The following is a 56,329-nucleotide window of genomic DNA, read 5'->3' on the forward strand; positions in this document are numbered from 1 at the left end:
CGATACCACGCAGCTGCCGAAGCATATCGCCCTTCCGCACTTTCGGTCCGGCCGATCTGCATCGCGATCTGCGCGCGCATTCGCGGTGTGTCGCCTGTCATCGATGCCGCTGCAAACAGATCCCGCGATTCGTCGAAGCGTCCCTGTGATCGGGACAGGATCGCGCGCCGGTAATATTGGAGCGATGCGTCATCGATAGCGTAGGAGGCGCGGTAGAACTCAGCAGCACCCGCCATGTCGCCGCGGTAGAGTGCGATATCTCCGCGCAATGCGGCGATCTCGGCCCGGTCCGCTCGCATCGGCTGCACCGCCAATGCCTCGGCTCCGTCCAGCGCACGTTCGGCCTTGGCAAGGTCGTGCTGCATCATCGCGACGCTTGCGATGCGCAGCCACGGCCCCGAACCCGACGGGGCAGATGCCTTCGCCTCGTCCAGCACGTCCGACGCGCGTTTCAGGTCGGCATAATCGTGCGTTAGGCCAAACCGCTGCATCAGGGCTGCTGCGCGACTTTCCTGTCGCAACCACTGCCGCGGTCCCTTTGCGACACGCTCTTTCGCCAGCGCGATCGCAGCCGCATTGGAAGCCAGCGCCGCCGCGTGATCTGCCGGGCCGTAGCCTAATGCCAGGCGCAAGTCCGAAGGGACGAGTGCCGGACGTTCGGAAACAGCGATCCGGCTTTCGGGAGAAACGGACCACTCGCCAACCGCGACCGCAGCAACTGCGGCGGCGGGCAGGAGGAGAATGCCCAGTGCGCCCTTCCAGCTCCCGCCCGCATTTCGCATAGGTGCAAAGGGCGCAGGTGCATCGCCCTCCAATGATAGCGATGCACCCCGGCCCATCAGGCTTCCGTCGCGCAGGGGGTCAGACCTGCACCAACCAGATCGTCGGCAAGCGCATTGGTGAGGCCCGTCAGCTGTTCGGTCAGCTCATCGACGAAGTCGCCGTTCGCATCGTCAGCCGGATCGGCATCGTTGTAGGCGTTCTTCTGATCCGATCCGATCAGCGCGGTCGCAACCGCAGGCATGCCCATCCTGTCCACCCGGGTATAGGATGCGGCACCGTCGCTTCTGAAGTCGAAGCCGCTACCTCCCGACGCGGTAGGCGGCGAGCCTTGCGCAGCGGCGAGGTAAGGAAACGCCGAACGGAACGCGACATCGTTCTCCGGCGGATTAAGCGGCAATCCGGCCAGCGTCCCTGCCCCGTGCGTTGCAAGGTCCAGAAAGATCACGGCAAGCGTCACATCGATGACCGGATCGGCAAGCTTGCGCCCGTTCGGAAAGCCCGAAGTGCCCGACAGGGTCAGGGTGAGCGTGTCCGGAACGACAAGATCGGCGACGGCAACACCTGGTGCCACTTCCTGCGTCAGGCAGGCCGTCACGTCGTAGCTCGCCGTCGGAGTGGGCGTAGCTGTCGGCGATGGCGTCGGACTGGGCGACGGCATCATGACCGGATCGTCCTTCATGTAGTCGTCATCGCCTCCACACCCGCTGACCAGGACGGCTGCGAGTGTGACGGGTGCAAGCCGGGCCAGCAGCGCGGCGGTCTTTCTAGCTCGAACGATCATCACAGCTGTCCTCCGAAACGTGCAGTCGTGGCCCATACGTCCACGGGATTATCGCCATTGGCGATGCGGTCCTTGGGGATGGAAATGACGACAGCCGTCAGGTTCTGGCCCGCAAAGAAATCGCGGGTGCTGTCGAACATGAGAGTGCCGGTCGCGCCCGTGTCCCTGAAGCCCTGGAGGTCGAAGAAGAACGGATCGTCGAAAAGCCCCGCGCGGGCCATCACACCGTCCTTCGTCAGGTCGGTCTCGACCGGTCCGGAAAGCGCGCCAGTAACCCCGGGCAGGCCGGAAATCTGGACGCCGAAGCTTCCGTCGACGTTACCCGGCCCGAACCGGACCTCGATCGGCATGTCCGCTGTCGTCCGCGGAGACGCATTCGACAGGTTGATCGTATAGAGCACATCGCGATCGTAGGTGCCCGGCTGGTCGGTCGCCTGCGGACCTGCAAACGTCAGCACGAGATTTACGTTGTTGTCGTCGTGCCAGGCGAAAAGGTCGGCGATATCGGCAGCCCTGTCAGGCGTTGAATCCACCGACGGGTCCGTCCGCGCCGGCGGATCGAGGTGATCGGCAGCAAATCCGCCAAGCCCGGGCATCAACAGTGCAGCGCCCACGGCCAGCGCCACCCCTCCTGCTGCCAGCGTGAGAGTACTTTTCCTGCGCATTGCCTTCTCCCGGTTCTTGTGAACCGCACGAGGCAACGGGACCGAGCGTTTCCGCACGCCCGCACACCCTGGTGCGGTGCCCACTTCTTGGCGGGCACACGCAGCTACGACGGCCAAGCCGCATCGGATGCAGCAAAGCTCAAAAAAATATGTTTCGAATGTCTGGGGCGACAGGTTGCGGGGTAGAACGCAGCCTTGGGCCAGTTCCGACCAATCGCAAACCTGAAGAAAAATGGTAGCGGAGGAGGGAAATATAGAGAGCATATAACGTGCTGATTTACCTAATAAACTTTTTGAGTCGTCTTGCAAATACCCCCATCAATACCCCCAAAATCGGACAGATGAGATAAAGCGCCTTTGGCAAACGACGACTTGTTATTGATAGTGACTGGTAAAACGAGCGTCGGCCGTTTTTGGGCCGATCAGAAGGCGAAACGCCAGGTCACGATCCATCCGCCTGATCGGACATCGAGGGCATGTCATGGTCGGGCATGGATGGCATATAGTGGCCCGCATGAGGATCGGGTGTGTTGCTAGGCTGGGCATTCACCGGCGGGGGAGTGGCCGCAGGGGACGACGCTACTACCGGAGTGCTCGCCGGTCGGTCTGGTTGCCTACCGGCAGTCGCAGCTTCACCCGACCGGTTCGTGTTGGCCTCTCCAGCGGGAGAGGCAGCGTTGTCTCTTTCGCCTTCGCCAGCACCTGTGCTCTCGGTCGGCGGGGCCGTATACAGTGGCAAGGCTTCAGCTTCTGATGAAGTGTCCTGCGTCTGATCACAGGCAGCGAGCCCTAGCCCCAATGCCGCGGCACCAAGGAGGGCAACAAACGCGTTCCGATTTGATCTGCGCATCATTCTATCCTTCAAAGCCAGGAGATACCAAGATGATTGGCACCGTGCGCAAGCTCGCCGCCCAGAAATCCCTGCACCAGCACTAGAGCGGCCATGGCAAAGATTGCGGCGCGGAACGCGGTCCGGCTCGCGGAAGCACGGCTCGCCAGATAGGCCATCGCCAGACCGAGGACCGCGATCAGCATTCCGTTCCAGCGATGAACCTGCATCGCAGTATCTCCGCCGAACCAGAGACCGGTATGGATCCAACCGAATATGGCCGCCACGACCGCCCCGGCGGTACCGCCATAAACAAGTACGCGCACTGCCGACTCTAGGCCTGTGCCCTTCCGTGCGATGACGAATAGCTCGGTGAGAGCGGCCATAAAGAACAAGGCGATCGGAAAGTGTACGGTGGCGGGATGCAGCGACTTGAGCACACCGACCACGCCCTTGTCGCCTTCGTCTGCATCTTGTCCCTTCGCCCCGTCATGATCAGCAGCCGTGTCGCCGTGCCCCTGCGCAGCCTGGATATCTTTTGACGCCGCATCGGAGACGACAGCACTGGCCGCTTCGCCGTGTTCCTTGTCGCCATGGGCCTGGGCCGGACTTATCCAGAGCAGACTGGCGACCACAATAGCCATGAATTGGATTGGTTTCATTCTCTGCGGACTCCGGTCTTGGCGACAGTCGTGCGACCTATTGTGTCGGTAATGCTCTGCGAACCCTCATCTCTTACGGTGATAGAGCGCGGCGAACGACGGCGCGTGAGGGTTCAAATTTGACTCACGCGATGGTTGGGTCTCTTGCCTTGCACAGCGCTTTGGTGAGTGTGGCCAGCCTCAGGCACAAGCGAGAGCCCGGCCACCATCTCCTAATCGTCTTGCGCCATGTTCTAGTGAGCCGCCATCTGCTCCATCATATCGTGCATCATCGTCATGCGCTGGTGACAGGCCGCCATCATATCGGAATTGCCGCCCTGCATCATGCCCGCCATGTGCTCCAGCATTTGTGCACGATGTTCGGCCATAAGCCTTTGGCGTTCGGCAGGATCGCTCGCGGCGTGGGCCTGCTGCATCAGCGCGCGCATTTCAGCCACCTTTTCGCGATGGGCCGCCATAGCGTCGGAATCCTGCATCATGTGGCCAGCGTGATCCTGCTGCTGTGCCGCAGCCTGAGCTCCGTGGTCATGCTGTTCCTGGGCCATCGCCGGAGTGGCTGTCAGGCCAGTGGCGAGAATGAGAGCTAGAGCTGTCCGTTTCATAATCGATTTCCTTACGTCGGTCATGCGATGGGTGCTGTGCGCATTCATTCTCTTTACGCAGCCAACATCTCTTCCCCTCAAACAATTTCCGCGCCCACCGGAGACGGCTGAGCCGATGACACAGCCGGTTGCAGGAATGGTGTTTTTCGGTCACCCTTTTAACCGAATCCGGTAGTGATGAATGGGACAGATCATGGTGACAACAGAGCCGTCGGAGAAGCAGTCTTGAGCACGGTCAATGAGGACGGCAGCTGGGATAGCCCGGAGCCAGACCATGCCGAGCTGGTGCAAATGCGCATTCGCCTCATAACTCTCGAGAACATAGTTCTCGGCCTTTTGTCCGGGGCGAACGGTGAACAGATCGAACAGATCAGGAAACGTGCGGACATGATCGAACCGCGCCCTGAGGCGAGCCGGCATCCGCTTACCGAACTGGCAGCAGGTGACATGCGGAAATTTCTCGAACGCGCTGCTCGCATGGCCAAGACCGAGAGGCGCGAAGACGGTGACTGATCCAGGCTTTGGGGCAGCAAAGGCGTTATGCAGGACGTGGAACTCCGACCAGCCGCTATTTCCTTGCGCACATCATTCCGGCGTATCCGCAGCATGACCAGAACCCATTGGCTCATCTTTATTTGTGGAAGCCTGATCGCGTTCGTCTGGGAGATTTTCCAGATGCCGTTTTTCAAGCCGGGCAATCTCGAGACTTATGAGCAGACCATTCGCTGCGGCATCGCAAGCCTGGGCGATGGCGTGATCCTGCTCACAGCTTATAGCCTTGCTGCACTGCGCGGCGGGCATGCGTGGCCCTGGCAGTCAGACAAACTACCCCATGCGATCTATTTCGGCTTCGGGCTTGTCGTCGCGATCGCCGTCGAAATGATCGCCACATCGCTTCCGGCAAACAGTTTCCTGAGCTGGCGCTACAGCGAATTGATGCCGCACGAGCCAGTGACGGGACTGGCGCTGATCCCGATCGCGATGTGGACGATCGTGCCGGCGCTAACGATCCTTCTGGTCCGCTTTGCCCGAGCCGAACCTGATTAAACTGGGAGCGGCTTCAGGGGGCATTCGGCACATGTTTCGCCCGCCGCCTGATCCAAGGGAACCGGTTGGCAAGCAAGACAAAGCCCGAAACCGCGATGATTGTCCCGCCGATCCCGAACAACAGCAGCCACCAGCTGTTGATCCGGTCTCGCTGCGTCCAGTCCATAATATGCAGCCCCCAGACAAAGTCGAACAAGCGCTAGGTGTCGCTGCGGGCAGCGAGCACCGAGCCGCTGGATGCATCGATGTAGACGCGGGTATTATCCTCATCGCCGTAAGTGATCTGCCACGCCGGGAACGGACCACGGAATTCGGTCCCGACCGCGTCTTCGATGAGGCGTGTGGTCGCTACGGTGGTCGGTGGCCCGGTCCAGGCACGTCGGGCGATGGCCCGTGCGCTCGCGGCGGGAAGGGGCGAGAGGAGCATGCCGCTATCCGGGTCGCGGAGCGTGACGCTTCCATCGTCCCGGCGGACCTCGGTTACGGCCCTGCCGCCGACCGCGCGCGTCGCAACGGAAACCACCCCCTCCCTGCTCTCGAGCCATTGGGGCAGGACCGCATCAGCGGGCAACACCTCCGGTGCGCGCGAAACGACATGTTCGGACCGGACCTCTTCGATGTTGAGGAACGACATCAGCGCCCCTGTGATCATCCACAGGAGCACCTGGACGCCGACAAAGACTGCCAGCCATTTGTGAAGCTTGCTGCCCAGTACATGCAGACGCAGCTTGAAAGAGCGTGTCGCTAATCGGTGTTCCCCCGATCAGATCAGTTATTACGCGGTGCGCGTGACGATGAATGGTACTGAACGATCTTCCAGCCATCCGCATCATGGGCGAGCACAGAGGTCGCAACGCCTTCGCGGTCGATCACGCGGCCGTCGGCAAGTTCGATCCGATAGGTGTACGTTTCGCGGCCATAAGCCATATGTCCCATCCGGGTGACTGCGAGCGTCGGTTCACCGAAAGTGAAGCTGGTTATTGCGTCAAGTTCCGGTCCCAGGTGATGCTCCATGTAATGCGTGAAGCTGCCTTCCGCCTTGCCGTTCTCGTACACGAAGGATTCCTCGGCAAACAGCGCGGCCATCCCAGCTGCATCGCGCGACGTCAGGGCATCCCGATATGATGTCAGAACCGCCTCGGCTTCCGCAACGTCATCATTCATCGCATCCATATGCTCGGCGTGCTTCATGCCCTGCTCCGTATGGTCCATCTGCGTCGAAGCCGTAGGGTCCGAGTGCGCGGAATGATCCATGGATTGTGCCAGGGCGGGGATGCCGCCTGCAGCCAAGGCCAAGGCGACCGCGCTTAGAGATAGTCTTATCCTCATTGGATATTTCCTTCCTTTAAAACCAGAATCGCAAGCCCACGACGTAATTCGTCACGCTCGCGTTTTCCCCTGCGGCGCGTGCAAAATCGGCGCTTTGTCCAATCCGCCATTCCTGGGAAACGCCGACATAAGGCGCGAATTCGCGTGCGAACTCGTAGCGAAGACGCAGACCTGCCTCGATCCGGTCGAGACCTGAGCCGATACCCAGTTCAGGAATATCCTGCGCCGAAAGAGCGATTTCGGCACGCGGCTGAAGGATCAGCCGCTGCGTGATGCGCTGATCAAGCTCGCCCTCAAAGCGCGCGGTTACATCACCCTTGTTCGATACGAACGCCGCGACGTCTACCTCGAACTGGTAAGGGGCGATGCCTTGGACACCAATGACCGCATGGGTGCGCTCAGGCCCTGTCAGGTCCTGGCGGACACCGGCTTGGAAATCGAAGAAAGGTGCGATGGCGCGGCTCCAGAGCGCCTGGACCTCGGCGCCCTCGACGGGCTCCCCGAAGCTGCCTTCACCCTCGGACTTGAACCAGAATTTGTCGATATCGCCGCCATAATAGCCCTGGATGTCCCACAGATATCCATCCGCTCCCTCGCGGGCGCGGTATTCAAGCCGGTCGCCCTGAAACCAGAAGCGCATCCCGCCGTCGGTCTCGCGGACAAGTTCGCGCCGCGCTTCGTTCATGGCTTCCTCGCCCCAGATCGCAACCGCCGCGCGCGCGGGACCGCTCCCAGCTTCGGGAGGAGGCGGCAGCAGCGGGATTTCGACATCAGGGTCCATCTCCATCGACGAATGGTCCATGCCCTGCATGTCCTGCGATCCCGTCTGCCCATGGTTCATCTGGCTGTGATCCATCTGCCCATGGTCCATCGACGAGCTGCTGGCTTCCGCCTGCTCCATGTCGCCGTGGTTCATCTGCGAATGATCCATCGCGCCTTCGCCAGGCCTGCCCTGCGGCATCGAGCCATGATCAATCGTCGAGTGGTCCATCGTCGAGTGGTCCATCGCAGCTTCAGGCTGGCCAGTGGGTTCGCACGCCCCCTCTGTTACCGGATGCCCCATCGCGCGATGACGCTCGGCTTCCGCCTCGCACTTCGTCTTGTCGTCAGCCTGCACCTCGGCGCTCTGCTGCGGCTCCGCCGGCGAGTGACCAGCATGCTGCGCCGTAGCGGGGGAAGAGAGAACTGAGCTGGCTGCGACCGAGGCGAGCAAGCTGGAAATGAAAGTCTTCATGCTTCGCTCCCGTCCGGATTGGCAACCGTGACGATCTGAAACATTCCGGCATGCATGTGATAGAGAAGGTGGCAGTGGAAGGCCCAGTCGCCCGGCTCGTCTGCAGTCAGGTCGAACTGCGCGCTGCCGCCCGGCTGCACGTTAACGGTGTGCTTGAGCGGCTGACGATCGGCAGGTGCGCCGTTAACCAGTTCGAAGAAGTGTCCGTGCAGATGGATCGGGTGCGCCATCATCGTGTTGTTTATCAATTTGACACGGACGCGTTCGTTATAGGCGAACCGGATTGGCTCGTCGGAGACGGCGGAGAACTTCTTGCCGTCAAACGACCACATGTAGCGTTCCATGTTCCCGGTGAGATGGATTTCCATCCGCCGCGAGGGAGTCCGGCCCTCCCGATGAGGTGTCAGCGAGCGGAGCTTGCGATAGTCGAGCGTGCGGTGAGGGACATCGGCGAGGCCGATGCCCGGATCGCCCATTCGGTCGACCGGGTTCATCGAGACCATGTCTAGCCCGGGTCCGACCTTCACATCGGGAGGCAAGCGCGAGGTATCACGCATCTGCATGCCTCCCGCCATTCCGGCCATGCCCGCCATATCCGAATCGCCGGACGAACCATGGTCCATTCCCGCCATGTCGCCGCCACTGCTGTGGTCCATTCCGGACATGCCGGCATCGCCGCCGGAGCCATGGTCCATGCCGCTCATGCCCATATCGGCCATGGTCAGCAGCGGGGGATCGCGCAGCGGAGGTATGGCGGCGCGCGCGCCGGGTGTGCTCGCAAGTGTGGCTATACCCATGCCGGAGCGGTCCATGGACTCTGCCACCAGCGTGTAAGCCTGTTGCTCGCCCGGCGTCACGACGACATCGTAGGTTTCGGCAACGCCGATCTGGAACTCGTCGACCTCGACCGGTTCGACATCCTTCCCGTCTGCCTGCACGACAGTCATTGGTAAGCCGGGAATACGGATATTGAAAAAGGTCATGGCTCCGGCATTGATGAAGCGCAGGCGTACGCGCTCGCCGGGGCGGAAGAGGTATTCCAGATTGTCGAGCGGTCCGTGACCGTTGAGAAGGTAAGTGTAGGCAGCGCTCGACACATCGAGGATGTCGGTCGGCATCATGCGCATTCTGGCCCACATCCGGCGATCCTCGCCCGAGAGCGGATAGTCGTCGGTCCAGGTGTTCTGGTTGTAGTTGAAGTAGCCTTCGCCCTTCTTGAGCTTGTCGAAAATCGCATGGGGCGACATCTCGCTGAATTCGCTCAGCACCACGATATATTCGCGGTCGGCCCGCACCGGATCGGGTCCGGCGGGATCGACCACGATAGCCCCGTAGTGCCCAGCCTGTTCCTGCAACCCGCTATGCGAGTGCCACCAATAGGTTCCTGCCTGCCGCACGGGAAACTCCGCTGTGAAGGTCTCGCCCGGCTTGACGCCGGGAAAGCTCACGCCGGGTACACCGTCCAGTTGGAACGGCACGAGCAGACCGTGCCAGTGAATTGAGGTATCTTCCTCGAGCTGATTATGAACGTTCAACCGGACGGTCGTGCCCTCCTGCAAACGCAACAGCGGACCGGGGATCGTGCCGTTGACAGCGATGGCGCCGCCGCGCCTGTTACCCGTCGCGAAGGCAGAACGTGCGACAGTGAGATCGATAATCGGCCCCGCTACCTCGTCCAGTCCTTTCCTAGCGTTACCCGCCAGGATGTCCGCGCCGCGCGCCCAGGCCGGCATGGCACCGGAGAGACCAAGCAGGCCCAGCCCGCTGGCACTTGTTCCAAGGAATTTTCGGCGATTGACGGCAGGCATAGGGGGCTCCTGAAAATGCGTATACCGTCACATACGCGGTCAGCTGCCCTACCCCTCAAAGTTTTCGAACCGCTCCTTCAGCCGGATGCGCGCACGATAGATGCGCGTCTCGACGGCTTTCTCGGTGGTGCCGAGCAGCTCGGCAGCCTCGGCCTGGCTGTACCCCTCGACAGTGACCAGCACGAGCGCCTCTTGTAGGCGCACCGGCAAACGCCCGATTTCGGCCTGGACCAGCCGCAGCTGTTCGCGGGCTCCGGCAACATTTTCGGGATTGGGGGCATCGTCAGCAACGGCGTCGGCTTCCCGCGCGCTCGGCAAGCCCAGGAAGCCAGCAACTTTCCTCCGGCGAAGCCTATCGCGGCACCTGTTGAGAACGATTGTCGTCAAATAGGGACCGATGGGCTTACTCGGATCGAGGCGATGACGTGTCAGCCAGACCGAAGCGAGACCGTCCTGGACGACATCTTCGGCCAGCGAGGGTGAACCCAGCATACGCGTGGCAAGCGCGATCAACCGGGCGATCTCGCTCTCGACGAGAGCTGTGAACGCCCGCTTGTCACCCGCTATCGCCCGCCCGATCAGCGCTTCGTTCGAAGTGTCATCAACCGCTGCCAAGGCTGATCAGTCACGCGGATCGCGCGTGAGGGCCGCAGACACTTTCCGGTCGAACTGGAGCTGCTGATCGGGATCGAGAATTTCCCGCATGTCGAAGACGTGGCGCACGGTCGCTTTTTGCAAATCGCCCATGCGCGCATGCACCTCGTCGATCGCGGCACTGACTTCGGGCCCGTATTCGTGCTCGGTGTCCATCGCCTGCGCGAGCTGGGCGTTGGCTGCGCGCGCAGAGGCTTCGAGCCTTGCCTGTTCTACCGCAAAACGCGCTTCGAGCGCATCGAGCCGCTGCTCCTGGTCAGCCGTGAGCGACAGTTCATCGTGAACGAACTCGTGCAGGCTGCCCTCGGAATCGTTGTTGGACCAGCGATCGGCGGCAAGCGCTCCTAGGCATCCGGCAAGCGCCGCCAGCAGGACCGCAAGGACAAGGTGAAACTTCTTCAACGCCTATGATCCCACATGAAGCAATGCAGCGGGCGACAGGGATTCTCCGCCAACGAGGCTCTCGCCAACAATTTCTGTAGGAGCGCTATATTCGGACGGCCATCCGCTGGTCCCTGCGCCTGCCGCCAGGCCGACGACAAACAGACCGGCAAACAAGGCCATTCTGCGTCGCTGATCGGCAATTTCGCCAAGCTGTCCCGCGCGCTGCCAGACGCCGTTCATGAAGTCGGGCGGCACGTCGCCAGCCCCCTGCGACGCCATCGTGCCGAGCATCGCATCGAGTGTCTGATTATCACGCATCCCTTGCTCCTGTCGGTTGCATAATTCCTATACGCGATGCTTCGCGCAAACCCTCAAGTTTCTTTTTTGAGGGCTGCGCGTTGGCGACGCGTAAGAGGAGTAAGTCTACCAACTGGGGCAAGTACCAGCGTCGAATGGGAGCCATGGCATGAAAGATGCGGCAGTTCCGCCAAAAGAGCGCGAGTTCACTCCGCCCTTGGGCAAAAACTGGCTCACACCGCTCTATGATCGCGCGATCGCAGTCTTTACGCGCGAGAGCCGGTGGCGCCGCGCAATCGTCGAAGAGGCCGCATTGGTGCCCGGCGACAAGGTCATTGATGTCGGGTGCGGCACCGGGACCTTGCTTAGGGCGCTGATGGCCAGCTGTCCCGAAGCCGGCTTCATCGGCGTTGAGCCGGACCCCGCAGCATTGGCTATCGCGCAGCGCAAATTCGGCGCCGGAGCCGATATGGTCCGGTGGCACAACGGCTTTCTCGATAGTCTCGAGCTTTCCGACGGCTGGCGGCCAGATAAGATCGTCAGCAGCCTCGTCCTTCACCAGGTACCTTTGGCGCAAAAGCGCGCGATCCTCGAGCAGATCGAGAACCTGCTGGCCCCCGGGGGCATGGCGCTGATTGCCGACTATATGCGGCAGGATGTTCCAGCCATGCGCGCGCTCTTCCGTTCGAGCGTTCAGCTACTCGACGGCGTGAAGGACACCCAGCCGAGCGCCGACGGAGCCGTCGAGAAATTGCTCGTCGAGATTTTCGCGGACGCCGAATTGCTCGATCGTATCCATACCGCGACCGGAACCATTTCTCTCTGGCGCGGCGTCAAGAAAGGCCATGTCCAATGAACCTCACGAAAGATACGAGACCGCTACGCCGTTCGCTGGCGGCCTCGCTCCTCCTCGCCCTTGCAGCGTGCTCGAGTGCGGCTCAGGCGGCCACCTACACCATGTTCCGCGACGCAGGGTGCGGGTGCTGTCTCAACTGGGCCGGTCACGTAGAACATGGACTCGAAGCGGAGGTCACCTCGATCGACACCGACGACATGGCTGCGCTCAAGACAGCCAAGGGAGTGCCGCAGGATCTGTGGTCGTGTCACACGATGGAAGTCGATGGCTATATCATCGAAGGCCACGTGCCGGCCGATGCCGTCGCGAAGCTATTGCGCGAACGCCCCGAAGGCGTTGCTGGCCTGGCTGTGCCCGGAATGCCGCTTGGCTCGCCCGGAATGGAAGTCGGAGACCAGGTGCAGCCCTATGATGTCATCGCCTTCGGCCCAGGCGGGCGGAGCGTTTTCGCATCCTACCCGTGACTATGGGCAGCCATTTTCGCGCCAACTCTAACGGAGGGCCATCATGTCGGACTATTCAGTCAAAATCTCGATTCTCATATGGGGCTGGACGCTCAGTCTCTTCCTTTTTTTCAGTTATCTGATCTGCATCGGTTTCGGCCTGCTCGCGCCCGAACAGGCGCACATGCACGAAGCGTGGGCGCCGCTGCTTCCCGGTTTCGAATGGCTGACCCTTTCGGGCTTTCTGGCAGGCGCTCTCGGCAGCTTTCTGTACGGCTGGTATATCGCGATTATTGGGGTGCCACTGCTGCGATTTTTCCGAAACCGGTTCAGGACGTAGTAAATCGGCGGCGATGGCCGCGTGCCTTGATACTCGCGGAGCATTTTCAGCTGCGCAAGCAGTCCGCTTTGGGCCGCAATTCGCTCAAACGGCTCGAGCAAAACGCAACCCTCCAGCTTTGTCTTGAAAAATTTTTGAGGGATGAGCCCCGGCTGAACGTACGGTCCGGCATGATCTTTCTTGAACGGGAGACCATCGACAGGGGAAAGTCTTGCAAGAGCATGAGCACGAGAATCAAAGCGAGGCAGCTGGCTCGATAACCCTGCTGGGCGGCGTGGCGATGGGTACCGGCGTCATGATCGGTGCCGGCATCTTCGCCTTGACCGGGCAGATCGCCGAGCTCGCCGGCCCGCTCTTTCCCTTATCCTTCATCGCAGCCGCGCTGGTAACTTCGCTGGCGGCTTATAGCTATATCAAGATGTCGAACAAATGGCCGTCTTCGGGCGGCATCGCGATGATCTTGCAGAAAGCATACGGGCCCGGCGTGATCGCCGCCTCGGCCTCGCTCCTGATGGCGCTCTCGATGGTCATCAATGAAAGTCTCGTGGCCCGCACCTTTGCGACTTACGCGCTGCGCCCGTTCGGCCTCGAAAGCAGCGGGTGGCTCGTTTCTCTCGCAGCGCTTGCCCTCATCATCTTCGCCTATCTCGTCAATGCAGCGGGCAATAAGTCGGTAAGCGGCTTCTCGCTCATCATGTCCGCCATCAAGATCGGCGGCATCGCGCTGTTCGCAGTCGCGGCGATCTGGGCCAGCGGTTTTTCATCAGGCGCATTTTCGCAGCCCGTTTCGCTGACGAATGCAGAAGCCCTGCTCGCCTCGGTTGCTTTCTCGATCCTCGCCTTCAAGGGCTTCACAACAATTACCAATAGCGGCGGCGAAATCGTCGACCCGCACAAGAATGTCGGCCGGACGATCATGATCTCGATCGCGGTCTGCATCGTGATCTACCTGCTCGTGGCAGTGGCGGTGGGTTCGAGCCTGAGCATATCCGAGATCGCCGAGGCGCGCGATTATTCGCTCGCGGCAGCGGCGCGTCCGGCGCTGGGTGAGCTGGGCTTCTACTTCACCGTCGCGATCGCGATCGCCGCAACGACTTCGGGCGTGATCGCGAGCGTATTTGCTGTGTCGCGCATGCTTGCGATGCTGACAGACATGAAGATGATCCCGCACAGCCATTTCGGCATGAGTGGCGGAATACGCAGCCACATGCTGGTCTATACGGTGGTCATTGCCGGGACGCTTGCCGTCCTGTTCGATCTGTCGCGGATCGCCTCGCTGGGTGCTTTCTTCTACCTCGTCATGGATATGCTGGTGCACTGGGGCGTCCTGCGCCACCTGCGCAAGGAAGTCGGCGCGCGAGCATCAATACTTCTTACAGCACTCGCGGCAGATGGCGTGGTCCTCGCAGCCTTTACCGCGGCCAAATTGCGCAGCGATCCTGCCGTTGTCGCCTACGCGGCGATCGGCATCGTCGCAGTCTTCGTGGGAGAATGGATTTACCTTTCGCGCAATTCCGAAGCGCCCGCATCTCCTGAAGATGATGGGTCCGGAGAGAAAAGGTGATGGCACCTTCTTCAACCAGCTTTGCCGCTTTTACGCCGGGCTTTTTCGAAACCGTTCACCGAAAACCGGCGTTGAGCACGAGACACGTCAGGCAAAACAGATGGAGCGATTCATGACGACCCGAACAGCGGCGGTCTACCGCATGGTAATGGAGGACCATGTCTGTCCCTATGGCATCAAGACGGTCGATCTTCTCAAGCGGCAAGGTTTCGAGGTCGACGATCATCACCTGACCAGCAGGGAGGAAACCGAAGCATTCAAGGACAAGCACAACGTCGAGACCACCCCGCAGACCTTTATCGAAGACAAGCGCATTGGCGGCTATGACGATGTCCGCGAGTTCTTCGGCAAGAGCCGTTCGCAGCCAGAGGAAGGCGAGACCAGCTATCAGCCGATCATTGCGATTTTCGCGGTCGCGCTGCTGCTCGCGCTCGGACTGAGCTGGGCCTTTTTTGAAAACCTCTTCACCGTCCGGGCCGCCGAATGGTTCGTGAGCCTATCGATGACCCTGCTCGCCGTTCAGAAGCTTCAGGACGTGCGCAGTTTCTCGACGATGTTCCTCAACTACGACCTACTCGCACGGCGCTGGGTGCCCTATGGCTTCGTCTACCCGTTCGGCGAAGCCGCTGCCGGCATTCTCATGACCGCGGGCGCGCTGACCTGGCTTTCTGCCCCGCTGGCATTTTTCATCGGCACCGTCGGCGCTGTCAGCGTCTTTAAGGCTGTCTACATCGACAAGCGCGAACTCAAATGCGCCTGCGTGGGCGGCAGCAGCAATGTGCCGCTCGGCTTTGTCTCGCTGACCGAAAATCTGTTTATGATCGGAATGGGTCTGTGGATGGGCGCGAAGCTTCTCGCATGATCACCGCGCTCCTTCTCGCTGTCTTTCTGTTCCTCTCGGCTGTCGCTTCGCACCTTGCCATTCTGGGTATCGGTCACCGGGTTCTCGATCGGCGCCGCGATACGCTGGCAAAGCTTGCCGTTTCGCTGCTCGTGCTCGCATCGCATTTCCTCGTGGCGATCCTATTTGCCGCAGGTTTCTGGCTGGGCGCGCAATGGGGCCTGGGAGGGTTCGACAAAGCACCTTCCATGGACTGGATGGACTACTTCTATTTTTCGCTCATCAACGTGACCACACTGGGCCTGGGCGACATTTATCCGACCGAGCACCTGCGGGTTCTCGCCGGCGTCGAGGCCCTCACCGGCTTCGCCCTCATCAGCTGCTCGGCGCAGCTATTCTGGACCATGATGCACAAAGGAGAAGAAGCATGACCGAAAAGACGACCCACTCGGACAAGGGAGGGGGCGGCAACTACTGGCGGTTCATGGCCATGGTATCGACTTCGACCGTCATCATGTTCTTCCTGATGTATGCCAACACCTTCACCATTGACGATGTCTTCTGGAGTGAAACGCGCTTCTGGATGATGTTTGTCATGGGCGCGATGATGATGGTCGTCATGCTCCTCTTCATGTGGGGCATGTACAAGGACCGGACCAAGAATTTTATCATCTTGGGTGTCGGCGCCTTTGTGTTCGCGCTCGCACTTTGGCTTGTACGCAGCCAGACCACCGTCGACGACACCGAATATATGGCAGCGATGATCCCGCACCACTCGATCGCGATCATGACCAGCGAACGGGCCAGCCTCAAGGATCCGCGCGTTCGCGAACTCGCCAAGGCAATCATCGTCGCCCAGCGCCGCGAGATCGCCGAGATGAAATATCTCATCGACGATATCGAGCAGAACGGTCCGCGGACCGAAGAACGCCTGCCCGAGGAGATGCAGCCATGAACAAGATAGCTTTCACGGCGCTCATCGCGCTGCCGCTCGCCGCCTGCAATTCAAATACTGCTCCGGGAAATGACCGCGAAGCCCAGCTCGACCCGCCTGCCGCTGCCGCGCCGATCGAGGACGCGGCCAGTGCACTGGCAAATGTTGACCCGGGCCTCATGCTTCCCGGGACCATGAATGACGCGGACCTTGCTGCTCTTGGCGCAGGACAGGCCTGCCAGTTCCGCCTGACCGAAGTGGCCTTTCCCTCGTTTGTCTATGACGGTGACGGGGGCGGAGCGATCAAGATCAATGGCAAATTGATCCCCGTCACTGCCGATGGCCCCGGCAGCTATGCGAACGGCGAGCTTCGGATCAGAACGCGCATGCTGGATGATGAAGGCGATGCCGGCTTGCAAATGCAGGAGATGATCGTCGCAGCTCCGAGAGCCAAGGATGAGTTCGGCTTTTGGGGCTATACCACCTGTCCGGCCGACGGAGCCTGATACTGGCAGGGCGCATGGGCGGGCCGTCGGCTACCCCGTGCGCCCGCGCCTCCGCCCTTCGTCGCCCTCACGAGTCTTAACAGGAACAAGCAGATGACTGACACGAGGCCCATCGCTGTCTTCGGCGCAGGCGGGAAGACCGGCACCGAGCTATTGAGGCGTGCCCTTGTCCAGGACATACCGATCCGCGCCTTCGAACACACAGTGCCTGGGCCAGACGAGCGGATGGGCGACTTCGAATATATCGAATGCGATGTGCTGTCGGACGATTTCGCGGGCGATCTCGATGGCTGCCGCGCGGTCATTTCGACCCTCGGTGTCGCTTTCGGTCCGGGCAATGCGATCGATCCACCGCCGCTCTATACCGATGGCACGCGCAACCTCCTCGGGGCGATGGCACAAGCGAAGATCGACCGCATTGCAGTGATCTCCGCTGCCTTCGTCGAACATCAGTCGAGCGTCCCGGCCTGGTTTGAACTCACTGCCAAGCCTGCATTGTTCAATATACTCGAGCAGATGCGCGCCATGGAAGCGATACTCAGCGACGCCCAAGGCATTAAATGGACTTCCGCACGGCCGGGCTGGCTGCTGGATGAGCCTTACACTGGCGAAGCCGTGATTACGGACGAGCGGCTGGCGGAAGGCTGTTTCCGGTGCCGTCATGCTGATCTCGCAGCGAGCCTGCTTGAGTTCGCGTGCGAAGATACCTGGATCAACGCAAAACCTGCCATCGGCAGGCCCGAAGCCGAACATTTCGAAAGTCCTTCCGCCATCATGGCCGAACTCGGGATCGATTGAGCGCCGTATCATTTTTCGATCTGTAACGAGCCCGAACGTTACAGACTTTGAGCAATAGACAAGGAAGTCGCATGTTTCTGGAGAAGATCAAAACCCCTGGCCTCTCGCACCTTTCGTATATCATCGGCTCGGGCGGACAGGCAGCGGTCATCGATCCGCGCCGGGACTGCCAGATCTATGTCGAAAAGGCCCGGGCCGAAGGGCAGGAGATAACGCATATCTTCGAAACCCATCGCAATGAGGATCTGATCAGCGGCTCGCCGATTTTGGCCGATTTGACAGGAGCCACTGTCTATCACGGGCCCGACGCGGCAGGCGAAGTCGTTTTTGCCAAGACCGCACGCGAAGGCGATTGTTTTGAGCTGGGTCAATTGCGGATCGAGGTACTGGAAACACCAGGACACACCGACGATCATCTCGCTTTCGTCATCCATGACACCGAATATTCCGAGGGACCGGTCGGCGTCTTTACCGGCGATGCCCTGTTCGTCGGCGATGTCGGACGCACCGATTTCTATCCCGAGCGCAAGGAAGAAGTCGCGGGCCTTCTTTTCGACTCCCTGCAGAAACTTTGCCGCCTCGGCGACCAGGCGATCATCTACCCAGCGCATGGTGCGGGCTCGGTCTGCGGATCGGGAATGGCGGACCGGGAATTCTCGACAATCGGCCACGAGCGGCGCAACAACCCGCGCCTGCGCATCTCCGACCGCGACGAGTTCATCAAGGCGAAGGTGGCAGAACAGCACTACCAACCGCCCTATTTCCGGCTGATGGAGCGGCTCAACCTTGAAGGGTCCAAAGCCGCGCCGCGGATTAAGCGGCCAAGGCGCTTGAGGCTGGGAGAGCTTGACGAGATCGAAGCCGATCACCTGATCGATGTGCGCGAGCCGCTCGCCTATGCCGCCGGTCATATGCCGGGTGCCATGTGCCTTCCGGTGGGAATGATACCGGCCTTTGCTGGATGGTTCCTCGGTGAAGGCGACAGGATCGCCCTCGTCGCTTCCGAGGAAGACCAGCTAGCCCAGGCCATGGCCCATCTGCTGCGCATCGGCCTCGATAATGTTGTCGGCGGCTATGTCGGCGTGGTTCCAGCCGCCGCACAGGGCAAAGCGATGCGCAGCATTCCCATGATCGGCACAGAAGAAGTCGCGCGCAAGCTTGATCGGGACAGCGGCGAGTGGACCCTGCTCGACGTGCGCGACGCGGACGAACGACAAGAAGCAAGCATCGACGGCTCAGAACATATCTATGTCGGTGAGCTCAATACGCGGTGGGAAGAGCTTGACCGCGACCGCCATTACACACTGATGTGCGCGAGCGGCATGCGGGCGAGCGTTGCCGCGGGCTGGCTGGCAAGCCAGGGCTTCAAGCGCCTCGACATCTATCTCGGCTCCATGGGGGCATGGAAGAACGCGCATAGCTGAAGTTTGGCCTCTCAGACTTCAAGGCGCAGACCCCGCAGCCGCAGTGCATTGCCAATCACCGATACGGAAGAGAGGCTCATGGCCGCCGCCGCGATCATCGGGCTGAGCAGCACTCCGAAGAAGGGATACAGCACGCCTGCCGCGACCGGAATGCCAAGCGTATTGTAAGCGAAGGCGAAAAACAGGTTCTGCCGGATGTTGCGCATCGTTCCGCGCGATAGCACGATGGCCTGCACCACTCCCGTCAGGTCCCCGCGAACCAGCGTCACACCGGCGCTTTCGATTGCAACATCGGTGCCGGTGCCCATGGCAATGCCGACATCGGCGGCGGCCAGTGCAGGCGCATCGTTGATCCCGTCCCCGGCCATGCCGACGCGGCGACCTTGCGCTTTCAGCTCTTCGATCTTGCGGTGCTTGTCTTCGGGCGAGACATTGGCGTGCACTTCGTCGATTCCCATTTCGCGCGCGACCGCTGCGGCAGTGCCGCGGCTGTCGCCAGTCAGCATAACGACCCGGATTTTGCGCGCGTGCAACGCCGCAATGGTCGCTGCGCTGGTGGGCTTGATCGGATCGGCCACCGCGATGAGCCCTGCCGGACGGCCATCGAATGCCACGAACATCACCGTCTGACCCTGTTTGCGCCCACTCTCGGCCGAGCCCAGCCAGGCCTCGTCATTGATCCCAACGCGCCGCATCATCTTCTCATTGCCGATCGCGACCCGGCGGCCCTGGACATTGGCTTCAACACCTTCCCCGGTCGTCGAAGCGAGATCCGTAGCATTGGCGGGGGAGACGCCGCGCGTCCGTGCACCTTCGACGATTGCGTGGGCCAGCGGATGTTCGCTGCCCATTTCGACGCCTGCAACCGCAGCCAGGAAATCGGCTTCGTCGATACCGATTGCTGGCGTCACCGCCACCAGATCGGGCTTGCCCATTGTCAACGTGCCGGTCTTGTCGACCACCAGCGTATCGATCTTCTCGAGTGTCTCCAGCGCCTCGGCATTGCGGATCAGGATGCCGTGCTGGGCACCCTTGCCGGTGCCGGTCATGATCGACATCGGCGTCGCGAGCCCGAGCGCGCAGGGGCATGCGATGATCAGCACCGCAATGGCATTGACCAGCGCATAGGCAAGCGCTGGTGCGGGACCCCAGATTCCCCAGACCACGAAGGTGACAATGGCTATCACCACCACCGCAGGCACGAACCAGCCCGCTACCTGATCCGCCAGTCGCTGGATCGGTGCGCGGCTGCGCTGTGCCTCGGCCACCATCTGGACGATCTTGGACAGCATCGTGTCCTTGCCCACGCCGGTTGCGCGCATGACGAACCCACCAGTCTGGTTGACTGTGCCGCCAATGACTGTGTCGCCAGCCTGTTTGGCGACCGGCAGCGGTTCGCCGCTGATCATGGATTCATCGATCGCGCTCGATCCCTCCTCGATTTCGCCATCGACGGGAACCTTGTCGCCCGGTCGAACGCGCAGACGATCGCCTGTGGCCAGCTGGTCGAGCGGCACCTCGCGCTCGTCGCCCGAGCCGAAGATCTTGACCGCGCTGGGCGGTGCCAGCTCGAGCAATGCGCGCAAGGCGCTCGAGGTCGAGCCTCTTGCCTTGAGCTCGAGGACCTGTCCGAGCAGGACCAGCGTCGTGATGACCGCTGCCGCCTCGAAATAGACCCCGACCCGTCCCGAATGGTCGCGAAACGCTGCAGGGAACAGATCGGGCGCGACCGTCGCCACCACGCTGAACAGATAGGCGATGGCAACGCCAAACCCGATCAGCGTGAACATGTTGAGATTGCGCGTCTTGAGCGACTGGACAGCACGGACGAAGAACGGCCAAGCGCCCCATAGAACCACCGGTGTAGCGAGGGCGAACTGCGCCCATTGCGCCCGGGCAGGTTCGATCAGCCGGTCGAATCTGAGCCCTGGTGCCATGTCGCTCATCGCGTAGACGAACAGCGGCAGAGTGAGCAGTGCGCTCCACCAGAACCGGCGCCGCATATCGACCAGTTCGGGATCGGGGCCATCGCCCAGCGAAACGGTTTCCGGTTCGAGCGCCATGCCGCAAATCGGGCATGAACCCGGCCCGGGCTGGCGAATTTCAGGGTGCATCGGGCAGGTGTAGATCGTGCCTTCTGGCACATCCTCGACCGCGTCGAGATGCGCACCCGAAAGATAGAGCTCGGGATCGGTGACGAACTTGTCGTGACAGCGCGGCGAACAGAAATAGTGTTTCGCGCCCTCATGCGTCGCGCTATGCTCGGCTCCTTCGATCGCGACGCTCATGCCGCATACCGGGTCGATCGCGCTACCCTCGATCACGCTCTGGTCCTTGATCATCGCCTGTCCTTCCTAGCTCTTCACGACTACGAACTGCCCCATCATCCCCGCATCCTCATGTTCGAGAATGTGGCAGTGATACATGTAGGGCAGGTCCGGATCGCTGTGTTCTTCAAAACGCAAGAGAAGGCGCACCTGCTCGCGCGGATTGACGATCACGGTATCCTTCAAACCGGTTTCCAGTGGTGGGGGCGCTCGGCCATCGCGGTCGATCACACGAAACTGGACGTTATGGATATGAAACGGGTGGGCCATCATCGAAGCGTTGGCGATCTCCCAGATTTCCCATTGGCCGACCGGCACACGTTCGTTGATCACGTTCATGTCCATCACAGCACCGTTAATGGACATTCCGCCGCCCATCATGCCCATGTCGAGAACGAAACGGCGGGTTCGGACGGCTGACGACGGGTCAGGTGGAGCAAGCGATGCCAGTTGTGTCGGCACCCTGGCTTGCTGGGCCGACCTTGCCGGCCTGATATCGAGGATTTGAAACACGTCTCCGGAAGCATCGCCGCTATTGCCGCGACCCATCATGCCGCCGCCCATCATTCCGCGTCCCCGTCCGCCCATCATGCCCATGGCGTTTTCGGGACTGCTGGCAAGAAGGCGAAGCGGGCGTCCTTCCGAGAGATCGATAATTACCTGCGCGCGCTCCCCCGGGGCGAGCCTGACCGAGCGGACGGTGTGAGGACGATCGAGCAAGCCGCCGTCGCTCGCGATCAGTTGTATCGAACGATCACCTTCGAGCGAGAAATCGTAGAAGCGAGCGTTCGATCCGTTGAGGATGCGCAGCCGCAATTGGCCTGCCTGTGCGTCGAACACAGAGTTTTTAGTGCCGTTGACGAATATCCGGTTCCCGCGCACGCCCATCATCCGCGTATGCATGCTCAGCGGGTACACCAACCGGCCGGATCCATCGATAACGCGATCCTGAACGACTAGCGGAATATCGTCGACGCCATAGTCGCTCGGCAAGTCGAGGCGCTCTTCCTCGTCATCGCGAACATAGATCGGCGCGGCGAGCCCAGCATAGACCTGCGGCCCGGCTTCGCGCTCCAAATGCGAATGACACCAGTAGAGCGAGGCCCGCTGGCGCACTTCGAAAGAGGGGCTCCAGCGTTCGCCGGGACGGATCAACTGATGCGGCCCGCCGTCGGCTGCGGCAGGAAGTTCGAAACCATGCCAATGGACCGTAGCGCCTTCGGCCAGATTGTTGTCGATATGGAACTGCACCCGCTCGCCCCGGCGCATTTCAAGCGTCGGTCCCAGATAGGGTGCGTCGATGCCGATGGCGGGCGAAGCAACACCGGGGACGAATTCCTTCTGGCCTGGTGTCAAAGACAGGCGGAAAACCCGTGCGCCGTGCTCAATCTCGCCACGCTGCAAGGGCGGTATAGCGAGCGGATTGGACCCGTCAGTGCTGTCCAGCATCGATGCGTCTTGCGCTTTGCATCCCGCAAGCGGGAACGCGGCAAAGCCTGCAGCAGCAAAACCAGCGCTTTTGATCAGTGTGCGGCGGTCCACGGGGAATGCCTGGGTGATGCGCGGTATCCGGATCATGCTCCTCCTGTTTCGCGATGGGCGGCACCAGATTTGCCTGGCACCACCCAACCGATTTACTCCTTCGTGATCGACGTGATCACACTGCCTTCAGAACCAGTACGAAATTCAAAGGCAATGCCCTCACCGACGCTTACTTCGCTGCGCAATTGCTCATCGGCTTCGAACGCCATCGTCATCGCCGGCCATTCGATCGCTGGGACCGGACCGTGGTCGACGGTTATCGTGCCCGCTTCGGCATCGATGGCGGTGATGGTGCCTTGCGCACTCGCGGTCTGCATTGCGCTGCCGGTGTCCGTCATTGGCATATCTTGGCCGTCCATCATCATTTCATTTTCAGCCATCGGCATGTCGTTCATCTCGGCAGTGTCCTGGCTAGAATCGCAGGCTGCCAGCGCCAGCGGCGCGGCCAATAGGGTTATGAGGGTTGTGTGACGCATTCTTCTTCTCCTTGGGGTTGGGTTGGCCGTTCCGGCCGGGGACGCCGCAGCAACAGATAGGCTGCGGGAAGCACGAACATGGACAGCAGCGGCGCGGTGATCATCCCGCCGATCATCGGCGCGGCGATGCGGCTCATCACTTCGGAGCCAGCCCCAGTGCCGATCAGGATCGGAAACAGGCCGGCGAGGATGACCGCGACGGTCATTGCCTTGGGCCGGACGCGCAGCAATGCCCCTTCACGGATGGCGGCTGAGACTTCCTCCGCATCCGAGTCCTTACCGCGCCGCTCCAGCGCAGCTTTCAGATAGATCAGCATGATGACGCCAAATTCGGCTGACACCCCGGCCAGCGCGATGAAGCCGACGGCGGTCGCGACCGACTGGTTGTATCCCATCAGGTAAAGCAGCCAGAAGCCGCCCGTCAGCGCGAACGGCAAGGTGCCCATGATGAGCAGCGCCTCGTCGAACCGGCGGAAGATCAGGTAAAGCAGCAGGAATATGATCGCGAGCGTAGCCGGAACGACGATCTGCAAGCGTTCGTAGGCCCGCGTGAGATATTCAAACTGCCCGGCATAGGACAGGCTGACGCCCGTCGGCAGATCGACCTCGGCCGCGATAACCTCCTGCAGATCGCCAACCACAGAAGTCAGATCACGCCCGCGCACATCGATATAGACATAGCTTGTGGGACGGCCCTGTTCGCTCTTGAGCATGGGCGGGCCGCTGGTCACACGCACCTGCGCAACGGTACCAAGCGTGATCTGCTGACCAGACGGGGTCAGCACCGGCAGATTGCGCAGCTCGTCGACACTGTCGCGGATCTCGCGCGGATAGCGAACATTGATCGGGTATCTTGCGAGGTCTTCAACTGTACGAGCGACATTGGCACCGCCAATTGCGCCGGAGACGATCTGCTGCACGTCGGCGATGTTGAGACCGTAGCGGGCCGCTTCCAACCGGTCGATATCGACATCGACATAGCGGCCTCCCGACAGCCTTTCAGCCAGCGCAGAGCTGACGCCGGGAATGTTCTTTGCCGCCTGTTCAATCTGAAGCGCGACGCGTTCCAGCTCGCCGAGATCCTCGCCCGAAACCTTGACCCCGATCGGGCTCTTGATGCCGGTTGCAAGCATGTCGATCCGGTTGCGGATCGGCGGCACCCATACATTGGCAAGGCCAGGCACCTGCACGGCGCGGTCCAGTTCCTCGACCAGCATGTCCGGTGTCATGCCCTCGCGCCACTCATCGCGTGGTTTGAAGCGGATGGTCGTCTCAAACATTGTGAGAGGGGCGGGATCGGTGGCGGTATCGGCGCGCCCGGCCTTGCCGAACACGGTTTCGACTTCCGGAACGGTCATGATGAGCCGGTCGGTGCGCTGTAGCAGCGCTGACGCCTCTCCGGGAGACAGTCCAGGAAGGGCGCTGGGCATGTAGAGCAGGTCGCCTTCATCGAGCGGCGGCAGGAATTCGCCGCCAAGACGCGAGAAGGGAACGAGCGTGGTCAGGAAGACCAGCCCGGCGATGGCCAAAGCGGTCTTCGGGCGGCGCATCACCCAGTCTAGCCCGGGTCGATACGCCCGGGTCAGCACGCGATTGACCGGGTTGCTGTCCTCTGCCGGAATCTTTCCGCGCACCAGCCACCCCATCAGCACCGGAACCAGAGTGATCGACAGGATCGCAGCAGCCGCCATGGCATAGGTCTTGGTAAAGGCGAGCGGCGCGAACAGCCGTCCCTCCTGCGCCTGCAAGGTGAAAACCGGCAGAAACGACAAGGTGATGATCAGCAGGCTGAAAAACAGCGCCGGGCCGACTTCCTTCGAGGCATCCGCGACGATCCGCCAGCGCTCCTGGACGGACAGAACCGTGTCAGGGTTCTCCTCGGCCCAGCGCTCCAGATGCTTGTGGGCGTTCTCGATCATCACCACCGCGGCATCGACCATCGCGCCGACCGCGATGGCGATCCCGCCAAGAGACATGATGTTCGCGTTTACGCCCTGAAAGCGCATCACGATGAAGGCCGCGATAACGCCGAGCGGAAGAGTGACGACCGCGACGAGTGCCGATCGCGCGTGCCACAGGAACAGCAGGCACACCAAGGCAACGACAATGAATTCCTCGATCAGCTTGGTGGTCAGGTTTTCGACCGAAGCATCGATCAATTGCGAACGGTCGTAGGTGGTGACGATCTCGACCCCTTCGGGCAGGCTTGCCTGCAATTGTTCGAGCTTCGCTTCGACCGCCGCAATTGCGCTGCGCGCATCGGCGCCCTGGCGCAGAATGACGATACCGCCGGCGACCTCGCCTTCGCCGTTGAGTTCCGCAATGCCGCGGCGCAGCTCCGGGCCGATCTGGATATTGGCCACATCGCCCAGCGTTACCGGAGTGCCGCCCGCTTCGGCGCGCAAGGGTATGCTGCGAAAATCCGCCAGCGTGCCGAGATAGCCCGAAGCACGGACCATATATTCGGCCTCGCCCATTTCGACGATAGAGCCGCCGGTCTCCTGATTGCCTGCCTGCACCGCTCGGACCACTTGCGCGTGCGTCACGCCCAGCGAAGCCATGCGATAGGGGTCGAGCACGATCTGGTACTGCTTGACCATGCCGCCCACGCTGGCGACTTCGGCAATGCCGGGAATGGTTTTCAGCTCGTAGCGCAGGAACCAGTCCTGCAGGCTCCTGAGCCCGGCCAGGTCGTGTCCGCCGCTGCGGTCGACCAGCGCATATTCGTAGATCCAGCCCACCCCGGTAGCATCAGGGCCAAGTGTGCTCTGAACCCCGTCGGGCAAGCGGTTCTGGACCTGGTTCAGATACTCCAGAACGCGAGAGCGCGCCCAGTAGAGGTCGGTCCCGTCCTCGAAGATGACATAGACGTAGCTGTCGCCGAAAAAGGAATAGCCGCGCACGGTCTTGGCGCCGGGGACCGACAGCATGGTGGTCGCCATCGGATAGGTCACCTGGTCCTCGACGATACGGGGTGCCTGACCTGGATAGTTCGAGCGGATCACCACCTGTACATCGGAAAGGTCCGGCAGGGCATCGACGGGCGTTGTCCGTACCGCCCAGAAACCGGCCAGCGCCAACCCTATCGCTGCCAGCACCACGAAAAAGCGATTGGCGATCGAGCTATCAATAATGCGCGCGATCATTGCCCGGTTTTCCGGATCGAGACGATGCGCGGCCCGGAAGTGGCTTGCACAAATGTGAAGGAGACCCGGTCGCCGCGCGCGAAACCGCGCAGCTGTTCCGGTCCTTCGCTGGCAAAGGGCATGGTCATCGCCGGCCATTCGAGCGCAGGCACCGGACCGTGGCGCAAGGTCACGCTGTTGGCGTTTATGCGCTCGATCGTCCCGGTCGCGCGATAAGTCTGCGGTTCATCTGCATCGTCCGACCCTCGGTCTTCGCTCGCACCGGATGGTGCCTGATCGACGGGACGCACGTCGATGCCCGCAAGGCTGGCTTCGGAATCGAGCAGGAACTGACCCGAGGTGACCACTCTTTCTCCTGCAGCGAGCCCGGCAAGAACTTCGGTCCGCCCGTTCGCTTCGCGGCCGATACGGATTTCCGCAGGGCGATAGCCGCCGCCTTCCTGCGCAATCATCACCAGGGTCCGCTCCCCGGTGCGAATGACAGCTTCCGAAGGGACCAGCAGCGCTTCGCGCCGTTCAGGCGCGAGCATCACTTGGGCAAACATGCCCGGCTTGAGCCGCAGGCCCGGATTGGGCATCGCTGCCCGCACGGTGATCGTGCGGCTCGCGTCCTGCGCGCTCGGCAGAATGGCGATGATGCGTCCGGCAAACCGTTCGCCGGGAAAGGCAGTGAGCGTAGCGCTCACCGGCTGCCCGATACGCGCACTGCCCGCCAAGGCCTCGGGTACCGCCGCCTCGAGCCAGATCGGACTGTACCCGCTGATCTCGGCCAGCGATTGGCCCGCCGCCACGGTCATGCCCGGCCTCACGCCGAGCGACGTGATCGCGCCTGATTGCGGTGCGGTGACGGTGATGACCGTTTGCGGTCTTCCGCTTCGGGCAACCGAGGCGATCATCGAATCCGGCATGCCAAGCAGCCCCAGGCGCTCGCGGGCGGCGCGGGTCAACGCTTCGTCGCCGGTGGCGGCAACAGCAAGATACTCGTTTTGAGCGCCGCCCCATTCGGGCACCAGAATGTCGACGATCGGAGCGCCCCTGGCGATGACATCCTGCGGTGCATGACCGTAGGTCCGCTGAACATAGCCGCCGGCACGCGGCTGAACGATCGCCATCTCGCTGCCGTTATATGCGAGTGTCCCTGTGACACTGGTTTCGGGCTCAAGCACGCCATATTCCGCTTCAGCAGTCCGGATCCCGAAATTCTGGACGAGCGTCGAATCGATGCTCACACCCCCGGCGCCTTGCGCGTCGCCGCCCGCGCATTTGGGCACCAGCTGCATGTCCATGAAAGGAGATTTGCCCGGCTCGTCGAAGCGCTGGTCAGGGACCATCGGATCGTACCAGTAAAGCACATCCTCGCAGCTAGTATCCGCCGCTGCATCACCGTCGCCGCTCTCGCCGCCAAGTATGGACAGACCGTAGCCCGCCGCCAAGCTGACAAGGGCGATGCCAAGTCCAGCCGCATACATGCGCTGGCGCGGCGTGAATCGTTCGAGCGCGGAGTTCATGGCCTGCCTTCCCCGTAAGTAAGTCGCAGCCTCACCGCCGCCTCGACAGCCGCCTGTTCGCGGTCGAGTATCTCCAGTTCGAGCAGTGCGAGCGCGGATTTCGCTGCAATCACATCGACAAGATCAGCCCGCCCTGCAGCAAAACTGGCTGTCTCGAGGTCGGCGCGGTCGCGCGCCAGCGGGAGAAGCTCATCACGCGCGCGTCCCCATTGCCGCACTGTGCTGCGCCAGGTTGCCAGATCAGCTTCGAAACCGGCAACCAGCGCGCGCCGACGATCTTCGCGCTCGGCCAATGCGGCAGCAGCTTCCGATTCGGCTGCGGCAATACGCGGATTCTGCCGCCGGTCGGTGAAGATCGGCAGTGTGATCGATCCCATGACCGACATCGCATCACCGAAATCAGGATTGCGACGACCATAGGTGACGCTCACGCCGAAATCGGGTCGTTTCTCGGAGCGCGCGAGCACGACACCGGCTTGCGCCCGGCCTTGTTCGGCATCGGCCAGCAGGAGTTCGGGATTGCTGTCGAGCTCTAACCGAAGTTGGTCTTCGTCAAGGGCAGCCGATGGCGCGGTACCCAGGGCAACCGGGTCTGCGAGTGGTATATATCGGGAAATCTGCGCTTGCGCTGTCTCGCGCTCGGCTTCGATGGCGGTAATCGCATCTTCAATTCCGAGCAGCTCGCGCCGGATGGCCAGACTCTCCGCCGGGCGGGCCGATCCCGAAGCGACAGCACTGTTGGCAACCGGAACGAATGCTCTCAGTTCGTCGAGCGCGCCTTGGGCAAGATCAAGCCGTGCTTGCGCATAATGGAGCCGGACCCAGGCTGTTCCAGCATCGGCGAGCAGAGTGCGCTCGGCCATGCCAAGGCGTGCCTCGGCGAGCCGCACTTCCGAACTGGCAACGCCGAACCTCGCCCGTCGACGGGCGAGATTTGGGATTTCCTGCTCGATACCGATTGCGATCTGCGTGGGGAGTTGCCGGTCTGGGTCGAACGCGGCAGGTCCGGTCACAGGAAGGTTCATGATACCTGCGCGTACGCGCGGATCGGGAAGCTCATCCGCCGCTTCCGCTGCCTCGCGCCGCGATTGTACACGCAGCGCGCCAGCTTCCAGAACGGGTTGTTCGCCTCGTGCTACCGCCAGTATTTCCTCGTATCCGACAGACTGTGCTTGGGCAGTCTGCGCGGCGAGCAGGGCCGAAAACGGCACCCAGCCAATGCGCCAATCCATAATTCTTACTCTTTCAAAGCGAGCTGACCGGGAAGGGCCACGGCGCACGCGGGCGAGCAACCGGGCGCTGGGCCTGTTTATCCGTCAAGCTCGCAAGCGGTGCGATGCACCGCCTAGGAAATGCTAGATGGTGAGTTGGCGTTGTGGAGGTGGCGATTCCGGCGGTAGGGGCTGGCTCTCGAGCCTGCTGGCACTCGCGGAAAGGTACTCAGGCGCAACAAAAAGCGGTTCTGTATGCGCCAGTCCCGAGCCGGTAAGCGCCAGGGGCGGAAGACAATTCATCGCAACGAGACAATCGAGTGTCATCTCGCAGCAAGGCCCGTGCTGATCGGCATTGTCCTTATCGGCCATCACCTGCTCGGGCATTGTGTGATTGGGCATGCCTTGCACCATTTCAGCGCAATCAGCCGACCCGGCCACTTCAATCTGCGGAACAGCTGCCTGTGCTGCGACCTGCACAAACAGGCCGAAGCTGAAGCAGATCAAAGTAAGAGCACGAATATACGTCACCGGTTTGGGATAGTCCGAACGCATACGACGTGCAAGTCGGTTATCAGGCTGAAGACAAAGGCCAGATTTATGTTTTCGCTTCAGCAAACCCGAAGCCCAAACCTATTGCCCAAATTTGCCTAACAGCAACCTGACTTTGACGCTTCCTCGGTGGGTTCCGATACCTCACGCACCAGATCGCCGGTCTCTTTTTCGTTCGCATGCCGAGCAATGTCGGCTTGTGAAACGATGCCGCAACATTTGCCACTCTCGTCCACAACAGGAAGCCGCCGAACTTTGTTGTCCTCCATTTTGCTGCGACAATCATCGACACTCGTGTCGGGTGTCACAGTAATCGGAGAGCTTGTCATCACGTCTTCTACCGACGTGTCAGAAGACTTGCCGTCTGCAACGCAGCGACAAGCAATGTCACGATCGGTAATCACACCGACAAGTGTGCCGGAATCATCTACAACCGGAATTTCGCCGCAGTCGTTTTTCACCATGAGATTAGCGGCCTCCCGTACACTGGTCGAAGGATTGCAGCATGCAGGATTCGAGGTCATCACATTCTTGGCTTCCATGATATGTCTCCAATTTCTATTAAATACCTGAATATTTGCGTACCATTGCAACGGCGAGGCGCCGGATAATGTTCCTCTCGCATTTCCGGATGAAATCGATATGGACGAACGGGCACGGTCATGCCGAACGAAAGCTGTAGAATGGCATTCGCCACCTCATGGAAGGCGCTAGCATCTGAATAGGCCTTACCCAGAAGCCCAGGAATACAGAAGTATGGGTCCGCCGAGAGGCGTGAGGCACAGGCACCGGCCCGCTTCATTGCTCTTCACAGTCTCCGCTGCGATAGCCGCCCTAATGCAAATGTCTGCCCGCTTTATGAAGAATTCGCGGCCATCTCTCGTCTCAGTCTTCATGATGTTGAAGATCGGGTAGCAGCGATAAGTCACTGCTCTTTCAATAGACCGTGTGCGGGACAATCATCGAACGCTCCTATCGATCTGATCGAAAACCACCCTCTGGCCAATTCCAGACGGCCATTTTTTCAAAGCTCATATCCGCCATCGTGTAGGCGATCCCGCCGACACCAAGGCCGGAGCGGCGCAGGCCTGCAAAGGGCATCCAGTCCACGCGGAATGCCGTATGGTCGTTCACCATCACAGCCGATCCAGCCAGAGAGCCGATGCTATGATTGGCGATTGACAGCCGATCGGTGAATACAGCGGCCTGAAAGGCGTAAGGCAGGGCATTGGCCTGCTCGATAGCCAGGTCGATATCGTCATAGCCATACACGCAGATCACGGGGCCGAAGATTTCTTGCCGGGACACATTGGCACTTTCGGGAGGATCGAGAATGACGGTCGGAGAGAAAAGAGTGTCACTCAGACGGCTTCCCCCGCACACCAGGGTGCCGCCTGCTGCGATGGCATCATCGACCCAGCGTTCGACGCGGTCGACTTCCTCCGTCCGGATCAAGGGGCCGCATTGGGTTTCAGCAACGGCGGGATCGCCCACGACGAGCTTTTCGGCAGCTCGCCCTAGGTCATTGGCGAAGTCTTTCAATTCTGCAGCAGGGACGAATACGCGCTGTACGGAAACGCAGACCTGACCCGAATGATAGAACCCGCCTTTGAGCAACGAGGCGATCACTGCTGCGCGCTCCACGCCGCTGTCCACGATTACCGGCGCCGCACCGCCGTGCTCGAGAGCAATGCGGGTTCCCGGCGCCAGCTTCGAGCGAAGCATCCAGCCGATTTTCGCAGAACCGATGAATGAGAAGAACGCCGTGCGCGAATCGGTTACCATTCTTTCGGCGATGTCGTTGCCGCAAGGTGCGAACCGGCACCAGGCCTCAGGCAGGCCGGCTTCATGGAGAATGCTCACGAAGCTCTGGCATGACAGAGGTGTTTCCAGCGCAGGCTTGATAAGAACGGGGCACCCGGCTGCTACCGCCGGTCCAACCTGATGGACGATCAGGTTGAGGGGGTGATTGAATGCCGAGATCGCCACGACAGGACCGATCGGCTCGCGGAATGTATACGCCGTCCTACCCGCACCCGCTTCTGTCAGGTCCATGGGGATCTCGTGGCCCCCGCCATCGCTCAGCGCCTGAACGCACAAGTCGACGCTATTGATCGCGCGACCGGCTTCCACCCGCGCATCGACCAGGGGCTTGCCGCCCTCCCTGACGATCTGGAGAGCCAGTTCTTCGGCTCGTTCGCGCATGATATCCGCCGTTCGCCGGAGGATGGCGATACGCTCATGCACAGCAAGCCAGCAACTGCGTTCGCGGTGGAGCAACTGCGCTTCATTCAGCCATTCATCGATTTGAGCCCAGTCGACAAGCGCCACTTCTGCAATCGGCGAGCGGTCGAAGGGATTGTGAACGATCGTTTTCATAGCTCGCACACCTTCGCGCCGAGTTCGTCGATCAGCACTTTCTTGTTTTCGGAATAGTCGACGGGCAGGTCGACAAGGTGCACGCCGCCAGCCTCGAATGCGGCGTTCAGGACCGAAACCAGATCCGCGCTTCGCTCGACACGGTGGCCGGTCGCTCCATAGCTCTTGGCATAAGTGACAAAGTCGGGATTGGAAAAGGTCAGGCCGTAGTCCGGAAAGCCGAGCTGGCCCTGCTTCCACCGGATCATGCCGTATGCCGCGTCGTTCAGGATGAGCACGACGAGGTTCAGGCCAAGCCTGACGGCCGTTTCCAGTTCCTGCGAGTTCATCATGAACCCGCCATCGCCGCACACCGCGAGAACCCTGCGCCCGGGCGTGAGAATCGCCGCCATCATGGCGGATGGAAGGCCCGCGCCCATCGTCGCCAATGCATTGTCGAGCAGAATGGTGCCAGGCTCATGAGCGATGTAGTTTCTAGCGAACCAGATCTTGTAGATGCCGTTGTCGAGCGCGACGATATCATCGCGTGCCATTACGCTGCGAACGTCGGCAACGACGCGTTGGGGAACCATTGGAAAACGGTCGTCGTCGCTGGTTTCGGAAATGTGCGAAGCAATCTCGTGATGCAGGGCGGTGTAGTAGCTGCGATCACACTGCAAGTTGCCATCCAAACGGTTTCCCAGCCGCTCGACCGAACCGGCAATGTCACCGATGACTTCCAGCTGCGGGAAATAGACCTGATCGACTTCGGCCGCCTTGTAATTGATATGAATGACAGTCTGACCGTCCGGCTCCATGAAGAATGGCGGCTTCTCCACCACGTCGTGACCGATATTGACGATCAGATCGGCCTTCTCGATCGCGCAGTGAACATAATCGTCCGAAGATAGGGCCGCGGTGCCCAGATAGAGTTCGCTATCTTCGTCGACCACGCCCTTGCCCATCTGGGTGTCGAAAAAGGGAAAACCGGTATCGGACACGAATTTCCGCAGCGCCTTCGAAGCGCGGCGGCGGTTTGCTCCGGCTCCGATTAGCAGCAGTGGCCGCTCAGCCGCGATGATCCGCTCGGCCGCTTCGTCGAGCGCCGCATCTCCGGCGACCGCATAACGCCTTTGATGCGGCGGTATGACCGGTTCGATCGTTTCCTCTTCAGCAATATCTTCCGGAAGCTCGAGCAGCACAGCGCCCGGTCTTTCTTCCTGAGCAAGTCGGAAACCTTCGCGAACGAGCGAGGGGATGCGATTGCCGTTCACGATCTGGGTCGAAGCCTTGCATAGCGGAGTAAACAGCGAAACAACGTCGACAATTTGGAACTGCGCCTGTTTCGATGTCTTTATCGGTTTCTGCCCGGTGATGATGATGAGCGGAAAGGCCCCGAGCGCGGCATAGGCCGCCGGAGTTGTCAGGTTCGTCGCACCAGGCCCGAGAGTTGCGAGGCAAACCCCCGCCTTGCCGGTCAGACGGCCATAGGTCGCCGCCATAAAGCCCGCACCTTGCTCATGGCGCGTCAATACCAATTCGATTGAGGACGTGCGCAGGGATTCCAGCAGGTCGAGGTTTTCTTCGCCGGGAACGGCAAAGATGTATTCCACCTTTTCAGCCTCTAATGCAGCGATAAACAAGTCAGAGGCTTTCATTTTCGATATTCCCTTTTCAGAAGCATGAATGCCCTACGGCAATGCTTTCTCACTACAACCGCAAAGAGAGTCACAGACGCAAGGAGCCTCGCCTCATTCGCACCATGCCGTTCAGCGAATGTTCTGAAATGCGCGTAGCCGCAAAAAGTATCCTAAAAACATGACCTTTGGATTTGGCAAGAAGGTAGGGACTCCGTTTCTTGACATTCCCACCGCCGCAGTATGAGTCCGCGATCCACCTCGTGTGCCCCCACGCGAAACCGGTGCAATTTGCGACATCGGCGAAAATGTTTTGCTTGCCCATCAAGGCATGGCGGAGACAGATATTTTCCCGCGCTGGGATCACGTGCCGATGACATTCGGATGCCTGAATGGCTGGGCCAGTGATCGGCGGGACAGTTGACCTCTCTGCATTGACATGATCGATGAGTACCGGGCCCAGACCTGATTTCTATCGTCCAGAGAATCAGAGATATCTGCCGATCATCCAAGGAACCAATATGTACCGAAGTCTTGGTCTTTCGATCGCCGTCGCAGTCTTCGCGAGCGATCTCATTTCAAAATGGCTTATTGTGAATGTGGTCATGGACCCTGCCCGCGTGATAGATGTTTTTCCATTCTTCAATCTGGTGCTCGGATATAATCGCGGTGTTACATTCGGCCTCCTGAGTTCCGGCAATCCAATCGCGCCCTATTTGCTGTCCGGGTTCGCGCTTCTTGTCGTGGGCGTTCTGGCCAGATGGCTCTGGCGCAGTACCGTACGCCTCGAATCCGCCGCGATAGGTTCGATCATTGGCGGTGCATTGGGTAACGTTGCCGACCGACTGGCGGACGGAGCGGTCACCGATTTTCTCGACTTCTATGTCGGCGGCTATCACTGGCCGGCGTTCAATCTCGCGGATGTCGGAATAGTCCTTGGAGTGGCATTGTTTCTCGTTACCTGGTGGTCCGGAGAAACGCAGCGCGACGATGGCACCGCGCCGAAAGTGTAGATTCTGCGCTTTTGCCAAGGCAATCTTCAGGCGGATTTTCTAGCAAGCCCGCCGATGATGCCGCAGTCGGTGGCAGTGCCCCCATCGCAGGCCCGTGCCAGGCCGATCAGTTCCTGTCTCATCGCCTGCAGCTGTTCGATCTGCTCTTCCACCCGGCGCAAATGATTTCGTGCCAAAGTCGCAGCGTCCTTGCAATCCCGGTTTGGTGCGTCCGACACTTCGAGCAGCGAGCGAACTTCGGACACCGAAAAGCCCAAACCCCGAGCCCGCCGGATGAATGCGAGCCGTTCGACATCGGCGTCTGCGTAAATCCTTCGTCCCGACTGGGAGCGCGGAGCGGGCTTCAGAAGACCGATCTCTTCATAATAGCGAACGGTGTTGACTTTGGTCCCGGTCGCGCGGGCAATTTTTCCTATCTGCATTCTTTAATCCTCGATGATGGCCATCGCAGGGTGTGTGTCTCCGCGACGCAATCGCACATCGGCCGTCAGACTTTCTGCGAAAGGTGCGCAGAAAGTCCTTGATCCTCCAGTAACTGGAGATTGTAAAGCTCAAAAATCATGAGTTTAGATGATTCGGAAGACTGTGGTTGCACCGGCGACCCCGAGAGGGCGGTTGACGATCCGCAATACCGCCGCGCGCTTTGGATCGTGATTATCCTCAATGTCGGTTTCGGCATGATCGAGCTGGCCGCCGGGTTTTTAGCCGCGAGCCAGGCGCTCAAAGCCGACGCGCTGGATTTCCTTGGCGATGGCTCGATCACCTTCATCGGACTGCTTGCGCTCGGATGGACGGCATCGACGCGTGCTCGGGTGGCGCTCGCGCAAGGTTTGTTTCTGGCGGCGCTTGGTGTGAGTGTGATCGGCGCGGCGATCTGGCGCATGTTCGATATGGTGCAGCCGGAAGCCGGCATCATGGGCTGGGTGGGTTTTGTCGCCCTGCTTATCAACCTTGCCGCCGTTTTTGTGCTCGCTCGCTTTCGCAAAGGAGGCGATGCTCAAGCGCGCGCGATATGGCTATTTTCACGCAACGATGCCCTGGCCAATGTCGCGGTCATCGTCGCAGCCGGTTTGGTTTATTGGTTGGGAAGCGCATGGCCTGATATCATCGTGGCCGCTGCGATTGCGTTTTTGTTCCTCCATTCGGCTCTCGAAATTATCCGCCATGCGCGCAGCGATATGAAAACGCAGCAGATTGCATGATGAAATATTTGGCGCGCCTGTCCGGCATTTGCCTGGCCCTTCTGTTGTCGTTCGGCAGCGCGCAAGCGTTGGCGGCAGAACCCAACACGATCTGGCGCCTGCTCGATTACATGGCGGTAGATTATGCAGCTGCCGTCGAGGACGGCGAAGTCGTCAACGAAGTCGAATATGAGGAAATGGTCGAATTCGCCGGTACGGTACGATCGGGTATTGCGGAATTGCCTGAACGCCCCGGTCGCGTTCGGCTAGAGGCAAACGCGAAGCAACTTGAAGCCGATATCCTCTCGATGGCCCCCGTTGATCAAGTTGCCACGGCAGCCAGAAAGCTCGCTGCGGATCTCCTAGCCATCTATCCGATCACGCTCTCGCCTTCGAGGGCGCCCGATCTTGAGCGCGGAAGACTGCTGTACCAGGAGACTTGTGCCAGTTGCCACGGGGTGTCAGGAAACGGTCGCGGGCCGGCGTCTGCGGGCCTTGATCCACCGCCGATCGCATTTACCGACGTCGATCGCGCGCGTCAGCGCAGCATTATGGGTCTCTATCAGGTTATCGACCAAGGGATCGATGGCACCGCCATGCCCGGTTTCTCGCAGCTCTCCTCCGACGATCGTTGGGCCCTGGCCTTCTATTCGGGATCCGTCGCCTTTGAGGCGGTCGACGAAGGGGCGCGTCTATGGAAGTCAGATTCCGAACTACGCAAACGCTTTCCCGATCTTGCCGCTCTCACGAAGATCACGCCGGACGAACTGGCAGGAGAGATCGGGCAAGTGCGCGCGGACGCGCTCATGGCCTATCTTCGGGCCAACCCGTCGGCGATCGCCGATGCAGCGGGGCCTCTTGGCATCACACGTACCCGGCTCGCAGAAGCTGAACGCGCCCACGCGAACGGGAATATTTCCCGGGCCAAGGAGCTCGCACTGTCGGCATATTTGGACGGGTTCGAACCCGTCGAACCGATATTGGCGACACGCAATCCGGATCTTCTGGTGCGTATCGAGAGCGGGATGATGGACTTGCGTGCAGCCATCGACGCAGATCTGCCGACCTCTGCGATAAGCGAACGGATCCGGGCCATCGAGGGTTTGCTCGTACAGGCTGAAAATGTCCTTGCGCCGGAATCTGCGACGGGCTGGTCAACCTTCGTGGCATCTTTCGCGATCCTCCTCCGCGAGGGTCTGGAGGCATTGCTGATCGTGATCGCCATGATCGCTTTCGTGAGGAAGGCGGGACAGGATCGGGCATTGCGATTTGTTCATGGCGGGTGGACCGGTGCGCTGGTGGCAGGCGCGCTTACTTGGCTTGCGGCGACCTATCTTCTCGACATCAGCGGTGCCGGCCGGGAATCGATCGAGGCATTCGGTTCGCTGATTGCAGCGCTGGTCCTTCTGTCGGTTGGCGTCTGGATGCACGGAAAATCACAGGCAGACAATTGGCAGCGCTATATCCGCGACAAGCTTGGCAAGGCGCTTTCGCGCGGATCGCTCTGGTTCCTGTTCGGGATCGTATTCCTTGTCGTCTATAGAGAGGTCTTCGAAACCATCCTCTTTTACGCTGCGCTGTCCGCTCAGGGAAGTACGGGCTATCTGCTGGCGGGCGCTGCCACGGCCGGTTTGCTCCTTGTCGTCATCGCCTGGCTGCTGCTGCGCTACAGCCGGACGCTGCCGATCGGAAAGTTCTTTGCCTACAGTTCGGTGCTCATCGCCCTGCTTGCGATTGTCCTGATTGGCAAAGGGATCGCGGGCTTGCAGGAAGCGGGTGTGATCGGAATTGCGCCGATAGCCGGCGGTCCGCGACTAAGTATGCTTGGAGTTTATCCGACGTTCCAAGTGATTGGCGCTCAACTTGCAATGGCATCCGTACTTTTACTTGGTTTCTGGATTAATCACACCCGAGCATCAAACAATGACCGGTCACGCGATGCAGTGTGATATTATATCTTTCTATTACGGCGTTTGTGTCGACCCAGGTCGGTACATGAATAGCGCATTTGTTCGTTCTTATGCATTGAGCTGCGCGACGGCTTCGGAATTCGAAGAGAATATCGACTTGTGCCATGTGATTGGTCCTGCTAGCGGGGCCAAAGTGTCATGACCCTCCGTATGCCCCTTCTTGCCTTGAAGCCGTTTTTCGCCATGCTGATTCTCTTCGGCCTGGTGTTCAGCGTAAGCGTGGACGCGGCGGTATGCGGGCCTGAAATTGGCGAACTTACAAGTGTCGAAGCTGCAAGTAGCGAGACTGGTCAAGACTTGCCGGACAGCCCGAATGAGCAGCATGGCATCTGCGCCCACGGCCATTGCCATCATGGAGTCCAATTTGCAGGCAATGCGGATATCGGGGCCGGTGAGCGTTCATCCGGTGCACAGCATTTCTTCGAACCCGTCGGCCTGACTGCAGTCCAGCAAGCGATTTTGACGCCCCCTCCTCGAATCTGACGTCCAGTATTGCCGCCGCAATGTCGGCGCGCATTCGGCATGTCAGTAGAGGAAAAATCAATTCATGTTTGCCATTATTTGGCGAGGCGCCCTTTTTGCAGGGCTGAGCCTCGCAGTACTGCCCGGTGCGGTGCGTGCACAAGAACGCGCGGTGTTGACGCTCGACGAAGCTCTCGCGCGTGCGGGTGTGGACGAAAGCGCGCAGGTGCAATCAGACAATCCGCGTTTGATCGGGCCGCAGGCCGAAACGGACGCGGCACGCGCGCTTATCGATCAGGCACGGCTTCGGCCAAATCCTGAGCTTGCCTTTGAAGCGGAGAACATCGCAGGAAGCGGTGCCTTTTCAGGGCTGCAAGCAACCGAATATACGCTGTCTTTGAGTCAGCGCCTCGAGCTAGGCGGCAAGCGGGGCGCACGCATTCGCTCGGCCGAGGCCGAGGCGCGCGTGGCAATGCTTTCTGGAGAATTGTCGGTCGCTGAGCTGAGTCGCATGGTGCGCGAACGCTACATCGAGGCGGTCGCTTCAGCTGCGCGACTGGAACTTGCCCGCGACGTAGTCGAACGCAATCGCGAACTCGCGCGTATAGCTGGCCTGCTTGTCGAAGTTGGCCGCGAGCCGCCGCTGCGCTCGCTTCGTGCAGAAGCGGCCCTTGCTGAAGCCGAGGCGGAGTTTGAAGCCGCGCGAGCTTCAGAGATAGCGGCGCGGAGCGCGTTGGTGGCGCTCTGGGGTGAAACGTCCCCTCCCCCGGACGTGCCATCGGCGTTTCCCGGGATCGAACCTCCTGCGATGCTTCTTGCATCGCCTTCTGCTTTGCGTCTCCAAGTCGCGCGTGCCGAACGCGAGGCGGCGGACGCTGCGATCGACAGGGAGCGCTCTTTGGGTGTTCCCGATCCGGCCATCTCCGCCGGTGTCAGGCGGTTCGAGGAAAGCAGGGATCAGGCCTTCCTAGTGGGCGTCTCGATTCCCCTTCCTTTCCGCAATCGCAATCAGGGTAACATCGCCGCTGCCGAGGCCCGCTTCCGCGCGGCCTCCGCACGCGAGGCTGTCGCCCGCGCGGATTTCGAACTCGAAGTAACCCAGGCGCGCGGCCGCTTTCTCGCCGCCGAGGCTCGTGTAGAGACTCTGTCCCAAACCTCCCTGCCTCAAGCGGAAGAAGCCTTGCGCCTCGTCCGGATTGGGTATCGCAACGGCAGGTTCCCGCTGATCGAGGTTCTGGCTGCGGCCGAAGCCCGCGATGCAATCCGAGAAGCCTTGATCCAAGCCCAGGAAGATCGCGGTCGCCTGGCGGCGCAGTTGATCTGGCTTGGCGCCCAATGAGGAAAATACCCATGAACCGTAAGCGTTTGGCCGTACTGATCGGCCTGATCATTCTTGTTTTTGCGGCTGCTGTAATGCTGTGGCCGGACAACGGCGCAGAACCGCACAGCGAAGAGGAGAGCGAAGAAAGCGATCTCCCGGAAGGACTGGTCCTACTCGGCGAAGAGCAGATTCGAAGCTCCGAAATCATGGTCGAGACCGTTGGTGAGGGCTCGGCGGTAGAGCTAGTGTTCCCAGCCACAATCGCCGCTAGCCCCACAGGCAGCGCGCGGATCGATGCGCGAGCGGCGGGCGTGGTGCGGAGCGTTCAAAAAACGCTGGGTGATTACGTCCGGCAGGGTGAAACCATTGCGCGTATCGAAAGTGCGGAAGCGGCAGCTTTGGCATCGCAATTGAGCGCGGCGCGCGCGCGCGTCAACGAATTGTCAGCCGCCTATGAGCGCGAACGCCGGCTTTTCGAAGCCAATGTTACGGCGCGGCAGGATCTCGAAGCGGTGCGCGCCAATCTCCAGGTCGCCCAGTCAGAACTGTCCCGCGCGCAGGCAGCGGTTGCGGCAGCGGGCGTGAGTGGCGACGGTCGGTCTTTGGCGGTTACCAGCCCTCTTGCAGGACGGGTAACGGCGGCGCCTATTGTCCTTGGTTCGTTTGTCGATGCGGGAGAGGAACTCTACCAAATCGTGAATCCTAATGCGATGCAGATCGAAGTCGCGCTCCCCTCTGCAGAAGCGAGCCGTATTCAGCCAGGCGATGAAGCCACGCTGGAACTTGCAGAAAACCGCGAGATCGGAGCGCGGGTCCGCTCCGTCACGCCATCGCTCGATCCTGAGAGCCGCAGCGCGACGGCAGTCCTTTCGCTCACGCGGTCCATCCCCGGTCTTCAACCAGGTGCCTTCCTGCAAGCGCGCATCCGGCCTTCGGGCGAGGTCGATATGGGCCGCATGTCGGTGCCCGAAAGCGCGGTGCAGTCACTCGACGGCCAGGAAGTGGTTTTCGTGCGCACGCGCCGCGGCTTCCAGACCCGTCCGGTGGTGACCGGCGCACGTTCCGCAGGCCGCGTGGTGATCGAATCCGGTCTCGAAGCGAACTGGCGGATCGCAACCGAGAATGCCTTCCTGCTCAAAGCCGAACTCGAAAAAGAGGAAGCCGAACATGGACACTGATCGCATGCAGGAAACGGAGCACTCGCACCGCCACGGCCTGATCGGCATGATCCTCGACATGGCCGTGCGTTTTCGCTGGGCCATGGTCGTGTTGACGATCGGTGTCGCCATCTATGGCGTGATGAACCTTCTTCGGCTTCCCATTGACGCCGTACCCGACATTACGAACGTTCAGGTGCAGATCAATACCGAAGCGCCCGCCCTTTCCCCCTCCCAGGTCGAAACGCAGGTAACCTATCCGGTGGAAACCGGTCTCGCCGGGATCGATGGTCTGGAAATGACCCGTTCGATTTCGCGCAACGGGTTCAGCCAGGTTACTGCAATCTTCGAAGAAGGTACTGACATCTATTTCGCGCGGCAGCAGGTCAATGAGCGCCTGACGCCGATCACCGCTTCGCTGCCCGAAGGAGCAGAACCGGTAATGGGACCTATCTCGACCGGTCTGGGCGAAGTACTCATGTATACGATCGAGTTCGAGCATCCGGGGGGCAAGGAAGCACCGAAGGGCAATGCGGTCGGTTGGCAGTCCGACGGAAGCTTCGTTACCGAACGCGGTGACAGGCTGGATAGCGATGTCGCCAAGGCTGCTTATCTGCGTACCATTCAGGACTGGGTGGTCGCTCCGCTCATGCGGTCGGTCGATGGCGTCGCCGGTGTCGATTCCATCGGGGGTTTCCGAAAGCAATATCTCGTACAGCCCGATCCTGCTCGCATGACAGGCTACGGGCTTTCATTCGATGAGGTGATCGATGCGCTGGAAGCCGCCAACCTTGCCGAAGGCGCGAATTTCGTCGAGCGATCAGGAGAAGCCCTGCTGGCTCGTGTCGATGCACGGCTCGGCAGTGTCCAGGACATCGAGCAAGCAGTCATATCTACACGTGGAGGCGTTCCCATTCGCGTGGGAGATGTCGCAACGGTCAGCATTGGCGGTGATCTCAGAACCGGGGCTGCATCGCTGAATGGCGACGAGGCTGTGGTTGGTACCGTCCTCATGCGGGCAGGAGAAAACAGCCGCACTGTTTCAGCCCAGGCCGCTGAGAGGCTTGACGAAGTCCGCGCCTCCCTGCCGCAAGGTGTGGTAGCCGAAATCGTCTACAATCGTTCGTCTCTCGTCGATGCAACGATCGCGACCGTCGAGAAGAATCTCGTCGAGGGTGCGCTGCTGGTCATAGCCATCCTGTTCCTTTTGCTCGGCAACATACGGGCCGCAATTATCGCCGCTCTGGTTATCCCTTTTTCGATGCTGATGGCATCGATCGGCATGAACCGGCTCGGAGTGTCAGGCAATCTGATGAGTCTGGGCGCGCTTGACTTCGGTCTGATCGTCGATGGGGCCGTGATTATCGTCGAGAATAGTGTGGCACGTCTTGCGGCCAGACAGGAGCATGAGGGCCGGCTCCTGACACTTGGCGAACGGCTGACGGAAACGCGGCTTGCCGCGCAGGAGATGATCAAGCCGACTGTCTATGGTCAGGCGATTATCCTTCTGGTGTTCGCACCGTTGCTGACCTTCACCGGAGTCGAGGGCAAGACGTTCTCGCCGATGGCCATCACGGTCATGCTGGCGCTCGCGTCGGCATTCGTACTCTCGCTGACTTTCGTCCCGGCGATGATCGCGATCCTGCTGAACAAAAAACTGACGGAGAAGGAAGTCAAACCGATCCGGATCGCCAAGGAACGCTATGGGCCTCTTGTCCGCAAAGCCATCGCCCGCCCTTGGCCGGTGATCGGGGCCGGTGCCGGCATTTTTGCCGTTGCTGCTCTGGTGTTCAGTTTCCTTGGCAGCGAGTTTACACCGCAGCTCGACGAGCGCGATATCGCGGTGCAATCATTGCGAATCCCTTCCACATCTCTCGAGCGGTCTCTGGCGATGCAGCGGCGAGTAGAAGATCGATTGGAGGAATTTCCGCAAGTGCAGCTTGTATTCTCACGTACCGGTACTGCGGAAGTGGCCAGCGACCCGATGCCGCCCAACGCCTCCGATGCGTATGTGATCCTGAAGCCGCGCGATGAATGGCCTGACCCGGATCTTTCGAAAGATGATCTGGTGGCAGAAATGGAGAGTGCTCTGGGAGGCCTGGTTGGCAATCTCTATGAGTTCAGCCAACCAATCGAACTTCGCTTCAACGAACTGATCGCTGGCGTGCGCGGCGATGTCGCGGTCAAGATCTACGGCGACGACCTGACCGCCATGACCTCGGCAGCGAACGAGGTCGCCGGGATTTTGCGCGAGGTCGAGGGAGCTGCGGATGTTAAAGTCCAGCAGGTCACCGGTTTCCCAACGCTTGATATTGCCTTCGATCGTCCAACGATCGCTCGATATGGGCTGAAGGTCGAAGACGTCGCTCAATCCGTCGCAATTGCTTTGGGCGGGCGGCCTGCCGGGCTGGTCTTTGAAGGCGATCGAAGGTTCGAGGTCGTCGTTCGGCTTTCGGATGCGACACGCGATGATTTCGATCAGCTTGGTGCATTGCCGGTGCTGCTTCCGAACGGAGCGACCATACCGTTGCGCTCGGTCGCCGAATTCCGGGTTGTGGATGGCCTTGCCGAAGTCCGCCGTGAACAGGGACGCAGGCTGGTGATCGTTTCTTCCAATGTGCGCGAGCGCGATCTTGGCTCCTTCGTTGAGGAAGCGAGGGCGAATGTCGAGGCGCAGGTTGAACTGCCCGCTGCAGCCTTTATCGAGTGGGGCGGCCAGTACCAAAACCTTCAGGCTGCGCAGGAACGGTTGCAGATCGTTATCCCGATCGCTTTCGCGGTTATTCTCCTGTTGCTCTATATGGCAGTCGGAGGCTGGGTTCCCGCTCTGGCTGTTTTCAGCGCGATCCCGCTCGCCCTCGCTGGCGGCATCTTCTCGCTGGCTCTGCGCGGAATGCCGTTTTCGGTTTCGGCGGCAGTCGGGTTCATCGCCCTCTCGGGCGTGGCGACCCTCAACGGTCTCGTGATGGTGACTGCAATACGCCAGCGTCTGGACAAGGGAATGGCGCTCGATGAGGCCATCGTGGAAGGCGGGCTGGCGCGCTTGCGTCCAGTATTGATGACGGCTCTGGTCGCGTCGCTCGGGTTTGTCCCCATGGCGATCGCGACCGGCACCGGAGCGGAGGTTCAACGGCCTCTGGCAACGGTGGTCATTGGCGGTCTGATCACCGCCACTGCGCTCACCTTGTTCGTCCTTCCCGCGATCCTGAAACTCGTCTTCGCCACCAGAAAGGATGACCGGACGTGGCGTCAACGCTGGTGGGACCGCCTGCGCCGCAACGTCACTCCCGAGGAACGGCAAGAGCTGCAAGAGGTTACGTGAATGGAGAGCATCAATGATTACTAGCCAGCTCAGAGTGACCCTTGCCGGCGCCCTGATACTTTCAAGTGTTCCAGCATCGGCGCAGGATCAGAGCACGCCTGTTCCGATCGCCGGTGTCTGGAGCCTTGGTGAAACGCGGTCTTGTGATAGCGGACCGGCCTGGGTGTTTTTCGCAGATGGCTATTGTGCCGAAGTACAGCTTCCGGACGGTGCCCCCGCCGCCGTGGGAATTTGGCGAGACGAGGGCGATGCCATCGCTTACACCCACGCGCACATGCCATTCGAAGGTCATGAACGGCCGATGCGGGTTCGTCATCTTACCATCGAAGAGCGCACCGCCGAAAAACTGACAGCCCGCAATTATCGCGGTGTCACGCGCACGTTTCACCGCTGTCCAGCAAATTCGCTGAAAGTGCCGGCAGGTCAGGACGCTCATTGACGCTTTCGCTACGCAATATGCGGACTTCGCTAGTTCCTATTCGGGTTTCGCGAACCTGCAAGCTTACGGGTCTGCGGCACCGGGAGCGGTCAATTTTCCACGGGAAGCAATAGGCAATGACACGAACCATCGAACTCGAAGTCTTACCGCTCCTCCCCGACCTCCCGAGCGAAACCGATCATTGCATCATCCGCTTGCAGTCTTTGCTCAGCTCGCGGATCGGCGTGCACGAGGTCGCGATATTGCCCGGCACGAAGGAAGCATCCGCGCGGCTAGCGATATCATACGATGCCGATCGCCTGACGGTCGCCCGCATCAAGGAGTTGGCCCATGTGGCCGGAGCGGAAATCTCCGAACGCTACGGACACGTTGTCTGGCAAGCCGATGGCATCAATTCCACCCGCCGTGCCGAAACGGTCGCGGACCTGCTGGCCAGCAAACCTGGTATCCTCGAAGCAAATGCTGATGCGAGCGGGAGGTTCATCGCCGAATACGACCGTCAGCTAACCGATGAGCCTACGATTGCTGGCGAGCTCAAGAACCTCGGCGTGTCGGTTTTGGCGGGCGATGTCGTCAGGAACGCCGAGCACTCTTCCAAAGACCATGGTCACGATGATGAAGATTATGCCGGACACAGTCATGGCGGCATCTTCGGCGCGAACACCGAACTCTATTTCTCGCTCGCCTCGGGCGCATTTCTCGCGACCGGATTCGGGATCGAGAAACTATGGTCTGGGCATCCCGGATGGCTGCCACTCGCGTGCTATATCGCAGCGTATTTCTTTGGCGGATTCTTTACCGTCCGAGAGGCGTGGGACAATTTGCGCCTCCGCCGGTTCGAAATCGATAGCCTCATGCTTGTCGCCGCTGCGGGCGCCGCCTTTCTCGGGGAATGGGCTGAAGGCGCGCTTCTGCTGTTCCTGTTCAGTTTCGGCCACGCGCTCGAACACTACGCGATGGGGCGCGCCAAAAGGGCGATCGAAGCGCTCGCGGAACTCGCGCCGGAAACCGCACGGGTAAAACGTGGAGATGACGTCGTCGAGGTTCCGGTCGAGGAGCTTGCGATTGGCGACGTGGTCATCGTGCGTCCGAACGAACGCCTTCCGGCCGATGGTTTCATCCTGGACGGGATCAGTGCCATCAATCAGGCTCCGGTGACCGGCGAAAGCGTGCCGGTCGACAAGAGCGCGGTTTCGAATGTAGCTTCTGCGCGCGCAAATCCTGACAATCTTGCGGATGACAATCGCGTCTTTGCAGGGACGATCAACGGATCGGGCGCGCTCGAAGTGGAAGTGACCCGGCGATCGAGCGATACGACCCTAGCCAAGGTCGTCCAAATGGTGAGCGAAGCCGAGGCTCAGCAATCTCCGACCCAGCGCTTCACGCAGCGCTTCGAGCGAATTTTCGTGCCTGCCGTGCTCGCTCTGGCCGGCCTGCTCCTTTTCGCATGGGTCGTCATCGACGAACCCTTCCGCGACAGTTTCTACCGGGCGATGGCGGTGCTTGTGGCTGCGAGCCCCTGCGCTTTGGCGATCGCGACCCCGAGCGCGGTCTTGTCCGGAGTGGCCAGAGCAGCGCGCAGCGGCATTCTGGTAAAGGGCGGCGCGCCGCTCGAAGATCTCGGTGCGCTCAAGGCCATCGCGTTCGACAAGACCGGTACTCTTACCGAAGGCGAACCCCGCATTACCGATGTCCAACCCGCGCAGGGCGTATCTGAAAACGAACTGCTTGCGATTGCCTCGGCGGCTGAAAATCTGAGCGATCATCCCCTGGCACAGGCGATTGTAAGGGACGGCAAGCAGCGGCTTGGCGATGAGACTCTGCCCGAAGCAGCCAATCTCGAAAGCTTCACAGGCAAGGGCATCACCGCGCTTGTCGACGGTGAGCGGGTGTGGATCGGAAAGCTCGAAATGTTCGGGCAAGACGGGGTCCCTGCGCTCAGTGCAGAACTGTCGGATGCTATAGAGTCCATGCGCGAGCGCGGGCGAACGACGATGGGCGTTCGCTCGGAAACGCGCGATCTTGGAGCGATCGGTTTGCTCGACACGCCGCGGGCGGCAGCAAAGGCGACGCTCGAAGCGCTACGCGGCCTCGGGATCACCCGAATGATCATGATCTCGGGCGACGATCAAAGAGTGGCCGATGCGGTTGGAAAGGAAGTCGGCCTCGACGAGGCCTGGGGCAATCTCATGCCCGACGACAAGGTCAAGGCCATCCGCAAGCTTGCCGGTCAGGACAAGGTTGCGATGGTCGGAGACGGGGTCAACGATGCTCCTGCCATGGCGAATGCCACCGTCGGGATAGCAATGGGTGCCGCAGGCTCGGATGTCGCGCTGGAGACAGCCGATGTCGCGCTGATGGCCGATGATCTCGCCCGACTGCCTTTCGCCGTCGATCTGAGCCGGCAGACCCGCTCGATCATCCGGCAGAACATGATCGTCAGTCTCGGAATTGTCGCCGTTCTCATCCCGGCAACCATTTTCGGTCTCGGGATTGGCCCCGCTGTCGCGGTTCATGAAGGTTCGACATTGATCGTGGTCGCCAACGCGCTCCGGCTTCTGGCGTATAAAGAGAAGAGCGGTGCAAAGGCGATAATGGAGACGCAAGCATGAGCGGCGATGATAACTTCAATCTGGATACGTCTGACAAGCGCCGCACATTATGGATCGTTTTATGGCTTAACGTCGCGATTGCGGTCGGGTTCTTCGTCATGGGCTACTTTGGCGACTCGAATGCGCTGCTGGCCAACGGACTCGACAATTCGTCGGACGCGCTTGTCTACGCTCTCAGTCTCCTTGCGCTGAGTCGACCGCGCTCCTGGAAGCGAGGCGCAGCGCGCTTTTCTGGCGTCATGCTTTTGATCTTTGCCGGCGGAGTGATTGCTGATGCCGTCAGGCGGTTTGTTGAAGGTTCTGAACCGGGTGGCATCCTGATGATCGCGATGGCTGCCGTCGCGGGCATAGTGAACCTCTATTGCCTCCGCTTGCTGCAAAAGATGCAGGACAAGGACGTAAACATGCGGGCCGCCACCACATTCAGCTTCAATGACTTCATTTCGAACGGCGGAATTATCATCGCTGGCGTCATCGTTATGATCACAGGCGCGAACTGGCCGGACCTTGTGGTCGGCGTCGCTGTGGCTGGCATAGCTCTTTACGGCGGGATCGATATCCTGCGCGACGCGCACAGTGACAAGCACGACGAGGCGGGAACGGTTCATGGCGAAACACGGGAATGAGCCTCGTCCACGAGATATTTGCAACTGAGGATTTGTCGGCGATCCTGACCTTGGCGATGCTGGCAAGCCTCGGCCTGGGTGCTGGCGTTGTCTGGGAAGAAAAGCACGGGCCGACCCCGAACGAAAATGGGTTCGCGGCGGCCGTCCACTCTGGCGCCCTTGCCGCACTTGCGCTTGTTTTGACCGGTCCTGCAGTTGGACAAGCAAGGGGTGACTTCATAGACGCAGCCCTGCTCCCCGCTGGCGGGACTCTCTATCTTCTGGCGGTGCTGATCGGAGGCTGGGCTTCGCATCGCGACGCAGTTGGAACCCTGTCCGACGCCGTGGGAAGACGCGGGCCGAAGATGACCATTGCGCTTCAAGGCGGTATTGCGCTGGGGTTTGGTGGCATCGCTCTGGGTGCAGCAGCAGCCGTGTCTGTCTTCGCCGGTTTCGCAGCAACACTAGGGGTTGGAATCACCTTTTTCCTGGTGGGGCGAAAGACAACAGCCGGATTTCGCGACAGCGCGATCAAACGCATGGATCGTCTGGCGATCCATGTTTTTCTGTCACTCGCCTTTGTTGCCGCAGCGGTAGCCGGGTTTTGGCTTCTCCACGGCATGAGCGAAACAGCCGACGCGCGGTTGGCAATTCTACTCGCAGGATACTTTCTTATCTGGTCGGTTCATTTTTTGCTGCAAATCCCGGGCAGACTGGGAGGTTTGAATTTGGCAGCACTCGCGGCCTTCATCTCCGGGCTTGCGATGTTCGGAATGATTGCAGTCGGATTTAACGCCGCGATTGGAGCAATCGATAATTCCGATGCGATCCTTCAGCATCCGGATACCGCCGGCAACGAAATCGTAAATAGCGGAGAGAAGTGATGGCGCACTCGCACGATCATGCTGGCCACAGTCACGGCGAGGAAAACCTTAGCGATCGTCAGCTGATCCTCGCGGTCGCGATCAATGTCCTCCTGACCCTTGCCCAGATCATCGGCGGCATCCTTTCGGGGTCATTGGCGCTTATCGCGGATGCATTGCACAACTTCAGCGATGCGGCCTCTCTTGGTCTTGCATGGTTTGCGCGGCGCATAGGCCGGCGGCCGGCGGACAAGCTGATGACCTTCGGCTACGCCCAGGGAGAAGTCGTCGCCGCGCTCATCAATCTGACGACCTTGCTGATCATCGGATTCTATCTGATCGTTGAGGCGATCAACCGTTTCGCCGCGCCGCAGCCGGTCGAAGGCTGGACCGTGATCTGGGTTGCCGGGATCGCACTTGTCATCGATCTCGTCACCGCATTCATTGTCTATCGCGGCGCGCATGACAGCATTAACATGAAGGCTGCCTTCCTGCATAATGTTTCGGACGCGCTGGCCTCGATCGGTGTGATCGTCGCCGGAGTGCTGATCATTCTATACGATCTCGTCGTCGCCGATCTCATCATCACTCTCATCATCGCGGCCTATGTCATCTGGCAGGGCGCGACACTCCTACCGCGTACCGTTCGTCTGCTGATGGGAGCAGTGCCGGAGGAGGTGGAATTTGATCAGATGGTTGAAAACCTGCGCGCGCTTGGCGGCGTGCAGGATATTCACCACGTCCATGTCTGGAATCTGGGAGAACATCACCGGGCGCTCGAAGCCCATCTCACTCTTGTTGATTACTCCCAAACAGCATTCGAGGGAGTCAAGCGACGCGCGCGGGCGATGCTGGAAAAGGATTTCGGCATCGCACATGCCACTTTCGAGCCCTGCCTCGCTACGGACTGCGATGATGCGCTGATCCCTGCCCACCCGGCACCCGCCAACGGGAAACACACGGTCGGTGATTAGGCTTTCGCTGGCACATTCCTGCCCGACCGTTCGCAGACCCTGACCCCTGATCGCGCGCCACTCGCGGACGGTATTGCAGTCCGGAACCGATGCACCGCGAGCCGCCCTCAGCCGATATGGGCATAAAAGCCTATTATTGCTATTGCGAATACGTCTCAATAGCAATAATAGGCTTTGCAAATGTCTTGAAAGGATTCTTCACATGTATCGCGCTACCGCCTCGCTCATAGCAATTGCGCTGGCCGCCCCTGCTTACGCCAATGAAAGAGACCCGACCGATGAGCGGCAATCGCAGGACGGGATAGCAAACCCAAGCGAATCGATTATCGTGATCGGCGGTCGCATCGATGCGTATGAAGTGGCCGGTGCGGCGGACCTAATCGATGGCGAGGAACTGAGCGAATTCGAGCATGGGGACGTCAACCGTGTCCTGCGCCAGGTGCCGGGGGTAAATATTCAGGAAGAGGATGGTTTCGGGCTATTCCCGAATATTGGCTTGCGCGGCGCGCCGGTCGAACGGTCGAGCAACATCACCTTGATGGAAGATGGCGTTCTCATCGCCCCTGCCCCCTACGCCGCTCCGGCCGCGTATTACTTCCCCGCGATCGGTCGAATGGACGCAGTCGAAGTGATCAAGGGCGCGGGCTCGGTACGCTATGGTCCTCGCACGATCGGCGGGGCCATCAATTTCCGATCGACTCCGATACCGACCGAGAGCCTGGCTGGCGAAGCCTCCGGACAGCTTGGTTCTCGCGGTTATTATCAGGGTCATGGCTGGATTGGCGCTAGTGCCGACAATTTCGGGGCACTGGTGGAAAGCTATCAGCAAGGCAGTGATGGGTTCAAGACGATAGATGGCCTTCCCGGCGCCGAGACCGGTTTTCAACGCCAGGACTATCGCGCCCGCTTCGCCGTCCACACCAGCCCAGATTCGCCGGTCGATGCTCGCCTCGAGTTCGCCTATGGTCGATCCGAACTTGAGGCGAACGAAACCTATTTGGGCCTAGCCGACGCGGATTTCGCGAGCGATCCGTACCGGCGCTATTCGGCCAGCCAACGCGACGTTTTCACGGGCGAGCACGATCAATATCGGCTCACCGGCACGCTCCGGTTGCCCGACGACACGCAGGTTGCGGTTACCCTATATCGCAACGATTTCATACGAAGTTGGTCGAAGCTACAGGACATCGATTTTAACGGTGATGGCAGCTTTGATGCCATCCAGCCAGTCTTCGACAATCCGTCCTCAAACGAAGAAAGCCTCGCGATCCTGCGAGGGGCAGACAGCGCTGAAGGTGCTCTTCGCATTCGCAACAACAACCGCATCTATCGGAGCGAAGGCGTCCAGCTTTCGTTCGAAAGACCTTTCGAGACCGGCGCGGTCATGCACAACCTGGCTGCGTCGCTACGGTATCACGAGGATGAAGAAGACCGGTTGCAGAATGAGGAATTCTATACGCAGACGGACGGAGATCTCGTTTTCGTCCGGCAGACGGCTCCGGGCGCTCAAGCCAATCGCGAGGCGAAGGCGAAGGCGATCGCTTTCTATCTAGAGGACCGGATCGAGATCGGCGGGCTTACTCTGACGCCCGGCATTCGGTACGAAGGCATCGACCTTACTCGACTGGACTATGATCGAGCCGACCCCGCTCGTATCGATGGACCTGCGCGCATACGCAAGACCAACGTTGACGAATGGCTTCCCGCACTCGGTGCAACCTATGCACTGGGAGACGTGCTGTTGATTGCAGGCGTTTCGCGCGGTTTTTCTCCCCCCGGGCCCGGAAATCCGGAGGCACGAGCCGAGAAAAGCTGGAACTATGAATTTGGTGGGCGTTTTCGGAATGGCGCCATTCAAGCTTCCGCGATTGCGTTTTATTCCGACTATTCCAATCTGCTCGGAAACTGCACACAATCCGTGGGGTGTAGCGTCGGGGATATTGGCGACCAGTTCAATGCTGGGGCCGTCTCCGTGAAGGGGTTGGAGCTGGCAGCTTCGACGGAGCATCAAGTGGGTAAGGAAATTTCAATTCCCTTCTCGGTGGTTTACACGCTCACCGACGCGCAATTCGAAAGCAGTTTCGAGAGTGCGTTCTTCGGTTCCGTGTCCCAGGGCGACGCACTGCCCTACATCGCTCGCCACCAATTCTATGCCGAAACGGGGCTCGCATTCGGACCGGCATCCTTGCTCGTGAGCGCCAATTACACATCGCAAGTACGCACCGAAGCAGGTAGCGGGGATATTTCGCCCGATGAGCGTATTGACGAAAGGATTGTCTTTGATCTCGCCGGCCGGTTTGCGCTGACGGAAGGTCTCTCTTTGTTTGCCAGAGTGGATAATCTGTTCGACAATGCTTATGCTGTAGCGCGTCGGCCTTCGGGTTTGAGACCGGGGGCTCCCCGGCGCTTCGTAGCAGGCGCTAGCGTGCGCTTCTGAGTATCTACGTCGGCCGATGATCGCGCAATCTTGTAAGAGGCGGGAGCGCCAGTGAGCATTTCCGCCTCACTAAATGCAGGTGAGGTCGAGACTCACGCAATCGATTGCGCCGACATTCGACGTGCCGCAGGCCACACACCCGCCAAAATATGAAGACGGCGGACACCTCCCCCAGAATAAATAGGAGTTTTGACATGACCCTCTCCATTGGCTCGACAGCCCCCGATTTCACAGCGGAAACGACCCAAGGCACCATCACCTTCCATGATTGGATGGGCGACAATTGGGCTATCCTGTTTTCTCATCCAAAGGCATTTACTCCGGTTTGTACGACCGAGCTGGGTTACATGGCCGGTCTCGGCGAGGAATTTGCCAAACGCGACACCAAGATTCTCGGCCTGTCGGTCGACAGCAGCCAAGACAATCGCGACTGGCTACCCGATATCGAGGCGGTCAGCGGCAATAAAGTCGATTACCCGGTGGTCGGCGACAGCGACCTGAAGGTGGCCAAACTCTACAATATGTTGTCCGCCGAGGAGACTGGCAGTGCGGAGCAAAGAACGGCAGCCGACAATGCTACCGTTCGCGCCGTCTATATCGTTGGCCCGGACAAAAAAATCCGTGCGATGCTACTTTATCCGATGAGCAGCGGACGCAATTTCGAAGAAGTGGTCCGATTGCTCGATTCAGTCCAGCTCACCGAAAGTAAAGGCGTGGCAACCCCGGTCAATTGGCAGAGTGGGGATGACGTCATCATTCCACCGTCTGTTTCCGAGGAAGAAGCGAAAGCGCGCTTCCCGCAAGGTTTCACAACGCTGCGCCCCTATCTGCGCACGGTTAAAATCGACTGACCAGCGCAAGCGGATGTGGTGTATTTGGGCTCGAACTCAACAGGGGATTCCGCATGAAGCTAGACAAAAGCAGTCACGCAACTGCGGCTTCCGCCGCATTACGATTTGGCACCGACGAATTCATACGCACAACCGGCCAGAAACTCGCGTAAATGAACTTCGCGCAAAACTTTGCGTGCTGGAAGCCAAGGGCGGAACTCTTCATATTCCCGCGCCACACCAAATGGTTTGGTCAGCACTATGCCGATTTCAATCAGCCATCGCGGCCAGCGCTCGGGGTGTTTCAGGCCAAGGAGGGCCATCCGGCCACCCGTCGGGAGAGCAGCTGAGGCGCGCTCGATGATCGCGGCGTAGTCAGGTGGCATTTCCAGTCCAAAGGTGCTGATGACTGCGCTGGTCTCGCTCGGAAAGCGGAAGGCGGCTACGTCTGACTGCACAAATTCGACATTACTTGCTCGCAGGCGCTTCGCTCGTCGACGGGCTTGGTCGAGCATGCCTTGCGAAAGGTCGACCAGCGTCACCTTGCCGCTTGGTCCTACTCTCTCAAGCAGAAACGCGAGGTTTGCGCCGGTGCCAGCACACAGATCGACCACATGGTCGCCGGCGTTGAGTTCAAGCCGGTTAACCAGATCGCGTCGCCAGCGACCAAGACCGGCCCACCGAAACCCCGACACCAATCGGTCATAGATTCCCGCGTTCTTGTCGTAGAAGCGTTCAACCTGTTCGTTGGATAGAATTGCCATGGCGCGAGCTAGCGAGCTTCGCCCGAAGAGATCGTAAGAACCTCTGAGAGGTCGTCCGGGTATGGCATTGGCGCGAACGCGCTCACGTTTGCGCGTCCGGTATTCCCCCAGGGGAGCCGTCCGGTGAGATTACCAAGGGGAGCGAGCGCAAGACGTATGACCTGCCCCAGAACTTCGCGGCCATCGCGGGTTTCAACTGCATAGCCCAGCATCGTCATATGTGAACGAAGATGCGGCCCGAAGAAGCCCTGGCCCAGAATATGTTCCCGCTCGAGCGCGGTCCAAGCCAAAGCCCGGTCACCAGACTGCCTGGCGGCACGGAAAACGCGCCGCTCAGATTCGATAAGTTCAATAATGTCCTTCTTTGCCACAGGATTTTACCGTTCTGCTTGCATCCTCGAATTGTCTTATGCACCTTGTAGTGGCTACAAGGTCAAGCATTGCGAGAAACCCATGAAGATTGGTGCCCTGGCGCGGAAGACCGGCACGACCGCCGAAACCATCCGCTACTACGAACGGACCGGATTGCTGGAGGAACCACCACGCACCGCCGGCAACTACCGGGACTATGGCCCGACCGAATTGGCCAGATTGCGGTTTATCCGCCGCGCACGCGACCTCGGCTTCACCATGGCGGAGGTGCGCCAATTGCTTTCTTTGGCGGATGATCCATCGCAATCGTGCGAAGCCGTGGACTCTATTGCCAGCCTCCACCTGCGCGAGGTGGATCGGAAGCTTGGTGACTTGCGAAAACTGCGAACCGAACTGCGCCATATGGTGGACGACTGCCAGCACGGAGCGGTTGGCGAATGCCGGATAATCGAAGTGCTTTCCGGCTAGCCGGACAGAGGGCGTTTATGGGAGCAGTGACGGGACGCAAGACATGATCATCTCGAAATTCGGGGCGTGTTCTGACATATCTCGTCGGTGCGTTCGACAACAGAACCGATCCAGTCATCGATCTCGGCTTCGACCCAAACCGTGCAACGGGGACCGAGCGAACGCGACTTTGGAAAACGGCCTTCGCGCATCCGCTGATAGATTGCCGTTCGGCGCAGGCCCACGCGCGCCATGACCTCGGGAAGACGAATGAGCCGGTCTGGCGTTGGCTCGACAGGAACGGCTTCCGCGTCCGTTTCGAGACCGGTCGTCATTTCAGAGAGCGAAGCTTTGTTCATCCTGCCGCTCCAGTTGCGCGAGGTGATCCGACAGGAGACCGGCGGTGCGGTGAGCGGTCCCCTTTGCCCAGCGCGGTCTCACATCGAGCAGTCTCTCGCCCAGCGCCTGATCCAAAGCAGACGGCAACTCGCTTATGAAGGTTTCAAGAAATTCCAGCACGCCGCTATTCTGCCAATCCTCGCTACGCTGCGAGTACCCCGCGAGTGCCAGCATCAGGGAGGTGCGCGGCGCGTGTCCGCTCGCGTCAAGGATGGCCAGCGCCTCTGGCAGTGTGGCTGACCGTGTCCCGGCGAGGATGCGTCGGAGCGCGTCCTTGTTGATATTCGTCTGTGCGGCAATCGTCCGCCGGGACTTGCCACTTTCGTCCACGGCATGGTCGAGGAAAGCTGCGACTCCTCGCGATAGTTCTTCCCATTTGTCGTTTGCGTTTCGCGCCATTGTTCCTGCTTCCGGTGATCTTTAGCGAATCACCAACAGGCTAGGCAACGCGTCAAACTGTAGGAAAGGAAAAAGAACAAATAAGGAACACGTAGGAAACCGGCTCATCGTCACACGATTTGATTCGCGCAGATTCCGGTCCCTCGATCTCAGACTTCGGTATGGGTGGCGCAATGATCGGTATTCTTGGCCGCAATGTCTGCACCGGTCGCGCAAAGCCTGGTCAGATTGCCCAGAATCGACGATTTCTCTTGGTCGGAATGCCGCGTGCGGCAGTTTCCGTTTTCCTACACCCCGCCTTCCAATCGAGGAAAGAACATACAGCGAACGCATCGCTGCCAATGTTCGAAACGGAGTTCCTCGATGACCAAGGCAATCACCCTTCCCCGCCAATCCGTCAAAGGCATTCGTGCCCGCGACTATATTCTTCCGGCCGCGATTGCGCTCGCCTGCGCCGGTGCCGCCTATGCCGGTGCCGACACGACCTTTGATCCGGCGCTGCAGAAGTTCACTGACTTCCTCGAAGGTTCGGGCGGCAAGATCATCACCGTCCTCAGCCTTGCCGGCGGTTTGATCGCGCTCGCCTCGGGCCGCTTCGCCCTTGGGCAGGTCGCGGTCCCGGTCGGTGTCGGAATTGGCGTCGGCACAGGCGTGCCGATCGTCACCTCGGTCGTGACCGCAACCATTTGATCGCGGTCTAACGACGGGAGGGCGGCATGGCCGACAGATACCTCGTTCCACGGCGGCTCGACGACCCGGAGGTCATCGGCTTCTGGACCATCGACGAGTTTGCGGGGCTGCTCGTCCCGTTCGCGTGGGGCATCCTTTCGCAGCACATCATCATCGGCACCGGCCTATCGGTCATGACCTGGTTCGCCCTTCGAAAGGCGAAGGCATCAGGCGCAGGGTCGAAACTGGTCCATGCTGCCTACTGGTATCTGCCGGGGAGCTTCCTCGGGCTGAAAGCCACGCCGCCCTCCCACTGCCGCCTGCTCGCAGGCTGAGGGAGGACCCAAGTGAAACACGAATTCGCCTATGAGGAAGCGCAGCGTCACCTCAAACAGCGCAACCGCTTCGCCGCGCTGTCAGCCGTGCTGGGCCTTACCAGCCTGCTGGCGGTCGGCGCGGCGGCGACGCGCGAGGAAAGCGTCATTTTGGTGCCTGTCACGACCGAGCGCCTGACGCTCGGGAGCGGCGGTACCGATGCGCACTACCTCGAACTCG

The 56,329-nt window shown here is 60.3% G+C and carries 58 protein-coding genes (2 of these 58 running past the window's edge); 30 read left to right on the forward strand and 28 right to left on the reverse strand.

The window, feature by feature from the left end; all coding sequences use genetic code 11:
- From KIH45_RS15155 to KIH45_RS15175, 5 genes are all read right to left on the reverse strand, one after another.
- On the reverse strand, positions 1-839 hold the 5' portion of the coding sequence (locus KIH45_RS15155; protein WP_213176879.1) for a tetratricopeptide repeat protein. 589 nt of this gene lie to the left of the window's left edge; 839 of the gene's 1,428 nt are visible here — the first part of the coding sequence; it begins with the start codon at positions 837-839; the stop codon falls past the left edge of the window.
- The gene (locus KIH45_RS15160; RefSeq protein WP_225899961.1) at positions 839-1,564 is read right to left on the reverse strand and encodes a DUF4331 family protein; all 726 of its coding nucleotides are present in this window, start codon (positions 1,562-1,564) and stop codon (positions 839-841) included. The genes KIH45_RS15155 and KIH45_RS15160 overlap by 1 nt, the downstream gene beginning before the upstream one ends.
- Positions 1,564-2,229: a DUF4331 family protein gene (locus KIH45_RS15165; RefSeq protein ID WP_213176881.1), complete on the reverse strand. Its 666-nt coding sequence runs from the start codon at positions 2,227-2,229 to the stop codon at positions 1,564-1,566. Before KIH45_RS15165 ends, KIH45_RS15160 begins: the two co-directional genes overlap by 1 nt.
- 861 nt (positions 2,230-3,090) lie before the next feature.
- Positions 3,091-3,720: a DUF2231 domain-containing protein gene (locus KIH45_RS15170; RefSeq protein ID WP_213176882.1), complete on the reverse strand. Its 630-nt coding sequence runs from the start codon at positions 3,718-3,720 to the stop codon at positions 3,091-3,093.
- Positions 3,721-3,953: 233 nt separating this feature from the next.
- Positions 3,954-4,322, reverse strand: coding sequence for a hypothetical protein (locus KIH45_RS15175; protein ID WP_225899962.1), 369 nt, complete (start codon positions 4,320-4,322; stop codon positions 3,954-3,956).
- A gap of 225 nt (positions 4,323-4,547) precedes the next feature.
- On the opposite strand from KIH45_RS15175, the gene KIH45_RS15180 reads away from it, so the two are divergent.
- Positions 4,548-4,835, forward strand: coding sequence for a hypothetical protein (locus tag KIH45_RS15180; protein ID WP_213176884.1), 288 nt, complete (start codon positions 4,548-4,550; stop codon positions 4,833-4,835).
- 27 nt (positions 4,836-4,862) lie between these two features.
- Positions 4,863-5,369, forward strand: coding sequence for a hypothetical protein (locus tag KIH45_RS15185; RefSeq protein WP_225899963.1), 507 nt, complete (start codon positions 4,863-4,865; stop codon positions 5,367-5,369).
- Positions 5,370-5,382: 13 nt separating this feature from the next.
- Here KIH45_RS15185 and KIH45_RS19175 read toward each other — a convergent pair whose 3' ends face one another.
- From KIH45_RS19175 to KIH45_RS15220, 8 genes are all read right to left on the reverse strand, one after another.
- Positions 5,383-5,565, reverse strand: coding sequence for a hypothetical protein (locus KIH45_RS19175; RefSeq protein WP_225899964.1), 183 nt, complete (start codon positions 5,563-5,565; stop codon positions 5,383-5,385).
- A 3-nt stretch (positions 5,566-5,568) separates the two neighbouring features.
- Entirely contained in the window at positions 5,569-6,003 is a 435-nt protein-coding gene (locus tag KIH45_RS19180; RefSeq protein WP_225899965.1) for a PepSY domain-containing protein, read from the reverse strand.
- 134 nt (positions 6,004-6,137) lie between these two features.
- Entirely contained in the window at positions 6,138-6,560 is a 423-nt protein-coding gene (locus KIH45_RS15195) for a YybH family protein (RefSeq protein ID WP_225899966.1), read from the reverse strand.
- A 154-nt stretch (positions 6,561-6,714) separates the two neighbouring features.
- Entirely contained in the window at positions 6,715-7,932 is a 1,218-nt protein-coding gene (locus tag KIH45_RS15200) for a copper resistance protein B (protein ID WP_213176886.1), read from the reverse strand.
- Positions 7,929-9,740, reverse strand: coding sequence for a copper resistance system multicopper oxidase (locus KIH45_RS15205; protein WP_213176887.1), 1,812 nt, complete (start codon positions 9,738-9,740; stop codon positions 7,929-7,931). Before KIH45_RS15205 ends, KIH45_RS15200 begins: the two co-directional genes overlap by 4 nt.
- A 48-nt stretch (positions 9,741-9,788) precedes the next feature.
- Positions 9,789-10,355, reverse strand: coding sequence for an RNA polymerase sigma factor (locus tag KIH45_RS15210; RefSeq protein ID WP_213176888.1), 567 nt, complete (start codon positions 10,353-10,355; stop codon positions 9,789-9,791).
- 6 nt (positions 10,356-10,361) lie between these two features.
- Positions 10,362-10,796, reverse strand: a complete 435-nt coding sequence (locus KIH45_RS15215) for a periplasmic heavy metal sensor (protein ID WP_213176889.1) — start codon at positions 10,794-10,796, stop codon at positions 10,362-10,364.
- A gap of 3 nt (positions 10,797-10,799) precedes the next feature.
- Positions 10,800-11,096 carry a hypothetical protein gene (locus KIH45_RS15220; protein ID WP_213176890.1) on the reverse strand — a complete coding sequence of 99 codons (297 nt, stop codon included), beginning with the start codon at positions 11,094-11,096 and terminating at the stop codon, positions 10,800-10,802.
- A gap of 148 nt (positions 11,097-11,244) precedes the next feature.
- Here KIH45_RS15220 and KIH45_RS15225 point away from each other — a divergent pair, with 148 nt between their 5' ends.
- From KIH45_RS15225 to KIH45_RS15270, 10 genes are all read left to right on the forward strand, one after another.
- Positions 11,245-11,931: a class I SAM-dependent methyltransferase gene (locus tag KIH45_RS15225; protein WP_213176891.1), complete on the forward strand. Its 687-nt coding sequence runs from the start codon at positions 11,245-11,247 to the stop codon at positions 11,929-11,931.
- Entirely contained in the window at positions 11,928-12,395 is a 468-nt protein-coding gene (locus KIH45_RS15230; protein ID WP_213176892.1) for a DUF411 domain-containing protein, read from the forward strand. Before KIH45_RS15225 ends, KIH45_RS15230 begins: the two co-directional genes overlap by 4 nt.
- 43 nt (positions 12,396-12,438) lie before the next feature.
- The gene (locus tag KIH45_RS15235) at positions 12,439-12,714 is read left to right on the forward strand and encodes a hypothetical protein (protein ID WP_213176893.1); all 276 of its coding nucleotides are present in this window, start codon (positions 12,439-12,441) and stop codon (positions 12,712-12,714) included.
- A 280-nt stretch (positions 12,715-12,994) separates the two neighbouring features.
- Positions 12,995-14,278 (forward strand): APC family permease, encoded by a 1,284-nt coding sequence (locus KIH45_RS15240; protein WP_237688786.1) that lies wholly within the window; start codon positions 12,995-12,997, stop codon positions 14,276-14,278.
- 112 nt (positions 14,279-14,390) lie between these two features.
- Positions 14,391-15,140 (forward strand): glutaredoxin family protein, encoded by a 750-nt coding sequence (locus KIH45_RS15245; protein ID WP_213176895.1) that lies wholly within the window; start codon positions 14,391-14,393, stop codon positions 15,138-15,140.
- Positions 15,137-15,550, forward strand: coding sequence for a potassium channel family protein (locus KIH45_RS15250; protein WP_213176896.1), 414 nt, complete (start codon positions 15,137-15,139; stop codon positions 15,548-15,550). The genes KIH45_RS15245 and KIH45_RS15250 overlap by 4 nt, the downstream gene beginning before the upstream one ends.
- Positions 15,547-16,074, forward strand: coding sequence for a DUF305 domain-containing protein (locus KIH45_RS15255; RefSeq protein WP_047822772.1), 528 nt, complete (start codon positions 15,547-15,549; stop codon positions 16,072-16,074). Before KIH45_RS15250 ends, KIH45_RS15255 begins: the two co-directional genes overlap by 4 nt.
- Positions 16,071-16,559, forward strand: coding sequence for a DUF6692 family protein (locus KIH45_RS15260; protein WP_213176897.1), 489 nt, complete (start codon positions 16,071-16,073; stop codon positions 16,557-16,559). Before KIH45_RS15255 ends, KIH45_RS15260 begins: the two co-directional genes overlap by 4 nt.
- A gap of 93 nt (positions 16,560-16,652) precedes the next feature.
- Positions 16,653-17,357: an NAD(P)-dependent oxidoreductase gene (locus tag KIH45_RS15265; protein WP_213176898.1), complete on the forward strand. Its 705-nt coding sequence runs from the start codon at positions 16,653-16,655 to the stop codon at positions 17,355-17,357.
- 71 nt (positions 17,358-17,428) lie between these two features.
- Complete coding sequence (locus KIH45_RS15270) at positions 17,429-18,781, forward strand: MBL fold metallo-hydrolase (protein ID WP_213176899.1); 1,353 nt, start codon at positions 17,429-17,431, stop codon at positions 18,779-18,781.
- An 11-nt stretch (positions 18,782-18,792) separates the two neighbouring features.
- Here KIH45_RS15270 and KIH45_RS15275 read toward each other — a convergent pair whose 3' ends face one another.
- The 10 genes from KIH45_RS15275 to KIH45_RS15320 all read right to left on the reverse strand — a co-directional run bounded on the left by KIH45_RS15275 (position 18,793) and on the right by KIH45_RS15320 (position 33,559).
- Positions 18,793-21,123, reverse strand: coding sequence for a heavy metal translocating P-type ATPase (locus tag KIH45_RS15275; protein WP_213176900.1), 2,331 nt, complete (start codon positions 21,121-21,123; stop codon positions 18,793-18,795).
- A gap of 12 nt (positions 21,124-21,135) precedes the next feature.
- Positions 21,136-22,737, reverse strand: a complete 1,602-nt coding sequence (locus KIH45_RS15280) for a multicopper oxidase family protein (protein ID WP_225899967.1) — start codon at positions 22,735-22,737, stop codon at positions 21,136-21,138.
- Between the two features lie 5 nt (positions 22,738-22,742).
- Entirely contained in the window at positions 22,743-23,045 is a 303-nt protein-coding gene (locus tag KIH45_RS15285) for a copper-binding protein (protein WP_225899968.1), read from the reverse strand.
- 59 nt (positions 23,046-23,104) lie between these two features.
- Entirely contained in the window at positions 23,105-26,272 is a 3,168-nt protein-coding gene (locus KIH45_RS15290; RefSeq protein ID WP_213176902.1) for an efflux RND transporter permease subunit, read from the reverse strand.
- Positions 26,269-27,780: an efflux RND transporter periplasmic adaptor subunit gene (locus KIH45_RS15295; RefSeq protein WP_213176903.1), complete on the reverse strand. Its 1,512-nt coding sequence runs from the start codon at positions 27,778-27,780 to the stop codon at positions 26,269-26,271. The genes KIH45_RS15290 and KIH45_RS15295 overlap by 4 nt, the downstream gene beginning before the upstream one ends.
- Positions 27,777-29,012 carry a TolC family protein gene (locus KIH45_RS15300; RefSeq protein ID WP_213176904.1) on the reverse strand — a complete coding sequence of 412 codons (1,236 nt, stop codon included), beginning with the start codon at positions 29,010-29,012 and terminating at the stop codon, positions 27,777-27,779. Before KIH45_RS15300 ends, KIH45_RS15295 begins: the two co-directional genes overlap by 4 nt.
- A 123-nt stretch (positions 29,013-29,135) precedes the next feature.
- Entirely contained in the window at positions 29,136-29,546 is a 411-nt protein-coding gene (locus tag KIH45_RS15305; RefSeq protein WP_213176905.1) for a hypothetical protein, read from the reverse strand.
- Positions 29,547-29,641: 95 nt separating this feature from the next.
- A complete protein-coding gene (locus KIH45_RS15310; protein WP_010412712.1) occupies positions 29,642-30,085 on the reverse strand; it encodes a CBS domain-containing protein in 444 nt (147 codons plus the stop codon).
- Positions 30,086-30,515: 430 nt separating this feature from the next.
- Positions 30,516-31,922: an aldehyde dehydrogenase family protein gene (locus KIH45_RS15315; RefSeq protein WP_010412709.1), complete on the reverse strand. Its 1,407-nt coding sequence runs from the start codon at positions 31,920-31,922 to the stop codon at positions 30,516-30,518.
- Entirely contained in the window at positions 31,919-33,559 is a 1,641-nt protein-coding gene (locus KIH45_RS15320; protein WP_011413840.1) for an acetolactate synthase large subunit, read from the reverse strand. Before KIH45_RS15320 ends, KIH45_RS15315 begins: the two co-directional genes overlap by 4 nt.
- A 425-nt stretch (positions 33,560-33,984) precedes the next feature.
- Between KIH45_RS15320 and lspA the strand changes: the two genes are divergently transcribed.
- Positions 33,985-34,551: a signal peptidase II gene (gene lspA, locus KIH45_RS15325; RefSeq protein WP_225899969.1), complete on the forward strand. Its 567-nt coding sequence runs from the start codon at positions 33,985-33,987 to the stop codon at positions 34,549-34,551.
- A gap of 26 nt (positions 34,552-34,577) precedes the next feature.
- Here the strand turns inward: lspA and KIH45_RS15330 are convergent, their stop codons facing one another.
- Positions 34,578-34,973 (reverse strand): MerR family transcriptional regulator, encoded by a 396-nt coding sequence (locus tag KIH45_RS15330; RefSeq protein WP_010412699.1) that lies wholly within the window; start codon positions 34,971-34,973, stop codon positions 34,578-34,580.
- Positions 34,974-35,111: 138 nt separating this feature from the next.
- Between KIH45_RS15330 and KIH45_RS15335 the strand changes: the two genes are divergently transcribed.
- From KIH45_RS15335 to KIH45_RS15395, 13 genes are all read left to right on the forward strand, one after another.
- Entirely contained in the window at positions 35,112-35,753 is a 642-nt protein-coding gene (locus KIH45_RS15335) for a cation efflux transmembrane domain-containing protein (protein ID WP_011413839.1), read from the forward strand.
- The gene (locus KIH45_RS15340; protein WP_094063313.1) at positions 35,750-37,681 is read left to right on the forward strand and encodes a cytochrome c/FTR1 family iron permease; all 1,932 of its coding nucleotides are present in this window, start codon (positions 35,750-35,752) and stop codon (positions 37,679-37,681) included. Before KIH45_RS15335 ends, KIH45_RS15340 begins: the two co-directional genes overlap by 4 nt.
- A 159-nt stretch (positions 37,682-37,840) precedes the next feature.
- Entirely contained in the window at positions 37,841-38,185 is a 345-nt protein-coding gene (locus tag KIH45_RS15345) for a hypothetical protein (protein WP_137678721.1), read from the forward strand.
- A 64-nt stretch (positions 38,186-38,249) separates the two neighbouring features.
- Positions 38,250-39,503, forward strand: a complete 1,254-nt coding sequence (locus KIH45_RS15350) for a TolC family protein (RefSeq protein ID WP_010412683.1) — start codon at positions 38,250-38,252, stop codon at positions 39,501-39,503.
- Between the two features lie 11 nt (positions 39,504-39,514).
- On the forward strand, positions 39,515-40,663 hold the full coding sequence (locus KIH45_RS15355; protein ID WP_213176906.1) for an efflux RND transporter periplasmic adaptor subunit: 1,149 nt from the start codon (positions 39,515-39,517) through the stop codon (positions 40,661-40,663).
- A gap of 37 nt (positions 40,664-40,700) precedes the next feature.
- The gene (locus KIH45_RS15360; RefSeq protein WP_137678839.1) at positions 40,701-43,964 is read left to right on the forward strand and encodes an efflux RND transporter permease subunit; all 3,264 of its coding nucleotides are present in this window, start codon (positions 40,701-40,703) and stop codon (positions 43,962-43,964) included.
- Between the two features lie 13 nt (positions 43,965-43,977).
- The gene (locus KIH45_RS19185) at positions 43,978-44,403 is read left to right on the forward strand and encodes a hypothetical protein (RefSeq protein WP_225899970.1); all 426 of its coding nucleotides are present in this window, start codon (positions 43,978-43,980) and stop codon (positions 44,401-44,403) included.
- Between the two features lie 116 nt (positions 44,404-44,519).
- Entirely contained in the window at positions 44,520-47,015 is a 2,496-nt protein-coding gene (locus KIH45_RS15370; RefSeq protein ID WP_213176907.1) for a heavy metal translocating P-type ATPase, read from the forward strand.
- Entirely contained in the window at positions 47,012-47,641 is a 630-nt protein-coding gene (locus KIH45_RS15375; RefSeq protein WP_213176908.1) for a cation efflux transmembrane domain-containing protein, read from the forward strand. Before KIH45_RS15370 ends, KIH45_RS15375 begins: the two co-directional genes overlap by 4 nt.
- Complete coding sequence (locus KIH45_RS15380; RefSeq protein ID WP_213176909.1) at positions 47,638-48,504, forward strand: hypothetical protein; 867 nt, start codon at positions 47,638-47,640, stop codon at positions 48,502-48,504. Before KIH45_RS15375 ends, KIH45_RS15380 begins: the two co-directional genes overlap by 4 nt.
- A complete protein-coding gene (locus KIH45_RS15385) occupies positions 48,504-49,457 on the forward strand; it encodes a cation diffusion facilitator family transporter (protein WP_213176910.1) in 954 nt (317 codons plus the stop codon). The genes KIH45_RS15380 and KIH45_RS15385 overlap by 1 nt, the downstream gene beginning before the upstream one ends.
- Before the next feature lie 202 nt (positions 49,458-49,659).
- Complete coding sequence (locus KIH45_RS15390) at positions 49,660-51,894, forward strand: TonB-dependent receptor family protein (protein ID WP_213176911.1); 2,235 nt, start codon at positions 49,660-49,662, stop codon at positions 51,892-51,894.
- A 194-nt stretch (positions 51,895-52,088) separates the two neighbouring features.
- Positions 52,089-52,745 carry a peroxiredoxin gene (locus KIH45_RS15395; RefSeq protein ID WP_213176912.1) on the forward strand — a complete coding sequence of 219 codons (657 nt, stop codon included), beginning with the start codon at positions 52,089-52,091 and terminating at the stop codon, positions 52,743-52,745.
- A 98-nt stretch (positions 52,746-52,843) separates the two neighbouring features.
- Here the strand turns inward: KIH45_RS15395 and KIH45_RS15400 are convergent, their stop codons facing one another.
- Positions 52,844-53,488 (reverse strand): class I SAM-dependent methyltransferase, encoded by a 645-nt coding sequence (locus tag KIH45_RS15400; RefSeq protein WP_213176913.1) that lies wholly within the window; start codon positions 53,486-53,488, stop codon positions 52,844-52,846.
- Positions 53,489-53,496: 8 nt separating this feature from the next.
- Positions 53,497-53,859, reverse strand: coding sequence for a DUF3703 domain-containing protein (locus KIH45_RS15405; RefSeq protein ID WP_213176914.1), 363 nt, complete (start codon positions 53,857-53,859; stop codon positions 53,497-53,499).
- Between the two features lie 82 nt (positions 53,860-53,941).
- On the opposite strand from KIH45_RS15405, the gene KIH45_RS15410 reads away from it, so the two are divergent.
- Positions 53,942-54,328, forward strand: coding sequence for a MerR family transcriptional regulator (locus KIH45_RS15410; RefSeq protein ID WP_007163832.1), 387 nt, complete (start codon positions 53,942-53,944; stop codon positions 54,326-54,328).
- Positions 54,329-54,375: 47 nt separating this feature from the next.
- Here KIH45_RS15410 and KIH45_RS15415 read toward each other — a convergent pair whose 3' ends face one another.
- Complete coding sequence (locus KIH45_RS15415) at positions 54,376-54,642, reverse strand: AlpA family transcriptional regulator (RefSeq protein ID WP_010412637.1); 267 nt, start codon at positions 54,640-54,642, stop codon at positions 54,376-54,378.
- A gap of 1 nt (position 54,643) precedes the next feature.
- A complete protein-coding gene (locus KIH45_RS15420; RefSeq protein WP_138615241.1) occupies positions 54,644-55,105 on the reverse strand; it encodes a hypothetical protein in 462 nt (153 codons plus the stop codon).
- A 363-nt stretch (positions 55,106-55,468) separates the two neighbouring features.
- On the opposite strand from KIH45_RS15420, the gene KIH45_RS15425 reads away from it, so the two are divergent.
- The 3 genes in view from KIH45_RS15425 to KIH45_RS15435 are tightly spaced (at most 26 nt apart) and all read left to right on the forward strand, a layout consistent with a single transcriptional unit that may run on beyond the window.
- A complete protein-coding gene (locus KIH45_RS15425) occupies positions 55,469-55,795 on the forward strand; it encodes a hypothetical protein (RefSeq protein ID WP_137678728.1) in 327 nt (108 codons plus the stop codon).
- Positions 55,796-55,821: 26 nt separating this feature from the next.
- The gene (gene traL, locus KIH45_RS15430) at positions 55,822-56,109 is read left to right on the forward strand and encodes a type IV conjugative transfer system protein TraL (RefSeq protein WP_137678729.1); all 288 of its coding nucleotides are present in this window, start codon (positions 55,822-55,824) and stop codon (positions 56,107-56,109) included.
- Positions 56,110-56,121: 12 nt separating this feature from the next.
- A protein-coding gene (locus KIH45_RS15435) for a type IV conjugative transfer system protein TraE (protein WP_010412621.1) crosses the window boundary here: on the forward strand, positions 56,122-56,329 show its beginning. It continues 362 nt past the right edge of the window; 208 of the gene's 570 nt are visible here — the first part of the coding sequence; its start codon is at positions 56,122-56,124; its stop codon lies beyond the right edge, outside the window.

It is taken from the genome of Croceicoccus gelatinilyticus (assembly GCF_018398395.1).
In the GTDB taxonomy this organism is placed as follows: domain Bacteria; phylum Pseudomonadota; class Alphaproteobacteria; order Sphingomonadales; family Sphingomonadaceae; genus Croceicoccus; species Croceicoccus gelatinilyticus.

Excerpts from the sequence above, each read along its gene's own strand:
- KIH45_RS15160 (WP_225899961.1), bottom strand. The coding sequence starts at position 1,564 with ATGATCGTTCGAGCTAGAAAGACCGCCGCGCTGCTGGCCCGGCTTGCA.
- KIH45_RS15165 (WP_213176881.1), bottom strand. The coding sequence starts at position 2,229 with ATGCGCAGGAAAAGTACTCTCACGCTGGCAGCAGGAGGGGTGGCGCTG.
- KIH45_RS15170 (WP_213176882.1), bottom strand. The coding sequence starts at position 3,720 with ATGAAACCAATCCAATTCATGGCTATTGTGGTCGCCAGTCTGCTCTGG.
- KIH45_RS15175 (WP_225899962.1), bottom strand. The coding sequence starts at position 4,322 with ATGAAACGGACAGCTCTAGCTCTCATTCTCGCCACTGGCCTGACAGCC.
- KIH45_RS15185 (WP_225899963.1), top strand. The coding sequence starts at position 4,863 with ATGCAGGACGTGGAACTCCGACCAGCCGCTATTTCCTTGCGCACATCA.
- KIH45_RS19180 (WP_225899965.1), bottom strand. The coding sequence starts at position 6,003 with ATGTCGTTCCTCAACATCGAAGAGGTCCGGTCCGAACATGTCGTTTCG.
- KIH45_RS15195 (WP_225899966.1), bottom strand. The coding sequence starts at position 6,560 with ATGAAGCACGCCGAGCATATGGATGCGATGAATGATGACGTTGCGGAA.
- KIH45_RS15200 (WP_213176886.1), bottom strand. The coding sequence starts at position 7,932 with ATGAAGACTTTCATTTCCAGCTTGCTCGCCTCGGTCGCAGCCAGCTCA.
- KIH45_RS15205 (WP_213176887.1), bottom strand. The coding sequence starts at position 9,740 with ATGCCTGCCGTCAATCGCCGAAAATTCCTTGGAACAAGTGCCAGCGGG.
- KIH45_RS15220 (WP_213176890.1), bottom strand. The coding sequence starts at position 11,096 with ATGCGTGATAATCAGACACTCGATGCGATGCTCGGCACGATGGCGTCG.
- KIH45_RS15225 (WP_213176891.1), top strand. The coding sequence starts at position 11,245 with ATGAAAGATGCGGCAGTTCCGCCAAAAGAGCGCGAGTTCACTCCGCCC.
- KIH45_RS15230 (WP_213176892.1), top strand. The coding sequence starts at position 11,928 with ATGAACCTCACGAAAGATACGAGACCGCTACGCCGTTCGCTGGCGGCC.
- KIH45_RS15235 (WP_213176893.1), top strand. The coding sequence starts at position 12,439 with ATGTCGGACTATTCAGTCAAAATCTCGATTCTCATATGGGGCTGGACG.
- KIH45_RS15240 (WP_237688786.1), top strand. The coding sequence starts at position 12,995 with ATGGGTACCGGCGTCATGATCGGTGCCGGCATCTTCGCCTTGACCGGG.
- KIH45_RS15245 (WP_213176895.1), top strand. The coding sequence starts at position 14,391 with ATGACGACCCGAACAGCGGCGGTCTACCGCATGGTAATGGAGGACCAT.
- KIH45_RS15250 (WP_213176896.1), top strand. The coding sequence starts at position 15,137 with ATGATCACCGCGCTCCTTCTCGCTGTCTTTCTGTTCCTCTCGGCTGTC.
- KIH45_RS15255 (WP_047822772.1), top strand. The coding sequence starts at position 15,547 with ATGACCGAAAAGACGACCCACTCGGACAAGGGAGGGGGCGGCAACTAC.
- KIH45_RS15260 (WP_213176897.1), top strand. The coding sequence starts at position 16,071 with ATGAACAAGATAGCTTTCACGGCGCTCATCGCGCTGCCGCTCGCCGCC.
- KIH45_RS15265 (WP_213176898.1), top strand. The coding sequence starts at position 16,653 with ATGACTGACACGAGGCCCATCGCTGTCTTCGGCGCAGGCGGGAAGACC.
- KIH45_RS15270 (WP_213176899.1), top strand. The coding sequence starts at position 17,429 with ATGTTTCTGGAGAAGATCAAAACCCCTGGCCTCTCGCACCTTTCGTAT.
- KIH45_RS15275 (WP_213176900.1), bottom strand. The coding sequence starts at position 21,123 with ATGATCAAGGACCAGAGCGTGATCGAGGGTAGCGCGATCGACCCGGTA.
- KIH45_RS15285 (WP_225899968.1), bottom strand. The coding sequence starts at position 23,045 with ATGAACGACATGCCGATGGCTGAAAATGAAATGATGATGGACGGCCAA.
- KIH45_RS15290 (WP_213176902.1), bottom strand. The coding sequence starts at position 26,272 with ATGATCGCGCGCATTATTGATAGCTCGATCGCCAATCGCTTTTTCGTG.
- KIH45_RS15295 (WP_213176903.1), bottom strand. The coding sequence starts at position 27,780 with ATGAACTCCGCGCTCGAACGATTCACGCCGCGCCAGCGCATGTATGCG.
- KIH45_RS15300 (WP_213176904.1), bottom strand. The coding sequence starts at position 29,012 with ATGGATTGGCGCATTGGCTGGGTGCCGTTTTCGGCCCTGCTCGCCGCG.
- KIH45_RS15305 (WP_213176905.1), bottom strand. The coding sequence starts at position 29,546 with ATGCGTTCGGACTATCCCAAACCGGTGACGTATATTCGTGCTCTTACT.
- KIH45_RS15310 (WP_010412712.1), bottom strand. The coding sequence starts at position 30,085 with ATGGAAGCCAAGAATGTGATGACCTCGAATCCTGCATGCTGCAATCCT.
- KIH45_RS15315 (WP_010412709.1), bottom strand. The coding sequence starts at position 31,922 with ATGAAAACGATCGTTCACAATCCCTTCGACCGCTCGCCGATTGCAGAA.
- KIH45_RS15320 (WP_011413840.1), bottom strand. The coding sequence starts at position 33,559 with ATGAAAGCCTCTGACTTGTTTATCGCTGCATTAGAGGCTGAAAAGGTG.
- lspA (WP_225899969.1), top strand. The coding sequence starts at position 33,985 with ATGAGTACCGGGCCCAGACCTGATTTCTATCGTCCAGAGAATCAGAGA.
- KIH45_RS15330 (WP_010412699.1), bottom strand. The coding sequence starts at position 34,973 with ATGCAGATAGGAAAAATTGCCCGCGCGACCGGGACCAAAGTCAACACC.
- KIH45_RS15335 (WP_011413839.1), top strand. The coding sequence starts at position 35,112 with ATGAGTTTAGATGATTCGGAAGACTGTGGTTGCACCGGCGACCCCGAG.
- KIH45_RS15340 (WP_094063313.1), top strand. The coding sequence starts at position 35,750 with ATGATGAAATATTTGGCGCGCCTGTCCGGCATTTGCCTGGCCCTTCTG.
- KIH45_RS15345 (WP_137678721.1), top strand. The coding sequence starts at position 37,841 with ATGACCCTCCGTATGCCCCTTCTTGCCTTGAAGCCGTTTTTCGCCATG.
- KIH45_RS15350 (WP_010412683.1), top strand. The coding sequence starts at position 38,250 with ATGTTTGCCATTATTTGGCGAGGCGCCCTTTTTGCAGGGCTGAGCCTC.
- KIH45_RS15355 (WP_213176906.1), top strand. The coding sequence starts at position 39,515 with ATGAACCGTAAGCGTTTGGCCGTACTGATCGGCCTGATCATTCTTGTT.
- KIH45_RS19185 (WP_225899970.1), top strand. The coding sequence starts at position 43,978 with ATGATTACTAGCCAGCTCAGAGTGACCCTTGCCGGCGCCCTGATACTT.
- KIH45_RS15370 (WP_213176907.1), top strand. The coding sequence starts at position 44,520 with ATGACACGAACCATCGAACTCGAAGTCTTACCGCTCCTCCCCGACCTC.
- KIH45_RS15375 (WP_213176908.1), top strand. The coding sequence starts at position 47,012 with ATGAGCGGCGATGATAACTTCAATCTGGATACGTCTGACAAGCGCCGC.
- KIH45_RS15380 (WP_213176909.1), top strand. The coding sequence starts at position 47,638 with ATGAGCCTCGTCCACGAGATATTTGCAACTGAGGATTTGTCGGCGATC.
- KIH45_RS15385 (WP_213176910.1), top strand. The coding sequence starts at position 48,504 with ATGGCGCACTCGCACGATCATGCTGGCCACAGTCACGGCGAGGAAAAC.
- KIH45_RS15390 (WP_213176911.1), top strand. The coding sequence starts at position 49,660 with ATGTATCGCGCTACCGCCTCGCTCATAGCAATTGCGCTGGCCGCCCCT.
- KIH45_RS15395 (WP_213176912.1), top strand. The coding sequence starts at position 52,089 with ATGACCCTCTCCATTGGCTCGACAGCCCCCGATTTCACAGCGGAAACG.
- KIH45_RS15400 (WP_213176913.1), bottom strand. The coding sequence starts at position 53,488 with ATGGCAATTCTATCCAACGAACAGGTTGAACGCTTCTACGACAAGAAC.
- KIH45_RS15410 (WP_007163832.1), top strand. The coding sequence starts at position 53,942 with ATGAAGATTGGTGCCCTGGCGCGGAAGACCGGCACGACCGCCGAAACC.
- KIH45_RS15415 (WP_010412637.1), bottom strand. The coding sequence starts at position 54,642 with ATGACGACCGGTCTCGAAACGGACGCGGAAGCCGTTCCTGTCGAGCCA.
- KIH45_RS15420 (WP_138615241.1), bottom strand. The coding sequence starts at position 55,105 with ATGGCGCGAAACGCAAACGACAAATGGGAAGAACTATCGCGAGGAGTC.
- KIH45_RS15425 (WP_137678728.1), top strand. The coding sequence starts at position 55,469 with ATGACCAAGGCAATCACCCTTCCCCGCCAATCCGTCAAAGGCATTCGT.
- traL (WP_137678729.1), top strand. The coding sequence starts at position 55,822 with ATGGCCGACAGATACCTCGTTCCACGGCGGCTCGACGACCCGGAGGTC.